We start from the raw sequence: 57,671 nt of genomic DNA on the forward strand, positions 1-57,671 counted from the left end.
GGCGGTCAGGACGTCGGCGCGGACGCCGACCATCCGGACCCGTTTGGCCGGTCTGCGCAGCCGCGTTATGTCCCGGGACCGGATCTCGTTCGGACGGGTGGCCGGCAGTTCCGGTTTGGCGTGCGCTGGGTGGACGGCGTTGCGGCGACGCTCACGGACCTCGTCATGCTCGCGCAGTGCGGTACATGGTGGACACGCCGGCCACGTACACGCCTCGGTCGGGCGCTGTCACGTTGTTGGGTGCGTGAGTGCCTGGCAGCGTGCTGGAGTGTGGCCGGTCCGGGTGTCGGCGTAGGACACGATGACGCCGCGCTCCAGCATGAGCTCCTCGACCTCGCGGAAGCTGAGCGGGAACCGGAAGTACAGCCACATGCAGTGCGAGATGATCTCGACCGGGTACCGGTGCCCCTTGTACGACGGCGACGCGGACGACACGGGCGATTGTCTGTAAGCACGTGAATGGGCACCACGGTACGGACGAGTTTTGGTACCACCGTCGAACCGGTGGCCGACCGTTCACCCCGGCCCCTGACTGCCTCTTCTCGCTGGCTGCGCCTGTGCATCAGCCCATCACCGGGCCGGCGGTCGAACGGCTGTCGGAGCCAAAAGAACCTGGTGCGCTGGTACCCGAACTCGTGCTTATAGACAGGCGATCCCATCCAGACGCGATCAACCACAAGATCATCCCACCCCGCTCAGTCAACGTGACAATGCCCTTCGGCGAGGTGCTGGTAGGTGCCGGGGCGGGTCGTGGTCACGGTTCTTCTTCGGGTAGAACGCGGTGCGGGTTCGTCGTCCTCGAGGAAGCCGTGGCAGCCGGGAACGTGGCCGGGTACGGCATCGCCAAGTGAGCGGGCCTGGAAGAAGAGGCGTTCACGGTGGGGGAGCTGCTCGCCCTGGCCGCCGGTGCCGAAGGCGGCGGGCACCGCCTGGTCGCGGTCCAAACCGTGCGCCGGGCCGACCTCCTGTTTCCTGCACTGGTGGTCGTGGCGATGATCTACAGCAGCGGGCTGCGATGACCTTCCCGAACACGCGAGGCCGGATGGCTACCTGGCTCCGCTCATCGCCACGCCCACGGAGTGGGTCACGGTCCTCGGAAAGCCCGTCCAGGACCGCTTCGACTGGGGCATCAGCAGAGTCAGGCAGCGATGGACGCCGCGGGGATCAGCTCGTTCTACCCGGAGGAGCGCACGGTCTTCGAAGAGGGACTGCGAGACGAAGAGGAGCAGGCGGAGTTCGTCGTGCAGCGCCGAGCTACACCCAAAGCATTCCGGGCTCTCCAAGCACAGGAGAGGCTCGCTCTGGGGGAGGCGTACACGGTGTCCGGCCACGTGCTGGTGCACCAGGCGGGCGATGCCTTTACGATCAAGCAACTTAGCCGGCGCGCGTACCGGCTTATGGAGCTTCTCGGGCTCCGTCGCGTCAGGCTCTACGACGCACGCTCGCCGTGCTTCACCTTCCTGGCCAACAACGGTGTCCCGGATCACATCCTCGCGCGATGGGCCGGGCACACAAATATCAAGACGACCAAGCGGTGGTACGTCAAGCCGGATGCAGAGGATCTTCGCGAAGCTGCCACCACTTGGGATGGCCTGCACGGGGTTGCGGAGGAGGGGCAAGCGTGAGCCACGCGGACTACCAGCCGAGCCAAGCGGGGACAGATCTTGTTCACCGTGTGTGGTGTTCAAGCTGCTGTTGGGCGGGACTCTGGAAGGTTTCCAGGTGAGTCACGCCGAGCCTCGTACGTGCCATCACACTCGATGCTGCAACCCGAACCGCCCGGGGGTGCCCAAGAGGGGAGAGCCTTGCTCGTAGCGACTGAGGGACGGCACGCGCCCGGAGGACCTACTGTCGACACGGCCACGAGTGCACGCCGGAGGACATGTACCTGGACTCTCGTCGGCAGGTCCGGCAGCGCCGGAGCAGGGCAAGGCCCGCTAGGTCCACCCTCCCCCGGCGATGTGACATCTCGTGACAGATGAGAGGGTCAGGCGAGTGAGTGAGACACCGAAGAGCGCCCTGCAATACCGCTTTGACGGGCCAGAAGACGCCCCTGTCCTGATCCTGGGGCCCTCACTTGGTACCACATGGCACATGTGGGACCGGCAGGTGCCCGAGCTGACGAAGCAGTGGCGTGTCTTTCGGTTCGACCTGCCGGGACACGGCGGTGCCCCCGCGTACCCGGCGGGCTCGCTCGCCGATCTCGCCGGACGCCTGCTCGTCACCCTCGAGGGCCTCGGCGTGCAGCGCTTCGGCTACGCGGGCTGTGCGTTCGGCGGCGCGATCGGCATCGAGCTGGCCCTGCGCCACCCGGAGCGGCTCGCCTCGCTCGCGCTCATCGCCGCGTCCCCGCGCTTCGGCACGGCCGACGAGTTCCGGCAGCGCGGAGTGATCGTTCGCACGAACGGCCTCGACCCCATCGCCCGGAGCTCCCCCGACCGCTGGTTCACCACCGGTTTCGCCGCCGCCCAGCCCGCGATCACCGACTGGGCCGTGCAGATGGTCCGCACCACCGACCCCGGCTGCTACATCACCGCCTGCGAGGCGCTCGCCTCCTTCGACGTACGGGGCGAACTCGGCCGCGTCGGCGTCCCCACCCTCGTCCTCGTCGGCTCCGACGACCAGGTCACCGGCCCCGCCGAGGCCCGCACCCTCGTCGCCGGCATACCGGACGCCCGCCTCGCAGTCGTACCCGGCGCCTCCCATCTCGTACCGGTCGAGCAGCCCGCCGCCGTCACCGATCTCCTCGTCCGGCACTTCTCCACCGCCTGGCAGCCCGCCTTCGACTCGACGACCGGCCAGATGGCGATCCAGGCGGCGCCCGTCAAGCCCGTGCTGGCCGCGGCCCCGCAGCCCGCGCCGATCGCCGAGATCGCCCCGGCCGTCGCCGTACCGCCGCAGACGTCGGGGCGGCCCGACCCGTACGACGCGGGGATCAAGGTGCGCCGCGAGGTGCTCGGCGACGCGCACGTGGACCGGGCGCTGGCGCAGGCCGACGAGTTCTCGGGGGACTTCCAGGAGTTCATCACCCGCTACGCCTGGGGCGAGATCTGGGACAGACCCGGCCTCGACCGCCGCTCCCGCAGCTGCGTCACCCTCACCGCCCTGGTCGCCGGCGGCCACCTGGACGAACTCGCCTTCCACACCCGCGCCGCCCTGCGCAACGGCCTCACCCCGAACGAGATCAAGGAAGTGCTGCTCCAGGCGGCCGTCTACTGCGGCGTACCCGCGGCGAACAGCGCGTTCAAGGTCGCCCAGCAGGTCATAAGGGAGGAGACCACTCCCACCGAGTGAGCCCGGCTTCCCGGCCGGGGGGCAGGATGGTGCCCATGAAGCTCACGAAGAAGTCGCACGCCTGCGTCCGCCTCGAGAAGGACGGGCAGACGCTCGTCCTCGACCCCGGGGGATTCAGCGAGGAGGACGCCGCCGTCGGCGCGGACGCGATCCTCGTCACACACGAGCATCCCGACCACTTCAACGAGGAGCGACTGCGGGCGGCCATGGAAGCGAACCCGGCCGCCGAGATCTGGACCCTCGCGTCGGTCGCGGAGAAGATCTCCGCCGCCTTCCCCGGTCGCGTCCACACCGTCGGCCACGGCGACACGTTCACGGCCGCCGGCTTCGACGTCCAGGTGCACGGCGAGCTGCACGCCGTGATCCACCCCGACATCCCGCGCATCACCAACGTCGGCTACCTCGTCGACGCCGGCAAGGTCTTCCACCCGGGCGACGCCCTCACCGTCCCCGACCACGCCGTCGAGACGCTGATGCTCCCGGTCATGGCGCCCTGGAACAAGATCGCCGAGGTCATCGACTACGTCCGCGAGGTCAAGCCGCGGCGCGCCTACGACATCCACGACGCCCTGCTCACCGACCTCGCCCGCCCGATCTACGACAACCAGATCGGCGCGCTCGGCGGCTCGGAGCATCTCCGGCTGGCGCCGGGGGAGACCACGCTCCTGTGACTGTCAGACCCGCCGGGTAGGTTGTGAGGCATGCGCATCGCGACCTGGAACGTGAACTCGATCACCGCCCGCCTGCCGAGGCTCCTGGCCTGGCTGGAGAGCAGCGGCACCGACGTGCTGTGCCTCCAGGAGGCCAAGGTCGCCGAGGAGCAGTTCCCGTTCGACCAGCTGCGTGGCCTCGGTTACGAGGCGGCGGTCAACGCCACCGGCCGGTGGAACGGCGTGGCGGTGCTCTCCCGTGTAGGCCTCAAGGAAGTGGTCAAGGGGCTGCCCGGCGACCCCGGCTACGACGGCGCCGAGGAGCCCCGCGCCATCTCCGCGACCTGCGGCCCGGTCCGCGTCTGGTCGGTGTACGTGCCGAACGGCCGCGAGGTGGACCACCCCCACTACGCCTACAAGCTCCAGTGGTTCGAGTCCCTCAAGGCGGCTGTCGCGGGCGACGCGGGCGGCAGCCGCCCGTTCGCGGTGCTGGGCGACTACAACGTGGCGCCGACGGACGACGACGTCTACGACGTGGCCGCCTTCGAGGGCCTCACCCACGTCACCCCCGCCGAGCGCGCCGCCCTCGCCTCCCTGCGCGAGTCCGGCCTGTCCGACGTGATCCCGCGCCCCTTGAAGTACGAGCACCCGTACACGTACTGGGACTACCGCCAGCTCTGCTTCCCGAAGAACCGCGGCATGCGCATCGACCTGGTCTACGGCAACGAGCCGTTCGCCAAGTCGGTCACCGACGCGTACGTCGACCGTGAGGAGCGCAAGGGCAAGGGCGCGTCCGATCACGCGCCGGTGGTCGTGGACCTGGACCTGTAGATCTGATCTACAGCAGTCTCAGGTCGACCGACTCCGCCAGCGCCGCCAACCCCGCGTCCCCGGGGTGCAGATGGTCCCCGCTGTCGTAGGCGGGCAGTATCCGCGCCGGGTGCGCGGGGTCGCGGAGCACGCCGTCGAAGTCGAGCACGCCGTCGAACACCCCGGAGTCCCGGATCCACGCGTTCACCGCGACCCGCTCGGCGTCGGCTGCGGCCGTGCAGCGCGTCTCGCCCTCGCACGGCAGGATCGTCGCCGCCAGCATCCGCAGCCCCCGCGCCCGCCCCCGGTCCGCGATCTCCCGCAGGCCCGCGATCACCTGCTCCGCGGTCGTGCCCCACCGCACGTCGTTGACGCCCTCGAACACCACCGCCGTACGGGCCGACGTCTGGGCGAGCACATCCCGGTCGAAGCGGTTCAGGGCGCTCACCCCGGCCGTGTCCGTCGAGACCCCGTCGCCGGGATAGCGGTCGGTGACCACACGGTTCCCCGAGATCCCCTGGTTGAGCACCCCATAGCGCGGCACCACGGTCTGGTTCAGCAGCCGGGTGGCCAGCACATTGGGCCACCGCCGGTTCGCGTCCGGCGTGGACTTGTCACCGTCGGTGATCGAGTCCCCGAACAGCACCACGGACCCCGGCCCGCCGCCCACGTCCACCCCGGTCAGCAGCGGCCAGCTCGTCAGCACCGTGGGGTACGGTGCCGCGGAGGCGTCCGCCGTGTGGTCGCCCGGTCCGCTCAGATACGACCGCTGCTGCGCGAGCCGGTGCACGGGCGCCGCCGGCACCGTCCCGGGCAGATGGAAGCTCACCAGCAGATTGGCGTCCGCAGGCACGTCGAAGCCGAGCGGATCGCTGTACGCCTGCGCCCCCGCCGGAATCCCGACGCCCGCCGCACCCCGGAAGGCCACCGGCACCGGCGTACCTCGCGCCGCCGCGCCCGCCTCCTGAACGGCCACCGTGGCGCTGCCGATCCGTACCGGCGCCGCCGCGAACGTGTTGTCGAACCGCAGCCGCACCCGCGGCCCGCCCACCGAGGTGTGCACCACCAGCCGCAGCGTCCGGTCGGTCCACGGCCCCACAGTCGGATAACCGCCCGTCGAGGTCGTCCAACTCCCCGTCCAGCCCGGGGTGGAGGCCCGCACCGCCACCGCGAACACATGCATTCCGGCCGCGTGCGGCAGTCGTACGGAGGCGACCTCGCGCCCCGTCACCAGCGGCACCGTCACGACGTACAGCCGTGCCTGCTCGGCGAGTTGGCCGCCGGGGGTGTTGAGGTGCGGCAGGGCCACCGCCTTCGTGGCGAGCGGGCCGGTGCGCCAGTCGGGGGCGGTGAGGCGGTACGCGGAGCGGGCGCCGTTCGTGTACGCCACCGTGCCCGAGCCACTCACGGCGTCACATTGCTCCGCCTCCGGGGCGCTCCAGCCGGTGTCGAGAGACCGACCGTGCTCAGCCCTTCGGGCCTCCGCGCTCCCCCACTCTCGACTTCGCTCGAGCGGAGGGACCCCCATGGCCTCTCGACACCGGCGCGCCCCTGCGGCTCCGCGGGCGCCGTCCGTGCCGGCGACCAGGAAGGCGAGCGCGCCGCCGCGGCCGCTCACACGGACGTCCTGGCCGTCGGCGCGGACGTTGTCGGGCTCGCCCGGCCGGGGGCGCGGCCAGGTCAGCCGGGCGCCCTGCACGGTCAGCTGGGCGCCGGGGGTCCAGCCGGCGGCCGTGAGGTCCTGGGCCGACAGCGAGGCGCCCGAACCGTCGAAGTCCGCTTCGCCGGGCCGGGCGTCGTCGCTGACCGCCGTGTTGTCGAAGAGCCGCTCCAGCGGGAGCGGCTCGGCTCTCTGCGCGGTGGCGGCCCGTGCCGAAGTCCACGGCACCAGCGCCGCGAACAGGGCGAGGACGACCGCTGAACTGCACACACGTCGACGCACGGCCGACTCCTCCCGCTCACGACAGCGCACAACCGTTCACGTCGAGACGAAAGACGCATCGAGAAGCTAGAGAGACACCCGGGACCCGTCAACGAGCCATGCCTGAACTCGGCGTGAAGTCGACTGGAATCGACCACCCGCGCGCCTGTGGTGCGTACGGCGGTACGAATGACACGCTGGGTGTATGAAGATCCCTTTTCTGGGCAACCGGCCCGAGAAGCGCGGGACCCCCGACCCGGAGGGCATCGCCGAACTCCTCGCCGAATGTGAACTCCTGCGCTCCCTGGCCTCCCGGGAGGGCGTCCAACTCGACGACACCGCAGCCTCGTTGGAGGCGCTCGACCAGTTGGTGCCGCGCTGGCGGGACGACGAGGAGGTGCTGTCCTGGCTGGGCAACGACGCCGGTCTGTATCTGGGCACCGTCATCGTGCGGACCGTGCCCGGTGCCGCCTGGGAGATCTGGCCGAACGGCCAGCCGGTCGTGCGGCTCGCCTCCGGCCGTGAGTTCGATGTCGTAGCCTCGGGACATGCGTGGGCGGCCAGCGGTGTGCCCGAGCTGTCGCAGCTGTACGGAGAGGTCGCGGAGACGTGAAACCCATCGAACCGCTGTCCACAGTTCGACGTAAATACGGCTAATGCCCGAAAAGTGCGTGTCGTAACGTAAGTTAATGATTGCCCGGATAGTTTGCGGCAACCACGACACAGCTGAGAGTGAGTAGGGCTGCGAATGGCCACCGATCCATTGATCGAGCTGCGTGACGTCAACAAGTACTTCGGGGAGCTGCATGTCCTGCAGGACATCAACCTCGCCGTCGGCAAGGGGGAGGTGGTCGTGGTCATCGGCCCCTCGGGGTCGGGCAAGTCCACACTGTGCAGGGCGATCAACCGGCTGGAGACCATCCACTCCGGCACCATCAGACTGGACGGACAGCCGCTCCCCGAGGAGGGCAAGGCCCTGGCGCGGCTCCGCGCCGAGGTCGGGATGGTCTTCCAGTCCTTCAACCTCTTCGCCCACAAGACGGTTCGGCAGAACATCTCGCTGGGGCAGGTCAAGGTCCGGGGGCGCAAGAAGGAGCAGGCCGACGAGCGCTCCCGTCAGCTCCTCGACCGCGTCGGCCTGGCCGACCAGGCGGACAAGTACCCGGCGCAGCTCTCCGGCGGCCAGCAGCAGCGCGTGGCCATCGCCCGGGCCCTGGCGATGGACCCGAAGCTGATGCTGTTCGACGAGCCGACCTCGGCCCTCGACCCGGAGATGATCAACGAGGTCCTGGAGGTCATGCAGCAGCTCGCCCGCGAGGGTATGACGATGGTCGTCGTCACCCATGAGATGGGCTTCGCCCGCTCGGCCGCCAACCGCGTCCTGTTCATGGACGACGGCCGCATCGTCGAGGACCGCACCCCCGAGGAGTTCTTCACCAACCCCAGCAGCGACCGCGCCAAGGACTTCCTCTCCAAGATCCTCAAGCACTGAGCGGGGCGCGGACCATGGGGAGAACAACGGCGTTCCATCACGTCCGGAAGTCCGTCGCGCCGGACCTCGACTACGATGTTCCCTCCCGCCCCGAGGCCGCGGCTGTCACCCCGGCCGGACCCAGGGACGCTGCTGCCGGGTGGGGATCCCCTCACGGCCCCTAGGAACCTTGGGGCCCGGGGGCAGCAGTCACAGAGCCATACCCGGCCGGCGCCGGCCGGAGATCACTGCTCGCGCAGCGGGACCGTCACGTATGACGGGTCGTTCGCCGGCGAGGAGAAGGTCAGCTGCGCGCCGGACGGGTTGTGCTCGATGTAGAGCGGGTCGACCGTGTCGACGACCAGGGCGAGACGGTGCCTGCCGGGACGTCGTAGGCCGTGGAGAACAGCTCCAGGTCTACGCCGAACGGCTCTCCGGGCGTCCGCCCGTGGAAGGTGTACGGCGCGTTGCTGACCAGCTTGCCGAGGCCGAGCGGCCCCACGTCGTAGAGGTACGCGACGAGGGTGCCGCTCTCCTTGGTCGGTGTCACCGTGGTGTGCAACCCGGCCGTGCCGCGCACCTGTTGGGCGGTGGCGTACTTCTCCGACTGCCATACGGCGGCCCAGCGGCGGGGGAGCAGCGGGATCGAGGCCATCGGGGGCAACTGGGCCACCTGGTCGAGGATGCTGGACAGGAAGACGACCCCGCCGTCCGCTTCCGAGTTCACGTTCGCGCGGATCGTGGTCGTGCCCGCGAGGGCGATCTTCCGGTGCGTCGCGCCGACCGACTTCCAGTCCGGGTAGCCCTCGTAGCCGCCCGTGGAACGGGATTTGAGCCGTACCGGCTGCTCGCGGTCGATGCCGTTGTCGGCGCCCCTGAGGTAGTGGTCGAACCAGCGCCGGGTGTCCGTCCACACGTCGTTGGGCAGCCCGAACAGGCCGGTGAGCTCGGCGGTCGCGTGGTCGCCGGGGTGGTCGGGAGGAAAGGTAAGGGGCCCGGTGGATACCGGGCCCCGCTTACCGTGTCGGGCCGCTGTCGTGCTGGGTGCGGCCGGATTGGAGTTCTCTCCCGCGGGTGCGGGAGACTCTCCCCTGGATCGCTCCGGGGAATTTGACAGGTCATGCCTGTCCTACGGCGACCCTCCCGGCCGTCGGAGCAACTGCGTGAGCTGCTCGGTGTGTTGGCGGCTTGGTTGTCTCCGTCAACGCAGCCAGAGTAGCAGCGCGGAGTTGCTCTGTGTGACCGCTTCGGTTCAGTTCGTGTTGGTGCTGGCGCCTGGGCCCATTTGTCGTGCGCGGCGGTGAGCAGGCTGATGCCGGCGCCGTACGAGACGCCCGCCATGCCGATGTGGCCCGCGTCGGCGGGGGTGTTGGCGAGTGCCCAGTCGATGACCTTGGAGGCGTCGGCTATGTCGGGTGGGCCCGCCACTTCTATCTCGCCGTCGGACTGCCAGAAGCCGCGCACGTTGTAACTGACCACGACATAGCCGGAGTTCGCGAGCTGCTGGGCCTGCGCGAAGTATTCGACCTGGGGCAGGCCCCACCTCGTGGGCAGCACGAGCAGCGGGTAGCGGCGGGTGCCGTCGGCGCCCGCGGGCGTCACGACGTTCGCCTTGAGGGTGGTGCCGCCGTCGCCGCTGATGTCGACGAAGCGGACGCTGTTCGGGGCCGCCTGGGCGGCGGGGGCGAGCCCGAGGGCGCCATCGGCGATCAGGGACGCGGAGACGGCGCCCACGGCGGTCGTGCGCAGGGCCTTGCGATGGTGTCCCACGGGTCACTCCTCACTCGTGTCAATGCAAAGTGACCAGACGGTAACCTCGGGCTCTTACCGCAGGTAACCCGTGAGTAAGTTACGCGGGAGTAACGATTGTTGAAGTGTGTGAAAACTCAGGAGGCACGGTGTGAGTTCCGGGGAAGGGCGGGTGCCGGCAGCGGTGCCTGTGCCGCCCGCGTCACGTCCGCGACCAGCTCGACGACGTCCGGGCCGTAGGCCTGCGAGTTGACGACCTTCAGCAGCAGTACGAAGGAGCCGCTGCCGTGCTTGCGGGAGAGCCGTTCGTGGTTGCGGGCGAGGTAGCGGGTCGCGGCCTGGTTGGTGATCGCGCGCTGGCCGCAGAACAGGAAGACCGGCCGGGACAGGCCCGGCTGTCCGGCCGTGAGCCGTGCCAGCAGCACGTACTCGGTCAGGCCGGGTTCCATGCGGTAGCGCTCGCTGCCGATCTGGAACGCCAGCCGGTCCGGGCCCGGGTCCGGGTCGGTGTTCACCCGCACCCCCGGCAGCATGGCGTGCATATGGGCCGCCATCCGCCGGTTCGATCCGGGGCCGCCGACGCAGAACTCGGTGCGCTCCCCGAAGCCCTGCCGGGCCGCGTCCTGGGTGATCACCTCGGCGTGCGCGCCGCAGTCCTTGATGAGCGCGGAGAGCTCCAGGAGCGCGAACACGTCGTAGCGGTGCACCGCGAGGTCGGGGCTGCCCGCGTCGCGGTTGACGACGAGCAGCGACTCGGAGTTGTCGGGCAGCCCGAAGAAGGCCTGCTTCCGGCGGAGCTTCCGCTTCCAGAGGTAGGTGCGGGCCAGCCAGCCGAGCGCGGCACTGATACCGGCCGCGACCACGCCCAGGACGATGTTGCGCACGTCGTCATTCATGGGCGCGCATGGTAGCGGGCGAACGCAAACCGGTGTTCGAGACGGGGCTGTTGAGGCCGGGCTGACGGGGGCATGGCGATCGATTAGGCTGCGTCAACGGCCTTTTACTGGAGGTGCGGATGCGTCGCCCTGTCGCGCGGAATCTGGCGGTCCTGGCGGTCTCGGCCGCCGTGGTGTCGGTGGGGGCGGCGGGGCCACCCACCACCGAGACCGGCACAGCCGAGAAAGTCCCGGTGGCAGTCGGCTACGGCGGTGCCGTCGCGAGCGTCGACGCGGACGCCTCCGCCGCCGGCATCGAGGTCCTGAGGAAGGGCGGCAACGCCGTCGACGCCGCCGTCGCCACGGCCGCCGCGCTCGGCGTCACCGAGCCCTACTCCGCCGGCATCGGCGGAGGCGGCTACTTCGTCTACTACGACGCCAAGTCCCGTACGGTGCACACCATCGACGGCCGGGAGACCGCACCCCTGACCGCCGGCTCCGACCTCTTCGTGGAGGACGGCAAGGCGATCCCCTTCGCCCAGGCCGTCAGCAGTGGCCTCGGCGTGGGCACGCCGGGCACGCCCGCCACCTGGCAGACGGCACTGGACAAGTGGGGCAGCAGAAAGCTCGGCACGCTGCTCCGGCCCGCCGAGCGCCTCGCCCGCGACGGTTTCGTCGTCGACGCCACCTTCCGCTCCCAGACCGCGTCGAACGAGACCCGGTTCCGCTACTTCCCGGACAGCGCCGAGCTGTTCCTGCCGGACGGCGAACTCCCGGTCGTCGGCTCCACCTTCAAGAACCCCGATCTCGCCCGTACTTACGCGGAACTGGGCCGGAAGGGCGTCGGCGCGCTCTACCGCGGCGACCTCGCCGAGGACATCGTCGACACCGTGAACGAGCCGCCCGTGGACCCCGGTTCGGGCTGGAACGCCCGCCCGGGCGAACTGTCCGTCAAGGACCTCGCGGCCTACCGCGCCAAGCTCCAGAAGCCGACGAAGACCTCGTACCGCGGCCTCGGCGTCTACTCCATCGCGCCCTCCTCCTCCGGCGGCACGACTGTCGGCGAGGCCCTCAACATCCTTGAGGGGACCGACCTTTCGAAGGCCGGCGAGGACCAGTACCTGCACCGCTACATCGAGGCCAGCCGGATCGCGTTCGCGGACCGCGGGCGCTGGGTCGGCGACCCCGCCTTCGAGGACGTGCCGGCGAAGGAACTGCTGTCGCAGAAGTACGCCGACTCGCGGGCGTGCCTCATCAAGGACGACGCGGTCCTCACCAGCCCCCTCGCTCCCGGCGACCCGCGCGACCCGGCGGCCTGCGCCACCGGCGGAACGGCGGCGCCGACGACGTACGAGGGCGACAGCACGACGCATCTCACGGCCGCCGACAAGTGGGGCAACGTCGTCGCCTATACGCTCACCATCGAGCAGACCGGCGGCAGCGGCATCACCGTGCCCGGCCGTGGCTTCATCCTCAACAACGAGCTGACGGACTTCTCCTTCACCCCGGCCAACCCGGCCGTCCACGACCCGAACCTGCCCGGCCCTGGCAAGCGGCCCCGGTCGTCGATCGCGCCGACCATCGTGCTGGACCAGCACGACAAGCCCGTGGTGGCGCTCGGTTCGCCGGGCGGGGCGACCATCATCACCACCGTGCTGCAGACCCTGACCGGGTTCCTCGACCGCGGGCTGCCGCTCGTCGACGCGATCGCCGCGCCGCGCGCCAGCCAGCGCAACGGCGCCCAGACCGACCTCGAACCCGGCCTCTACAACAGCGAGTCGAAGGCGCGGCTGGAGGCCGTCGGGCACTCCTTCCGGCTGAACCCCGAGATCGGTGCGGCCACGGCCGTACAGCGGCTGCCGAACGGGAAGTGGCTGGCCGCCGCCGAGAAGGTACGGCGGGGCGGCGGCTCGGCGATGGTCGTCCACCCGGTGCCGTAGCGGATCACAACTCCGGGGCGGGCGGCTCCTGTTCCGTACGGAACGCGAGCCGTCCGTCCTCGACGTCCACCGTCACCCGGCCGCCCTCGGCGACCCGGCCGTCCAGGAGCAGCCGGGACAGCTCGTTGTCGACCTCACGCTGGATGGTGCGGCGCAGCGGGCGGGCGCCGTACTCGGGCTGGTAGCCGCGCCGGGACAGCCAGTCGACGGCCGGGCCCGTGAAGTCGACCGTGACGCCCTGCGCGTGCAGCAGACGGCGGGTCTTGTCCAGGAGCAGGTTGGTGATCTGCTCCAGCTGGTCAGTGGTGAGCTGCCGGAAGACGACGATCTCGTCGATGCGGTTGAGGAACTCGGGCCGGAAGTGCTCACGCAGCGGCCGCAGGATCTGCTCGCGCCGCGCCTCCTCGTCGGCCTCCGCGCCACCCGGGCCGAAACCGATGCCGGCACCGCGCCGGATGATCGCCTCGGAGCCGAGGTTGCTGGTCATCACGATGACCGTGTTGGTGAAGTCCACCGTCCGGCCCTGGGAGTCGGTCAGCCGCCCGTCGTCCAGGACCTGCAGGAGGATGTTGAAGACGTCCGGGTGCGCCTTCTCCACCTCGTCGAGCAGGAGCAGCGAGTACGGGTGCCTGCGCACCACCTCCGTGAGCTGGCCGGCCTCCTCATGGCCGACGTAGCCGGGCGGGGCGCCGACCAGCCGGCTGACCGTGTGCCGTTCCTGGTACTCGCTCATGTCGAGGCGGACCATCCGCTCCTCGCTGCCGAACAGCGCCTCGGCGAGCGTACGGGCCAGCTCGGTCTTGCCGACGCCGGTCGGGCCGAGGAAGAGGAAGCTCCCGATCGGCCGGTCCGGGCTGGCCAGTCCCGCGCGGGACCGCAGCACCGCGTCGGCGACCACGCGCACCGCCTCGTCCTGGCCGACGACCCGTTCGTGCAGATGCTCCTCCAGGCCCAGGAGGCGGTCCTTCTCCTCCTGGGTGAGGCTGGCGACCGGGATGCCGGTCTGCCGGGACACCACCTGGGCGATGGCCTCCGTGGTGACCTCCAGATGCAGCCCCTCGTCGGCCTCCTCACCGCCGGAGGCCTCCGCGATCCGCTGCTTCAACTCCACGATGCGGTCCCGTAGCTGGGTCGCCTGCTCGTACTGCTCGTCGGCGACCGCCTGGTCCTTGTCCCGGGTCAGCTGCTCGACCTCGCGCTCCATGGCCCGTACGTCCGTGCCCTTGGTCCGGGCGCGCAGCCGGACCCGGGCGCCTGCCTGGTCGATCAGGTCGATGGCCTTGTCGGGCAGCCGGCGGTCGGTGAGATAGCGGTCGGACAGCTCCACGGCGGCGGTCAGCGCGTCGTCGGTGTAGCGGACCTGGTGGTGGGCCTCGTAGCGGTCGCGCAGACCACGCAGGATCTCGATCGCGTCCGCGGCCGTCGGCTCGGGGACCAGGATCGGCTGGAAGCGGCGGGAGAGCGCCGCGTCCTTCTCGATACGGCGGTACTCCTCCAGCGTCGTGGCGCCCACGACGTGCAGCTCGCCGCGGGCCAGCGCCGGCTTGAGGATGTTGCCGGCGTCCATGGAACCGCCCTCGCCGCCGCCACCGGCGCCCACGACGGTGTGCAACTCGTCGATGAACACGATGAGTTCGTCCGAGTGGGAGCGGATCTCGCCGACGATGTTGTTGAGGCGCTCCTCGAAGTCGCCGCGGAAGCGGGTGCCGGCGACCACGCCCGTCAGGTCCAGGGCGACCACCCGGCGGCTGGCGAGCACGTCCGGCACGTCGCCGTCGGCGATCCGCTGCGCCAGGCCCTCCACGATCGCGGTCTTGCCGACGCCCGCGTCGCCGATCAGCACCGGGTTGTTCTTCCCGCGCCGGGAGAGCACCTCGATGGTCTGCTCGATCTCCTCGTCCCGGCCGATCACCGGATCGACACGGCCCTGGTGCGCCAGGTCGGTGAGATCACGGCCGTACTTGTCGAGGGTCGGGGTGACGGTGGCCGCGCCGCGCGGCCGGGTGCCGTGGTCGGTGCGGGGCGCCTGCGCGGTGTCGGGGGAGTCGGGCGGCATGCCGGAGGGGGCGAAGTGGGCCGCGTTGAGGATGTGGCCGGCCGCGGAGTCGGGGTTCGCCGCGAGGGCGCTGAGCACGTGCTCCGGGCCGATGTAGCCGGCGCCGCGGGCCCGGGCCAGGTCGTGCGCGTCCAGCAGGGCGCGCTTGGCGGCGGGGGTGAGCGAGAGCGAGGTCGGCGGGGGTGCCTCGCCCGGCGGGTGCTGGACCGGGCCGGACCGCTCGTCGATCTCCGACGCCAGCTCGTCGGGGTTCGCACCGGCCCTGCTGAGCAGGGTCCGGGTCGGTTCGGCGGCGAGGGCGGCCCGCAGCAGGTGCTGGGTGTCGAGGTCCCGGCTGCCGTGCTCGGCGGCGTACTGGGCGGCGCCGCGCACCAGTTCCCTCGCCGGCTGACTGAGGAGCTGGCCGATGTTGATCTGGCGGGGGCCGGGGCGGGGGCCGCCGAAGAAGCGGGCGAGGAATTCTCCGAAGGCGTCGCCCTCCGGGCCGAGGTAGCCGCTGGTCATGGTTCGGTTCCTTCGCAGACGACTGGACGGAGCCGGGTAACCCGGGTGTGGGTCGCTTATGCCACGATTGCACGTTCCGTTGCGCTGGGCATGCGCAGGAACGCCCCAGTTTGCGGCTTGCCGCGGTCTCGCGGCTGCGGGCCGGTGGGGGCTGGTCGCGCCCACGCGGCGGAGCCGCAAATCGACACAGCCCCGCGCCCCCGGAGGTCGGTCACCTTGCCGTGAGGATCCTCGGCCCTGCCTCTGTGATCGCCACCGTGTGCTCTGCGTGAGCCGCTCGCGAACCGTCGTTCGTTCGTAGGGTCCAGCCGTCAGGGGCCTCGTGGTAGTCGTCCTTGCCGCTGGCGATCAGCATGGGCTCGAGGGCCAGGACCATGCCGTGTCTGAGAGGGAGGCCTCGGCCGGGGCGGCCCTCGTTGGGGACCGGGGGGTCCTCGTGCATGCGGCGGCCCACTCCGTGGCCGCCGAAGCCCTCGGGGATGCCGTAGCCGGCCGCGCGGCAGACCTTGCCGATCGCGTGGGCGATGTCGCCGATGCGGTTGCCGACGACGGCCGCCTCGATGCCGGCGGCCAGGGCGCGCTCGGCGGTTTCGATCAGGCGTACGTCGGCCGGGCGGGATGTGCCGACGGTGAAGCTGAGCGCCGAGTCTCCTACCCAGCCGTTGAGTTCGGCGCCGAAGTCGGCGGAGAGCAGGTCGCCGTCGCGCAGCCGGTAGTCGGTCGGGATGCCGTGCACGATCGCGTCGTTGACGGAGGTGCAGAGGACGGCGGGGTAGGGCGTGGGGGCGAAGGAGGGGCGATAGCCGAGGAAGGGTGAGGTCGCGCCCGCCCCGCGCAGCACGTCGTGCGCCAGCTCGTTCAGCTCCAGTAGGGAAACGCCCACGTCAGCGGCTTCCCGTACGGCCGTCAGGGCCTGACCGACGACCTGGCCGGCCGCGTACATCGCATCGATAGAAGTGTCTGTCTTGAGCTCCACCATGCCAATTACTATACCGGTATTAGAATGACGGCATGGTGCGCACCCCACTGACCCCCGAAGAGCGTGAACGCGGCGAGCGGCTCGGGCGGCTGCTCCGCGAGGCGCGCGGCGGCCGCAGCATGGCGGAGGTCGCGGCGGTCGCCGGGATCTCCGCGGAGACGCTGCGCAAGATCGAGACCGGCCGTGCCCCGACGCCCGCCTTCTTCACGGTGGCCGCACTGGCCCGGGCGCTCGGGCTGTCCATGGACGAACTGGCCGGGCTGTGCACGCCGGCCGTCGCGTGAGGGGGTGCACGTCACGTTCCGGGAGGGGCGGCGTACTCTGCGTCCCGTCGGAAAACTGCTCGTAGCACTCCCGTAACACAACTGGTGTTGCCTTACGGACCGGAGTGCTCCGGTCTGGCAGGAGTTGGGCAATGGCAGTGGATCAACTCCCGGGTCGGGTGCGGGAGTTCGCGAACTACCTGAACGGCCTGCTGGCGCGCCTGGATCAGGGTAGCGGCTGGTGCGGGGTGTTCTGGCAGCGCGACCCGGACGGCATGCAGGCCTGCCTCGACGGACGTGAAGTACCGCCGTGGGATGTGGTGGAGGCGCTGCTGCACGATCTCGCCGCCGACTACGGCCCCGGTGGCGTGGGCCCGGAGGCGGAACGCGCCCGTGACCTGCATGCCGCCGCACTCGCCGCGTACGATGCCCGGCCCGGCGGCCGGGACGCCCTCGGGGACCGGCTCGACGTCATGCTCCGCGAGCAGCGGTACGCCATGGAACGGCAGGCTGAGCTGGGTCGGCTGCTCGGCTCGGCGACCACCCAGGAACAGGCCGACGGCATCCGCCTCGACCTCGCCTGGGCCCGCGACGACCACGAGCGGGCCACCGCCCGGTGCGCCGAACTCCGTTCCCGGATGGCCGACTTGGACCGTCGGACGGCGGGCGGCCAGGCGGAGACCATCCGACGCGACCGGGCGGGGGAGGGCACCGTGCTCCGCGTCGACCAGTCCCCGGGGCCGGGCGACGGCAGGGGCCCCGGCTCCACGAACATGCCGCACCAGCGTGACGCGCGGTCGGCGGCGGAGTCGCATGGTTGGCGTGACGAGCGCCAGGCGGCCCCGGCCAGCGAGCCCGACCCGCACGAAGGGCAGCGGCCTGTGGCCGCACCGGCCGACTGGTACGAGGCACAGCGCGCCGCCGGTGCCGGGGCGGCGGAGCGGTATGAGGGGCGGCGCGCGGATTCCCCTGGGGCAGGGGATGTCACCGGAGCTTCTGGTTGGCGGGACGGACAGCATGCCGGCGGGGCGCGGGCGCAGGGGCGCCATGACGGGCATCCTGCGGATTCCTCCGGGGCGGATGGCCTCGGTGGGGCGTCTGGCCGGCGGGATGGGCAGTATGCCGGCGGTGGACGGGCGGCGGGGCAGTACGACGGGCATCGCGGGGATTCCACCGGCCCCGGAGACTCCGCCGGGACCTCTGGCTGGCGGGACGCACGCCATGCCCCTGACCAGCCCGACCCGGCAGGGGCCGACGCCTCGCCCGACGACTGGCGCACGGGGCAGCGCGCCGCTGGCGGCAGTGCGTCCGGCTGGCGGGCGGCGCCCCGCACCGGTGGCCGGGCCCCGGATGGGTCCGACTCGGCGGGAGCCGACGCCCCCGAGCCCGACTGGCCGGCATCCCATCCCTCCGGCGCCGAGCAGGCCGACCCCACCCCGCCCACACCTGAGCCCACCCCCGCCCCCAAGCAGCGCAAACGTCGCCGTGGCGGTGCCCGCTTCGCCGGGATGGTCGAGGAAGACGCCGCCCCCGTCGTCGTACCGCCCACCGCCGCACCCACCCTGCCCGCGCAGCCCGCCGCCGGTCGGCGCAGCCCGCGTGGGGCCCGGTTCGCCGGGGCCGCCGAGGCGGTCGCCCCCGCGGAGCCGCAGGCCCAGGCACGGGACGTGGCGGACCGGCGGGAGGTCGTCGGAACCGTGGAGACGCTGGTGCGGCTGCGCGGTGAGGGGCGTAGCGGTGAGGCACATGTGCTGCTGGTCGAGGCCGCCTACTGGCCCGCCGCCCGCTTCCCGCTGCTCGCCGTCGAGATGCAGCGCGCCGGGCTCGGTGCCGACTGGGCGACGCTGCTGTGGGAGGCCGCGTCGTTGCCCGCCGACCGGCTGGTCGAGGCCGCTGACGCGCTGACCGAGGCGGGGCGTGCCGGTGACGGGGAGCAGATCCTGCGGCAGGGCGTCGCCCGGCCCGCCGACGAGATCGGGCAGGCCGTGCTGGCGCTGGACGCAGAGGGACGGCGCCGCGAGGTGCGTGCGCTGCTCGACGCGTACGTGCGGGTCCGCACCCCGGAGGAGGCGGCCCGCAGCGCCGCGCCGGACCCGCAGACCCTCGTACCGCTGCTGCTGGAGGCCGCCCAGGGCGTCTCGGACGACCGGCACTGGGACCTCGTCCACGCCCTGCGCGTCGCCGGGTTCGCCGCCTGACCAGGCGGGCACCGACCGGCCCGGTCATGGCGGGGCCTCACCCACAGGAGTTCGAACCGTCCTCGGCCGTAGCAGAGGACTCCTGGCTCACGCCGCTCGGCCGCTCGGCGAGCGACCGAGTCTTACGCGATCAACGTCAGCCGGGTTGGAACCAGCCCGGTTACTTCGACGTAAAGAAGACCATGCACGCTTGGTGCTCACAGCGCATCGGACGCGATTCACTCGATCGAGTGGGCGGGCATCCTTCCCGGCGGGGGAAACGCCCTCTACCGTCGGCATACACGCGCGTAGACGCTCTGGCGTCCCCGTCGAAGGAGCAGCTCATGGCCAACGTCGCACGTGCCGCCCTGGTCCAGGCCACCTGGACCGGCGACACCGAGTCCATGGTGGCGAAACACGAGGCGCACGCCCGCGAGGCGGCCCGGCAGGGCGCCAAGATCATCGGGTTCCAGGAAGTCTTCAACGCTCCCTACTTCTGTCAGGTCCAGGAGCCGGAGCACTACCGCTGGGCGGAATCGGTGCCCGACGGGCCGACCGTGCGTCGTATGCAAGAGCTCGCGCGCGAAACCGGCATGGTGATCGTCGTGCCGGTCTTCGAGGTCGAGCAGACGGGCTTCTACTACAACACCGCGGCCGTGATCGACGCCGACGGCACCTTCCTCGGCAAGTACCGCAAGCACCACATCCCGCAGGTCAAGGGCTTCTGGGAGAAGTACTACTTCAAGCCGGGCAATGTCGGCTGGCCGGTCTTCGACACCGCCGTCGGCAAGGTGGGTGTGTACATCTGCTACGACCGGCACTTTCCCGAAGGCTGGCGGCAACTCGGGCTCAACGGCGCCCAGTTGGTGTACAACCCGTCGGCCACCTCGCGTGGCCTGTCCGCCCATCTCTGGCAGCTGGAGCAGCCCGCGGCCGCCGTCGCCAACGAGTACTTCGTCGCCGCGATCAACCGTGTCGGGCAGGAGGAGTACGGGGACAACGACTTCTACGGGACGAGCTACTTCGTCGATCCGCGCGGCCAGTTCGTCGGTGAGGCCGCCAGTGACAAGTCCGAGGAACTCGTCGTCCGTGACCTCGACTTCGACCTGATCGAAGAGGTCAGGCAGCAGTGGGCCTTCTACCGTGACCGCCGACCCGACGCCTACGAAGGGCTGGTGCAGCCGTGACCAAGGACCTGCTGGGACGCCACCGCGCCGTCATGCCGGACTGGCTCGCCCTCTACTACGAGGAACCGCTCGAGATCACCCACGGCGAGGGCCGGCACGTCTGGGACGCCGCGGGCAACAAGTACCTCGACTTCTTCGGCGGCATCCTCACCACGATGACCGCGCACGCGCTGCCCGAGGTGACCAAGGCGGTGAGCGAGCAGGCCGGGCGGATCATCCACTCGTCCACCCTGTATCTCAACCGGCCGATGGTCGAACTCGCCGAGCGCATCGCCCAGTTGAGCGTCATCCCGGACGCCCGTGTCTTCTTCACCACCTCCGGCACCGAGGCCAACGACACCGCCCTGCTGCTCGCGACGACGTACCGCCAGAGCAACACGATCCTGGCGATGCGCAACAGCTACCACGGCCGCTCCTTCAGTGCCGTCGGCATCACCGGCAACCGCGGCTGGTCCCCGACATCGCTGTCGCCGCTGCAGACGCTGTACGTGCACGGTGGGGTGCGGACACGTGGGCCGTACGCGCAGCTGAGCGACGACGAGTTCATCGCGGCCTGCGTCGAGGATCTGAAGGACCTGCTCGGTCACACCCGGCCCCCGGCCGCCCTGATCGCCGAACCCATCCAGGGCGTCGGTGGCTTCACCTCCCCGCCCGACGGGCTGTACGCCGCGTTCCGCGAGGTGCTCGCCGAGCGTGGCATCCTGTGGATCGCCGACGAGGTGCAGACCGGCTGGGGCCGCACCGGCGACCACTTCTGGGGCTGGCAGGCGCACGATCGGAACGGTCCGCCCGACATCCTCACCTTCGCCAAGGGCATCGGCAACGGCATGTCCATCGGCGGTGTCGTCGCCCGCGCCGAGATCATGAACTGCCTCGACTCCAACAGCATCTCGACGTTCGGCGGCACCCAGATCACCATGGCGGCCGGACTCGCCAACCTCACGTACCTGCTGGAACACGACCTGCAGGGCAACGCCCGGCGTGTCGGCGGACTGCTCCTCGAACGGCTGCGGGCCGTCGCCGCGAAGTTTCCGGGCGTACGGGAGGTGCGTGGGCGGGGGCTGATGCTCGGCGTCGAGCTGGTCAAGCCGGGTACGGACGAGGCCGATCCGGCCGCCGCGTCCGCCGTGCTGGAGGCGGCCCGCGCCGGCGGACTGCTCCTCGGCAAGGGCGGCGGCCACAACACCAGCGCCCTGCGCGTCGCCCCGCCGCTGTCCCTCACCGTCGCGGAGGCCGAGGAGGGCGCCGCGATCCTCGAGAGCGCTCTGAGGAGCATCCAGTAGCAGCACTGAGCAAGGGAAGCACCACCATGACCACCACCTCGGAGACCTGGGAACGCCTGGAACCGGCCCTGTCGGTCCGGCAGGTCCTCACCCTGGAGCGGGTGCTCGCCGGGGAGCCCGAGGTGGTGGCCGGCGCGGGACAGCTCGACAGGCCGGTGCGCTGGGTGCATGTCGCCGAGGCCCCGGACGTGGGGGTGATGCTGAGTGGGGGCGAGATGGTGCTCACCACGGGTGTGCTGCTCGCCGGTGACGTGGACAAGCAGGCCGAGTACATCCAGTCCCTGCACCGGGCCGAGGCCGCCGCCGTCGTGCTCGGCCTCGGGCGTGCCTTTCCGTCCCCGCCGGACGTGATGCGCCGGGCGGCCGAGCGGTGCGGGCTGCCCATGGTCGTCCTGCACCGGCCCTTCCCCTTCGCCGAGCTGACCGAGGAGGTCCAGTCCCGGCTGGTGCGGCGGAAGTTCGCCGCCGTCAGCCTCTCCGAGTCCGTACGGACCGCGCTCACCGGGCTCATCACCGCGGGCGCGCCCCTCCAGCGGCTGCTCGACGAGGTCGCCGCGCACAGCGCCTGCCCGGTCGTCGTCACCAACCTCGCCCACCGCGTCCTCGCCACGGCGGGGGAGCGGCCGGCCGTGGACGACGTGCTGCGCGACTGGGAGCGGATCTCCCGGCAGGCGGGCGGCAGCGAGGGCGACGGCTGGATCCGCGCCGAACTCGGCGGGCGCGGGGAGCGGTGGGGCCAGATCGTGCTGTGCGGCTACCGGGGCGACACCGCCACCGGACGCCTGCTCGCCGACCGGGCCGCCGAGGCGCTCGTCCTGCACCGCATGCTCGGCGGGGGCTCCGCGCACACCTGGGAGGAGCAGTCCGCGCAGAGCCTGCTGACCGACCTGGTGAGTGGCGTCGTACCGGCACGGCAACTGCTGCCACGCGCGCGTGCCGCCGGACTGCCGGTCAACCGGCGCACCTTCGTGCCGCTGGTCGTCCGCGAGGGGGAACCGGCCCAGCTCGAGCGGGTGCTCAGAATGCTGGGGCTGTCCGGGATCGTCGCCGAACTGGCCGACGGTGCCACCGCCGTCCTGCTGAGCCTGGCCCGGGACCAGGACGACACCGTCCTCGCCGCGAACTTCGCCGCCCGGGTCCGCTCCGAGTCGGGGGCCACCCGGACCGTCGTGGCGGCCGCCGACGCGCGCACCGTCTGGGTCGACGTACCCGCCGGACTGCGCGAGGCACAGCACGTCGCCGACGCCGTCGCCGACTCCACGACCGCCCTCGACCTCCCGGCCGTCGTCCGCCTCAAGGACGTCCATCTGCGCGGCCTGATCCGGCTGCTGCGGGACGACCCGCAGGTGCAGTCCTTCGCGGAGCGGGAGCTGGACGGGCTGCTGTGCGCGGCCGACGAGGACCTGCTCGCCGTACTGCGGACCTACCTCGCCACCGGACGCAACAAGTCCCGCACCGCGCTGCTGCACCACGTCTCGCGGCCGGCGCTCTACCGTCGGCTGGAGGCGATACAGGCGCGGCTCGGTGTGGACCTCGACGACTTCGAACAGGCCGCCTCCGTGCACATCGCACTCCTCGCACATGACGCGCAACAGGCTTGAAACATGCGACGAACTGGGGAAACGGCGGTGAAACATGGGCCCACGACAGGGTGACACCGTGGCACGCCGCACGCCCGCAGACGTGACACCGTGCAACTCAAACCCGCTCTCCGGGCTTTCTAGGCTCCTCGCACACCGAGTGACCGGAGGTCCCGATGAGCACAGTGATCCGTGCCGCCCTCTTCCAGACCGCGTGGACGGGCGACAAGGAGTCGATGATCCAGGTACACGAGCAGGCGGCCCGCGATGCGGCCGCGCAGGGTGCTCAAGTCCTGTGCTTCCAGGAGCTGTTCTACGGGCCGTACTTCTGCCAGGTCCAGGACAAGGCGTTCTACGAGTACGCCGAGCAGATCCCGAACGGCCCGATCGTCAAGCGCTTCCAGGCGCTCGCCAAGGAGCTGGGCCTCGTCCTGATCCTGCCGATGTACGAGGAGGAGCAGCCCGGCGTCCTCTACAACACGGCCGCCGTGATCGACGCGGACGGCTCGTACCTCGGCAAGTACCGCAAGCACCACATCCCGCAGGTGCCCGGCTTCTGGGAGAAGTTCTACTTCCGTCCCGGCAACGCCGGCTGGCCGGTCTTCGACACCGCCGTCGGCAAGATCGGTGTCTACATCTGCTACGACCGGCACTTCCCGGAGGGCTGGCGCGCGCTGGGTCTGGAGGGCGCCGAGATCGTCTTCAACCCGTCGGCCACCTCGCGCGGTCTGTCGGCCTACCTGTGGCAGCTGGAGCAGCCGGCCGCGGCCGTCGCCAACGAGTACTTCGTCGGCGCGATCAACCGGGTCGGCGTCGAGGAACTCGGCGACAACGACTTCTACGGGACGAGCTACTTCGTCGACCCGGAGGCCCAGTTCGTCGGCGAGGTGGCCTCCGACAAGGAGACCGAGCTCGTCGTCCGCGACCTGGACATGGCCAAGCTGCGCGAGGTGCGCGACCGCTGGCAGTTCTACCGCGACCGCCGCCCCGACGCGTACTCTCCGCTGACCGCTCCCTGACTGACCCGCACCGCCCGCGGGCCCGGTCACGGGGGCCGGGACCGCGGGACCCGTTTCCTCACGGGCTTCCTTACAAGGAAACAGCGTTGACCTCAGCGTCTCTGACTGGCTCAGTGAGCCAATCGCCTTCGCGCCCTGGTGCTGAACGGCAAAAGCGGTCAGCCCGTGTGGCACGTCCCTCCGGACACTGGTCGGCCAGGTCTCGCGACCTCACCGAGGAGGGTGCCCGACGTCGCCTGGGCACCGGGCGTGCGCGTGACACTCTGCCACCTGATCACTACGTTGCGCTAATCCGACTGCCGAGCCTCTAACCACCAGGGGGATTCCTCAGTGCACGCACGACCGGAAGGAGAGGGAGCATGAGCCGTACCGTCATCAGTGGTGGACTCGTCATCACCGCGTCCGACGAGATCCACGCAGACGTCCTGATCGAGGACGGCCGCGTCGCCGCCCTCGCCGCCGCCGGCACGACGGCCGCCGAGGCATGGACGGCCGAGCGGGTCATCGACGCCACCGGGAAGTACGTGGTCCCGGGCGGGGTCGACGCCCACACCCACATGGAGCTGCCGTTCGGCGGCACCTTCGCCTCCGACACCTTCGAGACCGGCACCCGGGCCGCCGCCTGGGGCGGGACGACCACGATCGTCGACTTCGCCGTGCAGAGCGTCGGCCAGACCCTGCGCGAGGGCCTCGACGCCTGGCACGCCAAGGCGGAGGGCAACTGCGCGATCGACTACGCCTTCCACATGATCGTCTCCGATGTGAACCAGGAGACGCTCAAGGAGATGGACCTGCTGGTCGAGGAAGGCGTGACCAGCTTCAAGCAGTTCATGGCCTACCCCGGCGTCTTCTACAGCGACGACGGCCAGATCCTGCGCGCCATGCAGCGCTCCGCCGACAACGGCGGCCTGATCATGATGCACGCCGAGAACGGCATCGCGATCGACGTACTGGTCGAACAGGCGCTCGCTCGCGGGGAGACCGACCCGCGCTACCACGGCGAGGTCCGCAAGGCCCTCCTCGAAGCCGAGGCCACCCACCGCGCCATCAAGCTCGCGCAGGTCGCCGGCGCGCCCCTGTACGTCGTGCACGTCTCGGCGATGGAGGCAGTCGCCGAGCTGGCCAAGGCACGCGACGAGGGTCTCAACGTCTTCGGCGAGACCTGCCCGCAGTACCTGTTCCTGTCGACCGACAACCTCGCCGAACCCGACTTCGAGGGCGCGAAGTACGTGTGCAGCACTCCTCTTCGCCCCAAGGAACACCAGGCCCAGCTGTGGAAGGGCCTACGCACCAACGACCTCCAGGTCGTCTCCACCGACCACTGCCCCTTCTGTTTCGTGGACCAGAAGGAGCTCGGCCGGGGCGACTTCTCCAAGATCCCCAACGGTCTGCCGGGCGTCGAGAACCGCATGGACCTGCTCCACCAGGCCGTCGTCGAGGGGCACATCTCACGCCGCCGCTGGATCGAGATCGCCTGCGCGACCCCGGCCCGCATGTTCGGCATGTACCCGAAGAAGGGCACCATCGCCCCGGGCGCGGACGCGGACATCGTCATCTACGACCCGCACGCCGAGCAGGTCATGTCCGCCGTGACGCACCACATGAACGTCGACTACTCGGCGTACGAGGGTAAGAGCACCACCGGCCGGGTCGAGACGGTCCTCTCGCGCGGCGAACCCGTCATCACCGAGCGGGAGTACACCGGGCACGCCGGGCACGGCGTCTACACCCCCCGCTCCACCTGTCAGTACCTCAACTAGGAAGGGCGCGATGGACGTCATGGATTTCGGACTCGTCCTGCAGACCGACCCGCCGGCCTCCAAGGTCGTCAGTCTGATGAAGCGGGCCGAGCGCAACGGCTTCGCCTACGGCTGGACCTTCGACTCCGCCGTGCTGTGGCAGGAGCCGTTCGTGATCTACAGCCAGATCCTGGCCAACACCCAGAAGCTGACCGTCGGCACGATGGTGACCAACCCGGGCACCCGCACCTGGGAGGTCACGGCCTCCACCTTCGCCACCCTCAACGACATGTTCGGCAACCGCACCGTGTGCGGCATCGGCCGCGGCGACTCCGCGATGCGCGTCGCCGGGCGCAAGCCCAACACGCTGGCCCGCATCAGCGAGGCCATGAAGGTCATCCGGGCGCTGGGCCGCGGCGAGGAGGCCGACCTCGGCGGCGGCACGATGGTCAAGTTCCCCTGGATCAAACCGGACGCCGAACTCCCCGTATGGATGGCGGCGTACGGGCCCAAGGCCCTCAAGATGACCGGCGAGGAGGCCGACGGGTTCATCCTGCAGCTCGCCGACCTCTATCTGACCGAGTACATGGTCAAGGCCGTCAAGGACGCGGCCGTCGCCGCCGGGCGTGACCCGTCCGAGGTGAAGATCTGCGTCGCCGCCCCCGCCTACGTCACCGAGGACGACTCGCCCGAGGCGCTCGCTCACGCGCGCGACCAGTGCCGGTGGTTCGGCGGCATGGTCGGCAACCACGTCGCGGACCTGGTCTCCAAGTACGGCGAGCACTCCTCCCAGGTCCCCGAAGAGCTCACCGACTACATCAAGGCACGCGAGGGCTACGACTACTCCCACCACGGGCGCAGCGACAACCCGGACACCGCATTCGTGCCCGACGAGATCGTCGAGCGGTTCTGCCTCATCGGACCGGTCGAGAAGCACATCGAGAAGCTGAACGCGCTGCGTGAACTCGGCGTCGACCAGTTCGCCGTCTACGACATGCACGACGCTCAGGAAGCCGTCATCGACGCCTACGGATCGAAGGTGATCCCGGCCGTCAACGGCTGAGCCGTTCCCCCACTTGAGTCTCCCCCTTCCCGCCGTTCCGGGAAGGGGGTCCAGGGCGCACTGCATTGATTTCTTGCGGGGCGCCCCCCTCGGTACCGCCCGCACGGCCTTCCCGTCCCACCTCACTTGAATGGCCTGCCCATGACCGACACCGCTCCCACGGCCATACCGCCGTCCACCCAAGTCACCCTCGCCGACGGCCGGGTGGAGATCGCTCCCGGCGCCCCCGCCCCGAGCGGCCCCTACGCCAACGAGGATCTGCTGCCGGTCCCGGTGGAGAAGCGCACCTGGACCACGTACAACTTCTCCGCACTGTGGGTCGGCATGGCCCACAACACGGCCTCATGGACCCTGGCCTCCGGTCTGATCGCCGTCGGCATGGACTGGAAGCAGGCGGTGCTCACCATCGCCCTGGCCAATGTGATCGTGCTGATCCCGATGCTGCTCACCGGGCACGCGGGACCGAAGTACGGCATCCCCTTCCCGGTCTTCGCCCGCGCCTCCTTCGGTGTCCGCGGCGCCAACCTGCCGGCCGTCGTACGGGCGTTGGTGGCGTGCGGCTGGTTCGGCATCCAGACCTGGATCGGCGGTGAGGCGATCTACTTCCTCGCCGGGAAGCTGATCGGCAACGGCTGGTCCGACGCCGGGAAGATCGGCGGCTATGCCTGGACCATGTGGCTGTCGTTCGCGATCTTCTGGGCGATCCAGGTCGCGATCATCTACCGGGGCATGGAGACGATCCGCCGCTTCGAGAACTGGGCGGCGCCCTTCGTGCTGGTCGGCGCGTTCGTGATGCTGTGGTGGATGAGCGACAAGGCCGGCGGTTTCGGCCCGCTGCTCGACCAGCCGTCCAAGCTGGGCTGGGGCGGCGACTTCTGGAAGCTGTTCTGGCCGTCCCTCATGGGCATGATCGGCTTCTGGTCCACGCTGTCGCTGAACATCCCCGACTTCACCCGCTACGGCAAGAGCCAGAAGGCCCAGACGTGGGGCCAGGCGCTCGGTCTGCCGACCACCATGACGCTGTTCGCGTTCCTGTCCGTCATGGTCACCTCCGGTTCGCAGGCGGTCTACGGCGAGGCGATCTGGGACCCGGTACAGCTCGCCGCCAAGACGGACAACGTCGTCGGTCTGCTGTTCGCGCTGGTGACGGTCCTGGTGGCGACGCTGTCCGTGAACATCGCGGCCAACCTGGTCTCGCCGTCCTTCGACTTCTCCAACATCGCGCCCCGCAAGATCACCTTCCGTGCCGGCGCGCTCGCCACCTGTGTCATCGGTGTGCTGATCTTCCCGTGGAAGCTGTACTCCGACCCGCAGGGCTACATCTTCACCTGGCTCGGCCTGGTCGGTGGTCTGCTCGGCACGGTCGCCGGCATCCTCATCGCCGACTACTGGATCCTGCGCCGCGGCAGGCTCGACCTGACCGACCTGTACCGCACGGGCGGCCGTTACTGGTACGAGGGCGGCTGGAACTGGCGGGCCGTCGTCGCCTTCGTGGCCGGTGGCGTCCTGGCGGTCGGCGGTGCCAGCTTCAAGCCGCTGATCGACGGCCGGCCCATCCCGGCGCTGTCGTCCCTGGCCGACTACGGCTGGGCCGTGGGCCTGGGCACGTCGATGGTGCTGTATGTGGCGCTGATGCTGCTGCTGCCCTCGAAGAAGTCCGAGCTCTGACTGGGGCTGACCGGGGCTGGCCCCGTTGGTGGAGGGCGGTCAGTTCTGCTGGCCGTCCTCCAGGGCTGCCACCGCCTCCTTGGCGGCCTTGATGGCGCCCTTGTTGATCTCGTCCGTGCCGGGCGCCTTCTTCGACTCGAAGTCGCTGCCGCTGTAGGTGACGGACACCAGCGCGTTGGACGCCTGGATCATCACCACGCCCTCACGGGTCTGCTGCTTGTCCTCGGTGGTGAGGTTCACGACCGAGTAGCCCGCGTCGCCGATCCCGGGGACGTCCCCGCCGCCGCTCTTCTCCGCGATGCGCGTCTTGTACGACTTCTGTGCCGCTTCGTCGGACGCCGTGATCTCGAAGGAGACGTCGAGCCAGTGGTACTCGTACCCCTTGAGCGCGTTCCAGGAGCAGGTGCGGCGCAGCTTCGAGTCCGTCGACGGTATCTCCTTGCCGGCCGTCTTGGCGCCCGGCACCAGCGACTTGATCGTCTTCGTGGCGAGGCTCTCGCACGGCGCGGGAGCGGCGGCGTACGTCTTCGGCACCGCCGCCGTCGAGGGGGCGGAGGGCGAGTCGGTGCTGCCCTTCTGTGCCGCCTTGTTCTCGGCGGCCGGCGTCGCGGCGGGACCGGACGACAGCGCCCAGCCCGCCGTGGCGAGCACGACGACGGGCGACAGACGCGCGGTGAGGGCGAGCGGCAGAGGCAGTGAACGCACGGCGCACTTCTCGTGGGGGATGGTGCGGAAGGAGTCCGCACTGCGGACGGGACGCCAGTGTCACACGACTCCCTGTGGGGTGGAAGTGTCAACTCGCTCCGTACACACGTCGTTACGGCCTCACGAAGCCTCCTGGGTGATATAGGTGGAAAGCTCGGATTCGATGCGTTCTACGGCGGCGAAGGCGCCGTATGACACGAGATGCACCAGGCAGTGGTCGGTGTGCTCCGGCCGGCGCCAGGCCGTCACGTCCTCGTCCGTGATGCGGTACGGCGCGAGCGCGGCCAGCAGCGCCAGGCGCGCGCCGGGACGCTCCCGGCGGTCCGGGAACGGGTCCGGGGCGAGCGGCGGATGCGCTCCGTCCCACTCCCGCAGGGTCTGCCGTACGAGGGTCTGGTCGTCGGTGCCGAGGAGGCTGGCGCCCTCCCCCCACTGCCCTAAAGGCGTGGGGGGACCCCCAGGCGGCCGTGCGCAGGGCGGCGTAGGCGGGGCCGACGGACGTGCCGGCCGCCCAGGCGGGCCCCGGACCGGGGCCGTCGAGGAGGGCGAGGGACGTGCCGGGGCGGGCGGGGCGGCGTACGGTCCTCGCGAAGCCGCGGCCCGCCAGCCGCCGTACGGACTGGAACCGCTGGGCGTTGCCCGGCAGGAGGTTCTCGGTCAGCAGGGACGAGACGATCCGGTTGATGAAGTGGAAGGCGAGCGCGGTGCCCAGGTAGGCGGGCGCGTGCGCGGGCGGGAAGGGGTACGGCCGCGGGGCGGCGCCCGGGACGCGGGTCGCCTCGCCCCAGGCCAGTACGCGCGCGTGCTCGCCGCCCTCGGGCAGCTCGCCCCTGGCCGCGCGCTCGGCCAGCGCGTGCTCGCCGGTGGCGTGCCGCATCACGGTGTGCGCGTCCACGCAGAACGGGCACCGGTTGGCGAGCGACACCCCGAGGGCGTGGCTGGACGACCCGGAGCGGCGGGAGGCGGTGCTCGCGGCGACCCGCCGGATCGAGTCGGAGCCGACACTGCTGGGAGCGAGCGGGCATCTGCTGACCGCGGGGAGACGGCTTCCGTAAGTGCGTACGATCGCAAGATCGGCCGCCGCGCAGTGAAGGAGTCCGCTCGTGTTCACCACCCGACCCACCCTGCAGGGAACCTTCGGCATGGTGTCCTCCACGCACTGGCTGGCCTCGCAGTCGGCGATGGCCGTGTTGGAGGACGGTGGCAACGCGTATGACGCCGCCGTGGCGGGCGCGTTTGTGCTGCATGTTGTGGAGCCGCATCTCAACGGGCCCGCCGGGGAGGTGCCGATCCTGCTCGCGCCGGCGGGCGGTGAGGTGCGGGTGCTGTGTGGGCAGGGGGTCGCGCCGGGCGGGGCGACCGTCGCGCACTATCGCGGGCTCGGGCTGGAGCTCGTTCCCGGGACCGGGCCGCTCGCCGCCGCCGTCCCGGGTGCCTTCGACGCCTGGATGCTGCTGCTCCGCGACCATGGCACCAAGTCCCTCGCCGATGTCCTCGAGTACGCCATCGGGTACGCCGAGCACGGGCACGCGCCCGTGGAGAACGTCGGCGCGACCGTCGAGACCGTACGGGAGCTCTTCGAGACGGAGTGGACGTCCTCGGCGGACGTGTACCTGCCCGGTGGGCGGGCGCCCCGGACCGGTGAGCTGTTCCGGAATCCCGCCCTCGCCGCCACCTGGAAGCGGCTGCTCGACGAGGTCGCCGGGGCCGGGGACCGGGAGGCGCAGATCGAGGCGGCGCGGGAGGTGTGGCGCACCGGGTTCGTCGCAGAGGCGCTCGTACGGCAGGCCCAGCGGCCCGCCCTGGACACCAGCGGCGAGCACCACACCGGCACGCTCACGGCCGCCGACCTCGCCGGCTGGTCCGCGAGCTACGAGGCGCCGGCGACGTACGACTGGAACGGCTGGACCGTGTGCAAGGCCGGCCCCTGGAGCCAGGGCCCGGCCTTCCTCCAGCAGCTCGCCCTGCTCCCGCCCGAGCTGCCCGAGCACGGCTCCGCCGACTACGTCCACCTGCTGGTCGAGGGCTGCAAGCTCGCCATGGCCGACCGGGAGGCCTGGTACGGCGACGCGGCCGACGTACCCCTCGACGCGCTGCTGTCGAACGACTACAACGCGGCCCGGCGCACGCTCGTCGGCGACAAGGCCTCGTACGAGCTGCGGCCCGGCAGCCCCGGCGGGCGCCCCCCGCGCCTGTGCGCCCACGCGCGCGTGGTGGCCGACGACCAACCCGGCTTCAGCCCGCTGGGCGTCGGCGAGCCCACGGTCGCCCGGAGCCCCGCCGCGCCGGTGCCGGGCGAGCCGGACATGACCGCCGACGGCGGCACCCGCGGCGACACCTGCCACCTCGACGTCGTCGACCGCTGGGGCAACATGATCGCGGCCACACCCAGCGGCGGCTGGCTGCAGTCCAACCCCGTCGTACCCGAACTGGGCTTCCCGCTCGGCACCCGGCTGCAGATGGCCTGGCTGGAGGAGGGACTGCCCAACACCCTCACCCCGGGCCGCCGCCCCCGCACCACCCTCACCCCCTCGATCGCCCTGCGCGACGGCGTTCCCGTCATGGCCTTCGGCACGCCCGGCGGGGACCAGCAGGACCAGTGGCAGCTGCACTTCTTCCTGGCCGTCGCCCAGCGCGCCCAGGTACGCGGCGGACTCGACCTCCAGGGCGCCATCGACGCCCCGAACTGGCACAACGACGGCTTCCCCGGTTCCTTCTTCCCGCGCGGGATGCGGCCGGGCAGCGTCACCGTGGAGTCCCGTACGGGCGCGGCGGTCATCGAGGAGCTGCGCCGCCGCGGCCACGACGTGACCGTCGGCGACCCCTGGTCGGAGGGACGGCTCTGCGCGGTCGCCCGGGACCCCGGGACCGGCATTCTGTCGGCGGCCGCGAACCCGCGGGGCATGCAGGGATACGCGGTCGGACGCTGACGCCGGGGACGCACAGCCCGTGCCGCTGATGTTCGGTTCCGCGTGTTCATGGTGATTCCACCCGGCATCCACCGGGCGGGTGGGGATTGTCAGTGGGGCGTGCTCTCATGGAGGAGTGATCAAAGACAACGAAACCATCGACGAGTTTCTCGCCCGGCACGCCGCTGACGTGGAAGAAGCCGTCCGTAAGGCGGCCGTGGCCGAGATCATGCCCCGCTTCCGGCAGCTCGCCGCCCACGAGGTCGACCAGAAGAGCGGCCCGCACGACCTGGTGACGGACGCCGACCGGCTGGCCGAGCAGTACCTCACCGAGGCGCTCTCCGGTCTCCTGCCCGGCTCGGTCGTGGTCGGCGAGGAGGCGGTGCACGCCAACCCGAAGTCCTACGAGGCGATACAGGGCGACGCCCCGGTCTGGATCGTCGACCCGGTCGACGGAACACGCCAGTTCGTGCACGGCGACCCCGGGTTCTGCACCCTGGTCGCGCTCGCGCGCGGCGGCGTCCTGCTCGCCTCCTGGACGTACGCCCCCGCCCGCGACGAACTGGCCACGGCGATCCGGGGACAGGGCGCCTACCTCGACGGCGAGCGGCTCTTCTCCGGCGTACCCGAGCCCGGCCGGGACCTCCGCGTCGCCACGTCCCACCCGGACTACACGACCGACGAGCAGAAGGACGCCCTGCTGGTCCTGTGGACCGACGGCGTGGCACCGCGCGCCTGCGGCTCGGCCGGCCTGGAATATCTCGCCGTCGCCCGGGGTGAGTCGGACGCCACGGCGTTCTCCTGGGAGGCCGCCTGGGACCACGCGGCGGGCCTGCTCCTCGTCGAGGAGGCGGGCGGCGCCCATCTGACCCGGACCGGCGAGCCGTTCCGCATCACCGGCGGCAACGCCCTGCCGTTCACCGCGGCGCGGGACGCGGCCACGGCTCGCCGGGTGGTGGAACTGCTGTCGGGCGGAGCCTGATCTGGGGGTAGGTTGTGCCGACTCGGACACTGATCACTTCGAACTCGGCGGATACACCTTCCGCGGGCCACTCGCACTCCGCCTGCAGCAGCGGCAGAGCGTCCACGAACCCCGGCGCGGGCAGCCCGACGTCGACGAACACTCCGGTGACCCCGGGACCCCAGGGGGAGACGGTGAACGTGCCGGTCAGGCGGGTGCCGACCGGCAGGGGACCGCTGTCGTGCCGTACGTCGCACTGGCGGTAGGAACGGGCCCGGCCCCACGCGACGGCGAAATCCCGCTCGCCGACGGGCCGGGCGTCCGGCGGCTCCACCACCGGTTCCGGCGCCCCCACCCCGTACACGACCTCATACACCTGGGCACCCCACGTCCCGCACGCATCCCGCGCCCGCGCCCGCTCACCCGGCTCGGCGGCGACCACGGGCACGGACTCCGGCCCCCGCAAGGAGATCTGCCGCAGCACCCGCCCGTCGTCCCCCACCTCGAACCAGTGCCACAGATCGTCCTCGGGCACGGGGAAGCGGAAGCGGCGGGTCACCCGGTGGACCTTACCCGCGCCGGTGGTTGTCGGTGCCCCGGCATATCCTGATCCTCAGTGGCCATCGGCTGACGAAGGGGTCCGAAGGTGCCGTCGATGCTCGATGCGGTCGTGGTGGGTGCGGGGCCGAACGGACTGACCGCGGCCGTGGAGCTGGCCCGGCGCGGTTTCTCCGTCGCCGTCTTCGAGGCGCGTGACACCGTGGGCGGGGGAGCCCGCACCGAAGAGCTCACCCTGCCCGGCTTCCGCCACGACCCGTGCTCCGCCGCGCACCCGCTGGGCATCAACTCGCCCGCGTTCCGCGCGATGCCCCTCGACCGGTACGGCCTGGAGTGGCTGCACCCCGAACTGCCCATGGCGCACCCCTTCACCGACGGCACCGCGGCCGTGCTGTCCCGGTCGGTCGCCGAGACGGCGGCCTCGTTCGGGTCGCGGGACGCGGGCGCGTACCGCAGGCTGGTCGAGCCGTTCCTGTCCAAGTGGGACACCCTGGCCCGGGACTTCATGTCCCTGCCGCTCACCGCGCTCCCACGCGACCCGGTCACCCTCGCCCGCTTCGGCCTGGTCGGTCTGCCCCCGTCGACCTGGCTGACCCGGCGCTTCCACGACGAGCGCGCCAAGACCCTGTTCGCCGGCCTCGTCGCGCACGTCATGGCCCCGCTGGACGGCTTCGCCACCGGCGCCATCGGCCTGGTCTTCGCCCTCGCCGCGCACGCCCGCGGCTGGCCCGTGGCCCGCGGCGGCTCCCAGTCCATCTCCGACGCGCTCACCGCGTATCTGAAGGACCTCGGCGGCACCGTCCACACCGACTACGAGGTCAAGCGCCTCGACGACCTGCCGCCCGCGCGCGCCTACGTCTTCGACACCTCACCCACCGCGCTGGCCCGCATCGCAGGCTTCGGCGACTACTACGCCAACTACCGTTACGGCCCAGGCGTCTTCAAGGTCGACTACGCGCTGGACGGCCCGGTGCCGTGGACCGCTCGGGAGGCGCGTACCGCCGGCACCGTGCAGATCGGCGCCGACAGCGCGGAGATCGGCACCGCCCTGCGCGCCGCGTCCCGCGAGGACCGGGCCCCCGACAAGCCGTTCATGATCACGGTCCAGCCCGGTGTCGTCGACCCGACGCGGGCCCCGGAGGGCAAGCAGGTCTTCTGGGCGTACGGCCATGTCCCGAGCGGCTGGACCGGCGACCTCACGGACGCCATCGAGCGCCAACTGGAGCGCTTCGCCCCGGGATTCCGAGACCGCGTCCTCGCCCGCGCCACCGCAGGACCGCCCGAACTCGCCGCCCGCAACGCCAACTACGTCGGCGGCGACATCGCCTCCGGCGCGGTCTCCGGACTCCAGCTCCTGCTCCGCCCCAAGCTGTCCCTGTTCCCCTACGGCACCCCGCATCCGGCGGTCTTCATCTGTTCCTCGGCGACCCCGCCGGGACCGGGCGTGCACGGCATGTCGGGGCACAACGCGGCCAAGGCGGTGTGGCGCCGGCTGCGGCAGCATTCCTGAGCCTGCTCAAAGGACCCAGATCTACAGCGAGTTGGGGCCTCAGGGTAAGGAAAACCAGTGTCTTCTTTGTCACTTCTGTTACCAGGAGGTAGATGGCTGAATGTTCAAGCGCCGTGAGTAAAGTGCGGCCATGAAAGATCGGAAAGCGGTCTTCCGCTTCGGATCCCGGTCTGCCGTGCGCCTCGCCGACCTCGCGCTCCTTGTCAGAGCCCCGGCCGCGCTGAGTGTCCCTGGTGACGTGATCGCTGGAGCTACCGCAGCCGGACGCCCGTTGAGCGCCCGCGCCCTTGGAATCGTCGGCTCGTCCGTCTGCCGCTACTGGGCGGGCATGGCCCTGAACGACTACGCCGACGCGACCGTCGACGCCGTCGAACGCCCCGACCGTCCGGTCCCCTCGGGCCGCGTTGCGCGCCGTACCGCGCTCGCCGTGGCCGGCGGGCTGACCGCCGCGGGGCTCGGTCTCGTGGCCGCGGCGGGTGGCCGGCGCCGCCTGCTGGGAGCGCTTTTGCTGACGGGCCTGGTCTGGGCGTACGACCTCAAGCTCAAGTCGACCCAGGCGGGAACGGCCGCGATGGCGGGCGTCCGCACGCTGGACGTCCTGGCCGGCGCGCTCGCCCCGGGCCCCGGTGCCGTCTCCACCGGTGCGGCGCTGCGCCGCGCGGCCTTACCCGCCGCCCTGGTCGGCGCCCACACCTACACGCTGATGGCCCTCAGCCGGCACGAGATCTCGGGCGCCCCCGCCCGTCTGCCGGTCACGACCCTCGCGGTCTCCACGGCCACGGCACTCGCGACGGCACTCCCGGCCACCGCCCGCGCCGGCACGGCCGACACCGGTCCCACCGAGAAGGCCCGCACCGGGCTCGTCCCCGCCGACGCCCTCGCCTCCCTCGGCGCCTATGGCACCGCCCAGGCCCGCGCCGCACGGGAACCGTCGGGGGAGAACGTACGCCGGGCCGTGGGAGCCGGAATCCTCGGGCTGATGCCCCTGCAGGCGGCGCCCACTGCACGCGCCGGTTCCCCCGTCTTCGCCGCGGCACTCGGCGTCGTGCACCCCCTCGCGCGACGGCTGGCCCGGCGCATATCGCCCACCTGAGACCACCACACCTGCGTGTGAGGAACCGGCACCATGAGACCACCCCCCACGCCGCTCAAGTTCGGGTACGGCGCCAACGGGTTCACCAACCGCCGCCTGTCCGACATCCTTGTCGTCCTCGGCTACGACGGCGTCGCCCTCACCCTCGACCACGGGCACCTCGACCCGTACGCCGACCACCTGCCCCGGCACCTGACCGCCCTCGCCGGGCACCTCGACCGGCACGACCTGGACGTCACCGTCGAGACCGGCGCGCCCTACTTCCTCGACCCCTGGGGCAAGCACCTGCCCACCCTGATGTCGGACGGCTCCGAGCGCAGGATCGACCTGCTGTGCCGCGCCCTGCGCATCACGGCCGAACTCGGGTCGCCCACCGTCCACCTGTGCAGCGGACCGGCCCCGGACGGGCTGCCCGAGCAGGACGCCTGGAAGCGGCTCGCGGCCGGTGTCCAGGCCGTCCTGGGGACGGCGGAGAAGTACGGGGTGGCGCCGGCCTTCGAGCCCGAGCCGTACATGTCCGTCGACACCGTGGCCCGCTGCCGCGAACTTGCCCAACACGTCGGCGGACACGAGCTCTTCGGGGTCACCCTGGACATCGGGCACGCCCACTGCGTCGAGGAACACCCCGTCCTCGACTGTGTGCACCGGCCCGCCCCGCTGCTGCGCAACGTGCAGATCGAGGATATGCGGCGCGGCATCCACCAGCACCTCGAGTTCGGAGCCGACGAGATCCAGGGCGGCTCGCTCGACGCCCCCGAAGTCGCCGGCCGCTCCATCGAGTTACTGCGCACGGCAGCGGCCTAGCCACACCCTGTGTCGCCACACCTCGTATCCCCACTCCCCAGCCCAACTCTTCAGACCTCACCGGAGGTTGCTCTTCCATGGCTGTCATCAGCCCGGCAGACCCCCACCTCGCCCTGCACGCCGCCCTCGACGCGACGGCCCGCGCCTGGCTCGACGAGGCCACGGAAAAGATCGCCAAGCATCCAAGCGCGATACGAAGACTCTTCCCCGCCGCCCGAAGACGCTGCGGACACACACGCCTGAACGACCACTGGACCCGCGACGAGGCCGCCCGCGCCGCCCCCCTGACCGCACTGCCTCTGCACGGCCGGGCCCTCGCCGAGGAGGTGACCGGCCTGCACCGCCACGGCGACCCCGCGGAACAGCGCGCCGTACTGAAGCACGTCTTCTGCGAGATCCCACCCGACCGCGTCACCGGCCTCGGCGCCCGCGCCCACCCCGATGTCATCCACGCGGAACTCCAGGCACGCACTCAAGGAAGAGGGCTGACCGTGCGCATCTTCGACCCCCACATCCACATGAACTCCCGCAGCACCGACGACTACGAGGCGATGTACGCGGACGGGGCCCGCGCCGCCGTCGAGCTCGTCTTCTGGATGGGCCGGCCCCGTACCTCGTCCGAGAGCTTCTACGACTACTTCGACGCGCTGCTCGGCTGGGAGCCGTACCGCGCCACCCAGTTCGGCATCCAGCACTTCTGCACCAGCGCCCTCGACTCGATGACCCCCGAGGAGGACGAGGCGCTCGCCCGCCGGCTCCAGCTCGCCGTCGAGCACGGCCTGCCCGCCCTCGTGCACACCCCGCACCGCGACAAGGCCACCGGCACCCGGCGCACCCTGGACGTCGTACGGGAGTCGGGCATCGCCCCCGATCTCGTCGTCCTCGACCACCTCAACGAGCTCACCGTCGGCATGGTCCTCGACAGCGGCTGCTGGGCCGGGTTCTCGATGTACCCGAGGACCAAGATGAGCGAGGACCGCATGGTCGAGATCCTCAAGGACCACGGCACCCAGCGCGTCCTTGTCAACTCCGCCGCCGACAGGGGGCGTTCGGACCCGCTGAAGACCCGCAGGACCGCCGACGCGATGCTCGCCGCCGGGTTCGACGAGGCCGCGGTGGAGCGCGTGATGTGGAGCAACCCGGTCGCCTTCTACGGCCAGAGCGGACGCCTGGAAGTGGACCCCGCCCTCGACGAGCCCAAGCCGGACGACCAGTCGTCCTTCGAGGGCAACTCCATCCGCCGCGGGGGAGTGTGACCGTGCCATGCGCTTCCTGCACCCGGACGGCACCACCGTCCACCTCGGCTACTGCAGCAACGTCCACCAGGCGGAGGACCTGAAGGGCGTCATCGCCCAACTCGCCGCCCACGCCGAGCCCGTGCGCGAGCGCCTCGGCGTCGACCGGCTCGGCATCGGGCTGTGGCTGGCCCGGGACGTCGTCACCGAACTCACCGCCGACGAAGGGGCGTTGGACACGCTGAAGGCCGAACTGGGGGCACGCGGCCTGGAGACCGTCACCCTCAACGCCTTCCCCTACGCCGGCTTCCACCGCGAGGTCGTCAAGAATGACGTGTACGAACCCGACTGGGCGGACGAGGCACGCCTGGAGTACACCCTCGACTGCGCCCGCGTCCTCGCCGCCCTCCTCCCCGACGACGCCGACCGGGGGAGCGTGTCCACGCTGCCGCTGGCCTGGCGGGACCCGTGGCCCCGGGTGAGCGCCGAGGACGCCCGCCACGCCCTGGACCGGCTGACCACCGGCCTCGCGGCGCTGGAGGCGTGGACCGGACGCCGTATCCGGGTCGGCTTCGAACCTGAGCCCGGCTGTGTCGTGGAGACCGCCGCCCAGGCGGTACGGGAACTCGGCGGCCTCGACCCCGACCGGCTCGGCGTCTGCCTCGACGCCTGCCATCTCGCCGTCCAGTTCGAGCACCCGGCCGCGGCCCTGCGACGGCTCGAGGACGCCGGGCTGCCCGTGGTGAAACTCCAGGCCTCCTGCGCCGTGGAGGCCGAGCACCCGGCGGACCCCGCCGCCCGCGCGGCCCTCCAGCGGCTCGCCGAACCCCGGTTCCTGCACCAGACACGCACACCGACAGCCAACGGGGTACTGGGCGTCGACGACCTCCCGGACGCCCTGGACGGCGACCTGCCCGACACCGGCCCGTGGCGCGTCCGTTTCCACGCCCCGCTGCACACCGAACCCGAACCCCCGCTGCGTACCACCACCGGCCAGCTCGACCACGTCCTCGCCGGACTGCTCGGCGGGCCCTCGGCCGACTGCGACCACATCGAGGTCGAGACCTACACCTGGTCCGTCCTCCCCGAGCCGCCCGCCGACCTGGTCGGCGGTATCGCCGCCGAACTCGCCTGGGTCCGCGACCGGTTGACCGGTCTCGGCCTCAAGGAGGACCCCTCATGACCCGGCTCGTCGTCCTCGACATCGTGGGCCTCACCCCGGAACTGCTCCCGCACATGCCCGCGGTCGCCGCCCTCGGCGAACGCGGCTTCCAGGCGCGCCGAACTCCGCGTCGGCCTGGCCACCCTCTTCGACCGCCTGCCGACCCTGCGCTGGCGGCCCCACCGGAGTCCCTCGCGCTCTCGACCAGTACGGTCCACGGGGTGCGCGGGCTGCCCGTCGCCTGGTCGTAACGGACCTGCCGGTGGTGGCCGGCGCTGGTATAGAGGCAGATATGACCACCATCACGCTCGCCCAGGGCGACATCACCCGCGAGAGCGCCGACGCGATCGTCAACGCCGCCAACTCCTCCCTCCTCGGCGGGGGAGGAGTCGACGGCGCGATCCACCGGCGCGGCGGCCCCGCGGTCCTCGAGGAGTGCCGGGCGCTCCGGGCCTCCCACTACGGCAAGGGCCTGGCCACGGGGAAGGCGGTGGCGACCACCGCCGGGAATCTGGACGCCCGTTGGGTGATCCACACGGTGGGCCCGGTCTTCAGCCAGTCCGAGGACCGCTCGGACCTGCTGGCCTCCTGCTACCGGGAATCGCTGCGGGTGGCCGACGAGTTGGGCGCCCGTACGGTCGCGTTCCCCGCCGTCTCCGCCGGCATCTACGGATGGCCCATGGAGGACGCCGCCCGTATCGCGGTGGAGACCGTCCGAGCCACGGAGACCTCGGTCGAGGAGGTCAGGTTCGTCCTCTTCGACGAGCGGGCGTACGAGGCGTTCGCCGGGCGACTCCGCTGAGGGCACCACGGCTGGTTCATCCTGTCGCGTCGGTGCGGGCCGCCTGATCCCCGGGCCACCGACGTGGGGCCGGGGGACCGAGCGGGCTCGCCCTCCCACGTAGTCACTCGCTCCGGCTGCCTTCTCACCAGCCGGAGGTAATGTTGTTCTGCCGGTCACACGAAGTGTCCCGTCGACCGCTTCCCGCTCCGGCAGCGCGACCGTGGCGGCTCGTCGCCACAGGGCCATCGGGCTTCGCCCGACGGAGGGCCGACCGGCACCTCCGCTGCCGTCGGCTCCAGGGTGGTGCGCGCGTGATCGTCACCCTCACCCCCAATCCCAGCCTGGACCGCACCCTGGAGGTTCCGGACCTGCGGCTCGGCTCGGTCATCCGTGCCACCGGCAACCGTCTCGATCCGGGGGGCAAGGGCGTCAACATCTCCCGGGCGCTGGCCGCCAACGGTCACCGGACGGTGGCCGTCCTGCCCTGCGGCGGCACCGAGGGCGAACGGCTCGCCGAGCTGCTCGCCTCCGAGGGCGTCGAGGTGGTCACCGTCCCGATCGCCGACAGCGTCCGGGTCAACATCAGCGTCGTGGAGCCGGACGGCACCGTCACCAAGCTGAACGCGGCCGGCCCGTGGCTCTCCGCCTCCGAGATCGACGCGCTGGCCGCAGCCACCTGTGCCACCGCCAAGGGCGTCCGGTGGGTGGCTCTCGCCGGCAACCTGCCACCCGGCGCCCCCGTCGACCTCTACGCACACCTGGTGTCGCGCCTGCGCGGCAGCGGGGCGCCGCGTATCGCCGTCGACTCCAGCGGCGCCCCGTTCGCCGCTGCCCTGTCCGCCGGTCCGGATCTGGTCAAGCCCAACCGGGGCGAACTCGCCGAGGCCGCCGGGATGCCGGTGACCACGCTCGGCGAGGCCCTGACCGCGGCGAACGTGCTGCGTGCGCGTGGTGCCCGGACGGTACTGGCCAGTCTCGGCCCTGACGGTGCTCTGCTGGTCGGCGACTTCGCCGTGGTGCACGGGGAGCGGCACGTCGCCGAACCACGCAGCTCCGTCGGCGCCGGGGACGCTCTCCTCGCGGGGTACCTGGCGGCCCCCGCCGAGGGCCCCGCCGCCCTTGCCGAGGCCCTGGCCTGGGGTGCCGCCGCGGTGTCGCAGCCCGGCAGCGCCATGCCCGGACAGTGGGACCTGGACCGGTCGGCTGTCGTCGTGCGGCACCGCATCGATCCCGACCGCCTGCTCTCCGAACGGAACTGACATGATGCCCGACCTCATCACCGCGGATTTCGTGGACCTCGACCTGCGGGCCGCAGACCGTCACGAGGCGGTCCGTTCCCTCGCCACCCGGCTCGCCGCCGACGGCCGTGTCACGGACCTCGACGGGTTCCTCGCCGACGCGCGGGACCGGGAGGAGCAGATGCCCACCGGTATCGAAGGGGGCATCGGCATCCCACACGCCCGCTCCAGCCATGTCACGCTGCCCACACTCGCCTTCGGGCGCTGCGCCGAAGGCGTCGACTTCGGCGCCGCGGACGGCCCGGCGGACCTGGTCTTCCTGATCGCCGCGCCGGCCGGCGGTCACGCCGAGCACCTGGACATCCTGGCGTCGCTCGCCCGCCGCCTGGTGCACGCCTCCTTCAGGCAGGCACTGCGCCAGGCCATGGACGCGCAGGCGGTCGTCGACCTCATCAATAAGGAGGTGGGCGGAAGATGAGGATCGTCGCTGTCACGGCGTGCCCGACCGGCATCGCCCACACCTATATGGCCGCCGAGGCCCTGGAGCAGGCCGCCGCCGACGCCGGGCACCAGATCGTGGTGGAGACCCAGGGCTCCGCCGGTGCGGTCAAGCTGACGGCCGCACAGATCGCGGCGGCCGACGCGGTGATCTTCGCGGCCGACACGGAGATCCAGGACCGGGAGCGATTTGCGGCCAAACCCATCGTGATCGCCCCCGTGAAACGCGCCATCAACAATCCGCGCGAGCTGATATCGCGGGCAGCGGAGGCCGCGGGTCCGGAGGGTGCCGCCGAGCACGTCACCGAAGGCGCCAGGGGCGACGAGACCGTCGGGGGCGAGGGGGACGACGGGACCGTAGGGGCCCGTGGAGCCGCGGTCGGCGGCCCCGCGCCCGGCGCACCCTCGGAGGGCGCCAAGGTCCACCCGGCCACCCGGTTGCGTCATTGGTTGATGACCGGAGTCAGCTACATGATTCCGTTCGTCGCCGCAGGCGGCATCCTGATCGCGCTCGCCTTCATGATCGGCGGTGCCGAGGTCGCCGTGAAAGTCGACGGCGGCACCTGGCAGGGGCAGACCTACCCCGAGGTCACCGACCTGTCCGAGCTGGTCGACCGGGCCGGTTACGCGGGCGTGCTGTTCAAGATCGGCACGACGGCGTTCTCGATGCTGGTGCCGATCCTCTCCGGCTTCATCGCCTACGCCATCGCCGACCGGCCGGGCCTGGTACCCGGCGTGGTCTCCGGGCTGCTGGCCGTCGCGATCGGCGCGGGCTTCCTCGGCGGTCTGGCGGGCGGCCTGCTCGCCGGTGCGGTGGTGACGGCTCTACAGAGGATCCGCCTGCCGCGGGCGGCCGCGGGGGTCATGACCGTGGTCGGGATTCCGCTCGTGTCCACGTTGGTGATGGGCCTTCTGATGATCATCGTCATCGGGGAGCCGATCGCCGCCGCGCAGCGCGGCCTCACCGACTGGCTGGACGGCCTGAGCGGGACCAACGCGATCCTGCTGGGCGCGCTGCTCGGCCTGATGATGGCTTTCGACATGGGCGGTCCGGTCAACAAGGTCGCGTACACCTTCGGCGTCGCCGGCCTGGCCAGCGGCGACCTGGAGGTGATGGCCGCCGTCATGGCCGCGGGCATGGTGCCTCCGCTCGCCCTCGCCCTGGCCACGGTCGTGCGGCGGGCACTCTTCACCGACAGCGAGCGCAAGGCCGGGGAGGCCGCCTGGCTGCTGGGTGCCTCGTTCATCACGGAGGGGGCCATCCCGTTCGCGGCGGCCGACCCGCTGCGGGTCATCCCGTCGATCATGGCCGGGAGCGCCGTCACCGGAGCCCTGTCCATGGCTGTGGACGCCACCTCGCGTGCCCCGCACGGTGGCCTGTGGGTCATCGGTCTGATCGGCAGCCCCGTCCTCTACCTGGCAGCCATCGCGGCGGGCGTGGTGGTCGGCGCGGCCTGTGTGCTCGTCGCCAAGCACTTCGGACAGCCCCTCCCCGAAGCGGCACCGGTGCGGCCCGGGACCGGCGGCCGGTGAACCTGCCCGCGGACCCGGTTTCGCCGGTCCCGTGCGGTGAGGTCATGCAGCCTCGGATGCTCGCGGGTTCACGACGGGACGGGCGGAGTATCGTGAAAAAGCGGACGTGTCGAGCACTAGCGGGTGCCGATGTCCAGCAGGCCGGCACCCCAGGTCGCGGGCACGCTCCGACCCCGACAGCGCATCGAGCCGTTCGGGGTCCTTCGCCCGGAGAGAGTCCGGAGAGGGGAGGTCTTCGTGCCGGATTTCTGGGGCACCCGAGACACCTTGTCCCGCGACCGTGAACTGTTCCTGGGGGGCGAGTCGGCCGTAACCGGCCTGCGCGCGCCGATCCTGAGTTCATGGCGGCGTTGCGCCTCCATGGGACTGTCGCCGGAGACCATCGAACCTCCGTACCACGCGGACCTGGACATGGACAGCCGGCTCATCCGTGCGGCGGCGCCCGTGCTCGATCGGCTGGAATCCGAGGTGGCGGGCGCGCGCATGGGCGTGGTCCTCGCCGACCGGCACGGCGTGATCCTGCACTGCCGGGCCGATGAGAAGGCGCTGTACCGGCGCTTCGAGGTGGTTCGGCTCGCACCCGGCTTCACCTACTCCGAGGAGTACGTCGGCACCCACGGCATCGCCACGGCCTTGGAGGAGCGGCAGGATTTCCGCGTCTTCGGCGCCGAGCACTTTGCCAACAGCCTGCGGCCCTTCGTGTCGTTGGGCGCCGTCGTCCGCGACCCGCTCAGCGGAAGCCTCGAAGGCGTGGTCGGTCTCACCTCCGGGTGCGCCGACGCCAATCCGGCCATGGCGTCCCGGGTCCGTAAGGCGGCCGAGGCCATCGCGCTGCGGCTGCTGGAGCAGCGTACGGAACGGGAGCGTGCCCTGCTCCAGGAGGCGCTGCAGGTCGAGCGCCGTGTACAGGTGGCGATGGCGGACATGACGCAGACCCCGCCCGGCCCGTACGGCCCACCCGTTTCGTCCCTCACCGACAGTGACCGGAAAGTCCTGCGGGAGAAGGCCACGGAGCTCATTTCAGCGGCCCCCGACACCGCGGTGCGGGTGCCGCTGTCCGGAGACCGTGTGGCCGCGCTCGTGTGCCGTCCTGTTGCGGGGGCCCTGGGCGAGGAGGGTGTGGCGGTCAGGCTCAGCTTTGTCGGCGACGCACCAGGGCATCGTCCGGTGACGGTGCCGGACGGGACCGGCAGTGCCTCGACGGGCGGCACACGGGCGGACGGCGCACCGACGGCGATGCTTTCGCCTCCCACTCCGGACGGGCCCCGGGAGGCAGCCCCACCGGCCCAGGCGGCGGGTGAGGAGTCACCGGGTCACGAGGAGCCGGCGGACGGAGACGTACCGGGCGTCCCGGTGGACAGGGCGCCGACAGGGCAGGGGCCCGCTGAGGGCGCGGTGACGGATGCCCCCGTCGAGTGGCTGCTGGCGGTCGGCCAACCGGAGATGGGGCGGCTCGCGATGGCCGCGCGAGAGCGCCTCGAACTGCTGTACGACGCAAGTATCCGCATCGGCACCACGCTGGACGTCACGCGGACCGCGGAGGAACTGGCCGAGGTGGTCGTCCCGCGGTTCGCCGACATCGTCACGGTCGATCTGCTGGAGCCCGTGCTGCGCGGAGACGAAGCCCTCGTCCCGGATACGCCACTGCAGCGGGCGGCGCTCGGCGCCCACCACGCCGACCCGCCGTTCCGCCCGGCCGGCAAACGGATCAGCTTCGCCTCTTCCGCACCGCAGGCCCGATGCTTCGCCGAGGGGCTGGCGGTCCTCGAACCGGATGTGCGCGCCGTTCCCGAATGGCTGGCCCAGGACCCCGGCCGCGTCCAGCAGCTCGTGGAGTACGGCATCCACTCCCTCATCGCCGTCCCGCTGCGTACCCGCAGGGTGACGCTGGGGCTCACGACCTTCTACCGCTGCCGGGATTCCCGGCCCTTCGAGGAGGACGACCTGCACCTGGCGGAGGAGCTCATCGCCCGCGTCGCCATCTGTGTCGACAACGCCCGCCGCTTCACCCGCGAGCAGACCGTCGCCCTCACCCTGCAGCGGAGCCTGCTGCCGGGCGTCCTCCCGGAACAGACCGCGGTCGAGGTCGCCCATCGGTACCTGCCCGCCCAGATCGCCGTGGGCGGGGTGGGCGGCGACTGGTTCGACGTCATCCCGCTGTCCGGGGCGCGCGTCGCCCTGGTCGTCGGCGACGTCGTCGGACACGGCCTGCACGCCGCCGTCACCATGGGGCGGCTGCGCACCGCGGTCCACAACTTCGCCACCCTGGACCTGGCCCCCGACGAGCTTCTCGGCCGCCTCGACGACCTGGTCATCACCCTGGGCCAGGAAGGAACGCTCCGACCGGGCGGGGACTACATCATCGGTGCCACCTGTCTGTACGCGGTGTACGACCCGGTCTCCCAGCGGTGCACGGTGGCCCGAGCCGGCCACCCCCCGCCCGCGGTGGTCGACCCCGACGGCGCCGTCCACTTCCCGGACCTGCCGGCCGGCCCTCCCCTCGGCCTGGGCGGCCTTCCCTTCGAGTCCGCCGAACTGCAGCTGCCGGAGGGCAGCCAGCTGGTCCTCTACACCGACGGACTCATCGAGGACCGCGACCTGGACATCGACGTGGCCCTCGAACGGCTGCGGGCTGCCTTGTCCCACGCCGACCGGGCTCCCGAACAGACCTGTGAGTCGGTGCTGCGAGTCCTGCCCGGCCCCGGCTCCACCGACGACGTGACCTTGCTCGTCGCCCGCACCCGCGCCCTCAGCGCCGACCACACCGCATGCTGGGACGTGCCCACCGACCCGGCGGCGATCTCCGCCGTCCGTGAGGCCGCCGTCCGACAGCTGACGGCATGGGGCCTGGAGGACTGCGCCTTCACCACGGAACTCGTGCTCAGCGAGCTGGCAACGAACGCCATCCGGCACGCCACCGGGCCCGTCCAGGTCCGTCTGCTCCGCGACCGGGTGCTCATCTGTGAGGTCTCCGACGGCAGCAGTACCTCCCCCCACCTCCGCCAGGCCGCAGCGACCGACGAGGGCGGGCGCGGCCTGTTCCTCGTCGCCCAACTCGCCCAGCGCTGGGGAACCCGCTACACCCCGCGGGGCAAGGTCATCTGGGCCGAGCAGCCCCTGTCCCCCACACCGGCACCTCTCGAACTGTCGTCCTGGTGATCCCTCCCTCCAGGCCGCGTCCGAGGGGCCGCCACAGCAAGAGGTGAAGCACATCATGCAGGCCAAGGAACGCCAGCGGCGGATCGTGGCTCTGGCTCGCGAGGAAGGACAGGCGAGTGTGGAGCAGCTGGCCGAGACCCTTTCGGAGAGCCCGGAGACCATCTGGCAGGATCTGACCCTGCTGGAACGCCAGGGTCTGCTGCGGCGGGTGCAAGGCGGAGCGATGCCTCTCAGGCGGCTCGGTTTCGAGCCGGACCTGCCCACGCGTGGCGTGGTGATGGAGGACGAGAAGAGGAGGATCGCCGCGGCCGCTCTGGACGAGGTGCCCGACGAGGGAGTGATCCTGCTGGACGCCGGGTCGACCACCGTCCGCCTTGCCGAACTGCTGCCCGCCGGCCGTGAGCTGACGGTGATCACCAACAGCCTGCCGATCGCCCAACTGCTCGCGCAGCACGCGGAGCTCACGGTCCTCACCCTGGGCGGCCGCGTACGGGCTCGTACGCTCGCGGAAGTCGATGTGGTCGCCGTCCGCACCCTGCGGACGTTCCTCATCGACGTGTCCTTCCTGGCGACCAACGGCGTCTCGGTCGAACATGGCCTGACCACACCGGACCTGGCCGAAGCGGAGGTCAAACGGGCGATGTGCCAGCGCGCGCGGAGGGGGGTGCTGCTCGCTGACAGCAGCAAGGTCGGGAACGACACTTTCTGCCGGTTCGCCGAACTCCGCGACTTCGACGTCATGGTCACCGACACCGGTATGGAGGCAGAGGTCGCCGTGGATTTCGCCGAGGTGGGGCCGCGCGTCATCCGCGTGTGACGTTCTTCTCCTCCCCCGCCGCGCCGGCGCCGGGCCGGTGGCCCGGTGGTCAGCTCGGCTGGGGGTGGCCGAAGAGCAGGTCGTAGCCCACTGGGAGCTGGATCAGGATCCGGTTCATCAGGTCTTCGCCGGTGGTGTCGGCCACGACGCTGAGCACGGCGCTGACATCCCACGTCGCGGTCTTCTCGGTCGCGCCTTCGATCCAGGCCGCGGCCGCCCGGATGAACCGCTCGGGCGGGAGGGGCTCGTGCGCCTGGAGGGGGTTGAGCAGTACCAGCGCCAGCGTCTCGGGGAGCCGGGCGGCCGGCTCAGCCCGCGCCTCGCCCACGAGATGCGCGCCCAGCAGGGCGAGAACGACGCGGGAAGCCCGCTCCGCCTCTTCTCGTGAGGGATACTCGCCACGTTCCTGGACTGTGGACAAAAACGCGTCCCACTGCGTACGCATGATGTCCTCCTTGTGCACACCCAACCAGTGATCGCCGCGGCCCGCTGGACCAGTTCGACTTTCACGATAAATCTTCGGCTGAGCAGCCGGGACCTGTCGCGGTACCGCCGCAGGAGACACCGTTAATCACGTGACGGATGCCAAGCCGGGATGGCGGAGGTCCAGATCATGCCGACCATCTGCTGGGCGGTCGCCTCACCGGCTCCTTGGCCCAGGATGCTCGGCGCCGGTTCCACCGGTCGGGCGGGTGGGGCTGCGGGCGCGGCGCCATGAGGCAGACCAGCAGTTCGGCAGTGGGCCGGGGACTCCCTCACAGCACGCTTCTCCCTTTGATCGCAGTCGGCGTCAGCGCCGGCGGCGTTCCGGCCCGCGGACGCAGTTGCCGTTGAAGTGCCTCGCCGTGCGGCGGTGGCACATTACCCGCCCTGGCCCACTCCGCACGGCACGGACGACACCGTGACCCGGCGTGATTCACCCGATTGGCCGAGCGGTATACCCGCGCTTGCAGTGGCAGTCGGCCGGGTGACGCTGCGGATGTTGGCGGGTCGGCGCTGTCCTGCTCGGCGGGCGATCTTCGCGCCGCTCGTTGAGGATGGCTCGGGGCCCGACCACAAGGAGAGTCCGGTCGCTACGGCCCCCCGACAGCGAGGGAGTCCTTGATGGCAGTGACGACGAATGCGCTCATTCCGGCGCTGGAAGACGCCCGTCAGGCCCACGCAGCAGTCATCGACCGTTTCCGGTCCGATGTGAACGTCACCCCCGCCGGCCCGCACCGGTCGGTACTGGAAGAGCACATGTCGACCACGCAGGAGCACATCGCCCGCATCGACGACCGCATCCGCGTACTGCGTCCCAGTCGCCCGCTGCAGGACACGATCCAGTCGGTCGGGCTCCTGGCCCGCGATGCCGTCCGGCTGGCCCGGCTGCCCTGGGAGATCGGCGCGCTGATGGCCGCCGAGACCGTGCGTGGTCGGCAGTCGGTCGGCGAGCGCCGCCTGCTGAGGAACGCCAAGGACGAGTACGCGATCACCGCGCGGGCGGTGGCAGCCTGCAGGGCCGGTCAGAGCATTGCCGAAGAGGCCCAGGACCAGGCTGCCGCCGACCTGTTCGAGGCGCTGCTGGGCCAGGACGAGGAGCTGTTGCGCCGGCTGCAGGACAGCCTCGCCGAACACGCCGCGGCCGTTGCGGCGGAAGCCGACGGCGGCCGACGCCCATCCGCCGAAGGCGGGCCGGACGACGCGGCCGCGCGCACGGCCGAGGAGGTCCAGGGCACGGTCACCCGGCCCGAGGGCCTGCCGGTCTCCGGCTATGAGCAGCTCAGCGTCAGCGACATCACCGGGCAACTGCGCATGCTGTCCCAGGTGGATCTCACCGTCATCGAGGGCTACGAGCGAGCGCATGCCGACCGGCCCGAGATCCTCAACACCATCGAGCGGCTGAGGGGAAGCGAGCCCTGGCCCGTCTATGACGACATGACCGCCGACCAGATCAAAGCCCGGCTCCACAGTGCCGACCCCGCCGTGGCCGGGGAGGTGCTGGAGTACGAGCGCGGCCATCGTCGGCGCAGCGCGGTCATCACTGCCGCCGAGGCGCGCATCGCCCTGTGACGATCGGTATCTCCCTGAGACAGTGTGCGAGCAGCCGCCGTCCGCGGCGGCTGCTCGCACACTGTCGCTCAGCGTCGCGTTGACGCCCTCGGTGTTGCTCTCGTTTCCAGCAGGCTCCCCATCCGTCCGAACGCGCCGGCGGTTCCGGTCATCGTTCGTCCGTGGCCATCCGTCGCGTCGGCTGAGGTGCGGTGGCCTGAAGGATGACGCGGGCGAGCAGCTCGGGTGCGTCCAGCATGGGGACGTGGCCGCAGTCGGGCAGTGGCACCAGGCGGGCGCCCGGGATCATGGCTTGGGCCCGGGCTGCTTGCTTGGGCGGCAGGAGACGGTCGCGGGTGCCCCAGGCGATGGTGACCGGCACATCCGGGATGTCGCCGGCGAACAGGTGCGGTGCGCGGCCGGCCCGCAAGGTGGCCTGGAAGGCGGCCGAATCCCGCAGCATGCGCAGGGCGGAGGCCACCGCGTGCGGCGGACACAGGCTGGCCTGCCCGTACAGGGTGCCGGTCAGGACGGCGCGGGCGGCCGCGGTGTCGGCCAGGGCCTCCAGAGCCCTGTCCGGCAGCAGGCGCACGCCCTGGTGGGCCGCGGTCAGCAGAGCATAGGCATACCGTCGCTCGGCAGGCGTCCAGAAGCCCGCCGGGGCCAGCGCGGTCACGCTGCGCGCGAGTCCGGCCTGCCCCAGGCGCAGCGCGATCAGCCCGCCCAGGGAGTGGCCCACCACGTGCGGTCGTTCCACGCCCAGCGCGGTGAACACCGAGCCCAGCCAGGCCACAGCCGTCTCAAGGTCGCGGGGCACGCCCCGGTCGAGGTCGGGGGACTGGCCGAAGCCCGGCAGGTCCATCGCGATGATCTCCCGTCGCCCGGTCAGCAGCGGTACCACCGCATCCCAAGCCTGCCGGTGGCAGCCCAGGCCGTGCAGCAGGACCACTGCCTCACCGGTTCCTTGCCGCTCGTAGGCCACCGTCACCGGGTCGAGGTCGGCCGCCCGGCCCTGGACGAACCAGGCCGCCCGCGGCTTGACGACCACATGCCCCCGCTCACCGTCCTGCGTCGGGGTGGGCTCGCGCCACAGCATCGGCCAGCTCAGCAGAGCCCGTAGGTCGGCCCCTACCTGCGTGACACCGCCGCTCCGGCCTACAGAGAGAAGAGCAGAGATCCAGGCCATAGTCGGACACCTCACATGCTCCGCGCCCGGGGTCACCGAGCGACAGACAGCGCATCCGCATGAATTAACAGCCTACGAGCGCCCCATGTTTCACGCATGTTCACTGCCGCCACGCCAGCAGTATTCCGATCGATCGTTTCTCACCGTCACCGATCAGCAAGGTTGCCCCAGCCGATGAAGCCCTCGGTGACTCCCGGGCCCTGCTGTTCGACGAACAGGTGTACAGGTTGTTCGCGGCGTAGATCCGGTGACGTGCGCCGCCGCGGGGTGAACGGCTACCGGTGTACGTCCGTATCACTCGTCGTACGCCTGTCCGCACGTGCGGACAGAACGCACGGATACGGAGAGGTGCTCGGTGCGGCAGTCAGTTCGGGGAAACGCCCGGCGTGCGGCGCTGGCCGGTGCGCTGGCCCTGCTTCCGCTGGCCACGGCATGCGGCGGCGGTGGCGAAGGCGATGCCGCCGCGAAGAGTGAGCCGACGAAGGTCTCCGCCACCGCTGCCGGCGTCGTGGCACCGGCCAAGGTCGAGGTGATCGCCGGCCTGACGGGCTGCGAGGCCAAGATCCGGGTCGAGGCGGAGCAACTGCGCGAGGGCGCCTGCCACACCAAGAAGGGCGACTACCTCATCACCACGTTCCCCACGGAGAAGTACAAGCAGACCTGGCTGGACACGGCCTCCATCTACGGCGGCAAGTACCTCGTCGGCACACGCTGGGTGGTCAGCGCGCCGCCGAAGCTGCTGGAGGGGTTCCGTGCCCAACTGGGCGGCACCGTCCAGCAGTTGCGGGGCACGGGTCCGAGCGCCGCCCCGAGCGCGTCGTAACGCCACTACGTGTGGGCGCTGATGACGTACAGCGCCTCGTCGTCCGTGGCGTTCTCCTCCCAGTCCAGCGAGATCCGCACCGGGTGCCCGTCGGCCGCCTACTCCGCCTCGGCCCTGTCCGCGCCGTCGCGGCGGGCCTGCTCCATTTCCGCCAATAGCCCGCTGATGGTGGGCACTTGATCGGGCAGGTCACGGACCACCCGCCGCGCGCTCCCGTCGAGGCCGACCGCCTCCGCGACCCCGCCGTCCCGGACCGTCACCCGGAAGGTCCCGAGCAGGGCCCGTTCGCCCTCGCTCGACGTCAGCGTGTACGTGTACGCGGCGGGCTCCTCCCAGTCGCTCTCCGCGGCCGAGGGCGCCTCCGTGCCGCAGGCGGCGGTCGCGCACAGCAACCCGACGAGCAGTACGGCGGCGGACAGGGAGCGGGTGCGGGAGCGTACGGCGGTCATGGCGGCCCTTTCGGAGACGGTCACTGTTGTGACGCCGGTCCGCCCCGAAACGTTCGCGGGGTGCGGTTGCCGTCCGGTCCGTAGCCGAAGCGGATCAGCAGTTGCGGGTGGCACCGCTGCCGTCTGGGGCCGCGCGCCGCCATCCGCAGGTCCGGCCATTCCATGGCCTGGTGCAGCATCGAGGTGCGCACCCCGTGGGCGGTGGCGGTGAGGAGCACACGCTGGAGGGCCTGGCCGGCCCGCAGCCAGTCCTCCCGCCTGTCATACGCCGTCCACAACAGCGCCACCTGCGCATGCCGTTCGAACGGCAGGGCAGGCCGCCGCAGCACGCCGGCCCGGCCGGTGAAGTCCCGCATGGGCATCCGTCCGGCCGCGTCCGGCGGGCCGAGGGCGGTGACCGGAATGCCGTAGCCGGTGCCGGTCCCGGGGGCGGTGATCCAGGCGCGGGTCTCGGCCGTGCGGGCCGGATGGGCGTGGGTGCGGGCCTCGGCCACGGCGGTCAGGCGCAGCAGCCGCCGGGTCGCGCTGTAGTCCGGTACGTACAGCCGCGCGCCCTCGGCGTACGCGGCCGCGGTCAGCTCCGCCACGACCGGCTCGGGCACCGGCCTCCCGGTGAACGGCATCCGGCTCGTGTGCCGCCGGGCGACGGCGCGGTACAGGTCCGGTTCCGGAGACGGCGGCAGGTCGGCCCCGCGTGCCGGGCGGACGGTGGCCAGCACCTCGGGGCGGGCCGGATCCGGCAGCAGCCGTACCTCCGCGCGCCGGGCCAGATGCGCGGCGGCGATGCGGAGGTTGAACACCGCCGCTCCCACCGACAGATGCTGCGCCCGGCCCAGCGGATCGGCCAGCGGCACGGACCGCTCCGGCACCGCGTGCACCTCCAGCACCTGCCGTTGCGGATCCGCCCGGAAGTGCCAGGGCTGGGTGTTGTGGAGGGACGGGGCCGCCACGGCCGCCGCCAGCAGCGTCTCCAGGCCAGCCGCGTCCAGGTCGGTCAGACGCACGGGCCCCTCCTCCTCGACGGTCGTTCGGTCGCCGGTCATGTGGCGGGCAGCGCGGTCGCGAGCAGGACGACGCCCAGGGAGCCGACCAGGGAGCCGACGGCCAGGATCCGGGCCAGGTCCGGGCGGCCCCTGGAGTAGGCGACGCCGTGTCCGGCGGCGGCCAGCATCACCGCGGTGAACAGGGCGAGTTTGGCCGCCAGGGTGCGACCGTAGCCGGGGTCGGCGAGCGAGGCCCAGGTGACGCCCTTGTGCCAGGCGATGGCCCAGCCGGTGCCCAGCTGCACCGGCAGGAACACCGCCCCGGTCAGCAGCCCGAACCGACGGCCGGCGGCGGCGGTGAAGCGGTCCTTGGCCTCGGGCGTCAGCAGCCGGCGGGCCAGCGGCAGGATCACCAGGGTCAGCGCCAACTGACCGCCCACCCACAGCGCGGCACCGGCGACATGCGCGAACCGCACCAGAGACCACAGTCCTACGGTGTCCACTACCGGCTCACCTCCACGACGCCGTGCGCCCCGGCCTCGGCGTGCCGCATGTCGTGGTCGACGAAGGAGTAGTGGCCTGCCTCCGGGAACGTCGTCTCGACGAACCCGCCCTGCGCCGGCGCCAGGTCGAGGACCTGCGAGCCCCCTGCATCGCCGGGCTTCAGCAGAGAGGAGCCCTCCTTGTACACCGTGTCGAAGACGGTCCCGACGACGTGGAAGGCGACGCCGTCGCCCGGCCCGGCGGCCACCACCCAGAAGCGGGCCCGCTCACCGGCCCGCGCTTTCAGCGGTCGCTGGGCGTACTGGGCGGCGATCCCGTTGAACGCCCAGGCGTCCGGGGTGCCTCGGCGCATCTTCGCCACCTGGGCCGCGCTGCCCGGCGTACCGAGATACAGCTCCGACGAGACGAGTACGTACTCGCGGTCCACCTTCTGCAGCCCGGGCGGGTCGATGACGACCGCGCCGTACATGCCGTTGCCGATGTGCTGGAGCATCGGTGCGGTGCTGCAGTGGTACAGCCAGGCTCCGGCCTTCTCGGCGCGGAACCGGTAGACCAGCCGCTCGCCGGGCTGGATGGTGCGCATGGGCCGGTCGGGGGCGAGGGATCCGGCGTGGAAGTCGATGCCGTGGCCCATGTCGTGGTCGTCGTTGACGAGGGTGACCTCGAAGACGTCGCCGACCTTTCCGCGCAGGGTGGGGCCGGGCGCGCTGCCGCCGAAGGTCCACATCTGCTGTCTCACGCCCGGGGCCACCTCGACCTCGGTGTGGGCGGCGCGCAGTTCGACCTTGTGCACCGTCTCGCCGGGCGCCGGGGCCAGGGCGGCGTCGCGCGGCTGCCAGCCGGTGGAGAAGTCGGCGGCGAGGTCCGGGCCGTCGGCGTCGGTGGCGGCGGTCGTGGAGTGGCCGTCGTGCGCGTCGGTGCCGCCGGTGACGGCGATGTCCAGGGTCATCCCGGCCGCCCGGTGGCCCGGCAGGGTGCACCACGCCTCGCGGTTCCCGGTGATCCGCCCGACGTCGAGTACGTGGGTGCGGCCCTTGGCGAGCAGCGGGGTGGCGGGGCCGTCCTCGACCTTGAGGTCGTGGCGCTGGGCGTCGGCGTTGGTGACCTTCAGGCGCAGTGCGGTGCCCGCGGCGACCTCGATGCGGGCGGGGCGGACGCGCATGCCGGACAGGGTGACGACGACGGTACGGGTCGCGGTGGCGGCCCCGCCGCCCGGTCCGGCGGCGACGGTGGGACCGTCGTCCGTGGACCCGCCGCTGTTGGCCACGAGCACGGCCAGCACGGTCAGGACGACGCCCGCGGCGGTGCCCCACAGCGCCGGGCGGGACCGGCCTTCCCGGACGGGACGCCGGGCACCCCGGACGAGTACGGCGGCCACCAGACCGAGGAAGGCCACCCCGGCCGCGGCGGCCAGCAGCGTACCCGCGGTCCTGGCCGGTGCGGGCAGGGGCAGCGCCGACAGGGCTACGCCGAGGTTGAGCGCCCCGAGCCGCACCGGCCACCCCCGTTCCAGCACCGCCCGCAGCGCGGCCCGCTCCTTCGGCCCGCTGCCGAGCACGATGGGCAGCAGATAGGTGAGTGCCCCCACCAGGACCTGCGCGACGAACCCGACGAGCAGGAGCGGCACCAGGGACCCGACACCGTCCGCCGCGGCGGCGAGGTCCCGGCCGGCCAGCAGCGCCAGATCCGCCACCAAGCCCACCACCAGCCAGCCCACCGCAGCGCCCAGCATCCAGGCGGCCGCCGCGGAGACCGGGCGCCGCTGTCGCACCGTACGGGCGAACAGCACGCTCGCGACGGTCACCCCGGCCGTGTAGCAGCCGACACCTGCCACGGCCGCCCCACGCCAGCCGCCTGCCGCCCCCGCGACCGAGGTCAGCAGGCCGCCCCCGGTCAGCGCCAGCACCCAGCGCGCCACCCTGGTGGTGCGCTCGGCCATCCGGACGCCCAGCACGGTGGGCCACAGCATGAACAGCGTGCCCAGCACGGGCAGCCCGATCCAGCCGAGCAGGGTGACGTGCACATGGGCCAGCCGCAGCCCGGCGTAGTGCTGCGGGCCGGCCTTGCCCGTCGCCAGCAGCCAGCCCAGCACCGCACCGGCGATCAGCCCGGCCGCGGCGGCCCGGTAGAAACCGACGACGGGAGCGAGCCGCCCGCCCAGCGCGCCCCGGCCCATCCGGACCAGCACCACCAGGTGCGCGCCGATCGCGGTGACCAGCAGCGCGCACCCGGCGCCGGTCAGGAGCGGCAGGTCCGCCCACACCCCGGCGAGCACCCCCGCGGCTCCGGCATTGACGCCGGCCAGCCGGGCGTCGCTCCACCGCCGGTCGGGTGGGGCGGCATGCAGCAGGGCGACGGCGAAGTGCTCGCTCCACACCACGATCGCGGTGGTCGCGGCGCCGAGCAGGAACAGGTGGATCGCCAGCCAGCGGGCCACCGGCAGCGTCTGCTGGGCGCTCGCCGCCAGCAGCGCGAGAACCGCCCAGCCGGCGACCAGGATGTGGGCGGTCAGGTGCCGGCCGCGCAGCCCGGAGGCCTTGAACCTGCTGGGCGGGCGGCCGCTCCCGGCGGCCGGGTCATCGTTCTTGCCGAACACGTTGCTCCTTGCCGCCCGGGGCGGCGGTCGGACCGGGACGAACGGGCGGCTCCGCGGTGGCGCCGCCGGACAGCAGTACGGCCAGTTCCCGCCGGTGCGGGAAGGAGCCGGGGACGTAGCCGCACCACGGCTCCTCGGCGTACGGGTCGCCGGTGACGCCGTACGCGCGCGACCGTGAACCGCCGCAGACCCGGCGGAACTCGCACCGCCCGCACCGGCCGCCCAGCCGGTCGGCGTCCCGCAGCCCGGTGAACAGCTCCGAGGCGCGGTAGATCTCCGTCAGCGGCGTCTCCCGGACGTTCCCGGCGGCCAGTGGCAGGAATCCGCTGGGGTGCACGGTGCCGGTGTGCGAGACGAAGACGAAGCCGCGCCCCGCGTTGACGTCCAGCGGCGGCCGCCGCACCCGGCGCACTCCGGCGTCCAGGCCCAACTCGGCGGCGCGCTCGCGCAGTTGCTCGTACAACGGCCCGAGCCCCAGCACCGCCACATGGTCGTCACCGGTGTCCGCGAGGACCCGGCGCTGCAGGGCGACCCGGCGGAAGTGGTGGGCCTCGGTGGTCTTGGCGGGCACGGTCAGGCCCACGTCGTACACGAAGTTGAGCACGTCCTCCACCTCGCCCGGCGTCAGCGCGCCGAGGGTGCGGCCGCGTCCCGTGGGCACCAGGAAGAAGGCGCTCCACAGCATCGCCCCGTGCTCGGCGACGAGACGGACGACGTCGGGGAGGTCGTGCAGGTTGTGCCGGGCGACGGTGGTGTTGATCTGCACCTTCATCCCGAGGGCGCGGGCGGTGTCCCAGGCGTCCAGGGTCCAGTGGAACACCCCGGGCACACCGCGGAAGGCGTCGTGCAGTTCGGCGGTGGACCCGTCGAGGCTGAGCGAGAGCCCGGCCGCGCCGGCGGCGTGCAGCTCCCGCAGCCGCTCCTCGGTGAGCGTCGGTGTGCCGGACGGGGAGACCGCGACCCGCACGCCGACCCGACGGCCGTGCGAGACGAGATCCGTCAGATCGGGACGCTGGAACGGGTCACCGCCGGTGATCACGAACAGCGGCGCGGGCTGCCCGAAGGCGGCCACCTGATCCAGCAGGTCCCGTGCGGCGGCCGTGTCCAGCTCCCGCGGGTCCCGGTCCGGCACGGCCTCGGCACGGCAGTGGTGGCAGGCCAGCGGGCAGGCCCGGGTGGACTCCCAGATGACGATGAACGGCCGCTCCGCCACGTCGTGACGCTGTCGGCGGATGGCGCGGGCGGTGCTCACCGGTGGGGCCTCCCCGTCGTGCTGCGGCGGTGTCCGGCCGCCCGGGAGCCAGGGCAGACGATTCGGGCGGCCGGACGGTGACCGGCCCGGACCGTGCGCGCCGCCCACCGCGAGCGACAGCGATGGGCTCGGCCGTGAGAGCGGTCGATGCGGTCGAGGTGGTCAGGGCGGTCGTGCAAGGGAGAACCTCCGGATCGGTCGGCGCCAGCATCCGCCGTCGCAGGGGGACGGCGCGGCGGCCGAAGTTCCTCCGGGACGGGACCAACGGTCCCTTTTCCTGCGCGACGGGAATCGGGGCGTCCGCTGTGACCGGCCCACGGGTCCTTCGAGTCGGGACGTTCGGCCCCGGACACCCCCGGCCCGGCATAGTTAGGTTTACCTAAGTAATGCCGAGGCGCGCAGCCAGAGAGCGAGGCACGAGCATGGCGGCCACAGACCATGACCAGCCGCACCAGAACGACACACCACTGCCCGGCGACGGGCTGGACGCCGCCCAGATGCCAGGCCACTGGCTGCTGGCACGGCTGGGAAAGCGGGTCCTGCGGCCCGGCGGCGTGGAACTGACCCGGTGGATGCTGGACACCCTGGAACTCCGCCCGGACGACCGGGTGGTGGAGCTGGCCGCCGGACTGGGCGCCACCGCCCGGCTGGCT

At 71.6% G+C, this 57,671-nt stretch carries 45 protein-coding genes and 6 pseudogenes (1 of these 51 running past the window's edge); 34 read left to right on the forward strand and 17 right to left on the reverse strand.

What is annotated here, in order from left to right:
* Window positions 1-291: 291 nt before the first annotated feature.
* Window positions 292-435: pseudogene (locus AQJ91_RS16310) on the reverse strand (IS6 family transposase); the annotation flags it as partial.
* Between the two features lie 443 nt (window positions 436-878).
* Between AQJ91_RS16310 and AQJ91_RS53595 the strand changes: the two are divergent.
* The 5 genes from AQJ91_RS53595 (at window position 879) to AQJ91_RS16330 (ending at window position 4,775) form a co-directional block, all read left to right on the forward strand.
* Window positions 879-1,019, forward strand: a complete 141-nt coding sequence (locus AQJ91_RS53595; protein ID WP_159054585.1) for a hypothetical protein — start codon at window positions 879-881, stop codon at window positions 1,017-1,019.
* 129 nt (window positions 1,020-1,148) lie between these two features.
* Complete coding sequence (locus AQJ91_RS55615; RefSeq protein WP_234382407.1) at window positions 1,149-1,625, forward strand: tyrosine-type recombinase/integrase; 477 nt, start codon at window positions 1,149-1,151, stop codon at window positions 1,623-1,625.
* A 370-nt stretch (window positions 1,626-1,995) separates the two neighbouring features.
* Complete coding sequence (gene pcaDC / locus AQJ91_RS16320; RefSeq protein WP_067021676.1) at window positions 1,996-3,294, forward strand: bifunctional 3-oxoadipate enol-lactonase/4-carboxymuconolactone decarboxylase PcaDC; 1,299 nt, start codon at window positions 1,996-1,998, stop codon at window positions 3,292-3,294.
* Window positions 3,295-3,329: 35 nt separating this feature from the next.
* Entirely contained in the window at window positions 3,330-3,965 is a 636-nt protein-coding gene (locus AQJ91_RS16325) for an MBL fold metallo-hydrolase (RefSeq protein ID WP_067021678.1), read from the forward strand.
* A gap of 30 nt (window positions 3,966-3,995) precedes the next feature.
* A complete protein-coding gene (locus tag AQJ91_RS16330) occupies window positions 3,996-4,775 on the forward strand; it encodes an exodeoxyribonuclease III (RefSeq protein WP_067021680.1) in 780 nt (259 codons plus the stop codon).
* A 7-nt stretch (window positions 4,776-4,782) separates the two neighbouring features.
* Here AQJ91_RS16330 and AQJ91_RS16335 read toward each other — a convergent pair whose 3' ends face one another.
* A complete protein-coding gene (locus AQJ91_RS16335) occupies window positions 4,783-6,696 on the reverse strand; it encodes an SGNH/GDSL hydrolase family protein (protein ID WP_234382409.1) in 1,914 nt (637 codons plus the stop codon).
* A 184-nt stretch (window positions 6,697-6,880) separates the two neighbouring features.
* Between AQJ91_RS16335 and AQJ91_RS16340 the strand changes: the two genes are divergently transcribed.
* Both AQJ91_RS16340 and AQJ91_RS16345 read left to right on the forward strand, forming a co-directional pair.
* Entirely contained in the window at window positions 6,881-7,288 is a 408-nt protein-coding gene (locus AQJ91_RS16340; RefSeq protein WP_067021682.1) for a DUF6278 family protein, read from the forward strand.
* Window positions 7,289-7,423: 135 nt separating this feature from the next.
* The gene (locus tag AQJ91_RS16345; RefSeq protein WP_067021685.1) at window positions 7,424-8,167 is read left to right on the forward strand and encodes an amino acid ABC transporter ATP-binding protein; all 744 of its coding nucleotides are present in this window, start codon (window positions 7,424-7,426) and stop codon (window positions 8,165-8,167) included.
* Between the two features lie 224 nt (window positions 8,168-8,391).
* Here AQJ91_RS16345 and AQJ91_RS16350 read toward each other — a convergent pair.
* From AQJ91_RS16350 to AQJ91_RS16360, 3 genes and pseudogenes are all read right to left on the reverse strand, one after another.
* Window positions 8,392-9,119, reverse strand: a pseudogene (locus AQJ91_RS16350) (CocE/NonD family hydrolase C-terminal non-catalytic domain-containing protein); the annotation flags it as partial.
* Window positions 9,120-9,417: 298 nt separating this feature from the next.
* A pseudogene (locus tag AQJ91_RS49470) lies at window positions 9,418-9,916 on the reverse strand (CocE/NonD family hydrolase); the annotation flags it as partial.
* 116 nt (window positions 9,917-10,032) lie between these two features.
* Complete coding sequence (locus AQJ91_RS16360; RefSeq protein WP_199847944.1) at window positions 10,033-10,791, reverse strand: hypothetical protein; 759 nt, start codon at window positions 10,789-10,791, stop codon at window positions 10,033-10,035.
* Between the two features lie 119 nt (window positions 10,792-10,910).
* On the opposite strand from AQJ91_RS16360, the gene ggt reads away from it, so the two are divergent.
* The gene (ggt, locus tag AQJ91_RS16365) at window positions 10,911-12,710 is read left to right on the forward strand and encodes a gamma-glutamyltransferase (protein WP_067021690.1); all 1,800 of its coding nucleotides are present in this window, start codon (window positions 10,911-10,913) and stop codon (window positions 12,708-12,710) included.
* Between the two features lie 4 nt (window positions 12,711-12,714).
* Here ggt and AQJ91_RS16370 read toward each other — a convergent pair whose 3' ends face one another.
* Both AQJ91_RS16370 and map read right to left on the reverse strand, forming a co-directional pair.
* Window positions 12,715-15,270 (reverse strand): ATP-dependent Clp protease ATP-binding subunit, encoded by a 2,556-nt coding sequence (locus AQJ91_RS16370; protein WP_067021691.1) that lies wholly within the window; start codon window positions 15,268-15,270, stop codon window positions 12,715-12,717.
* Between the two features lie 211 nt (window positions 15,271-15,481).
* The gene (map, locus tag AQJ91_RS16375) at window positions 15,482-16,249 is read right to left on the reverse strand and encodes a type I methionyl aminopeptidase (protein ID WP_067021693.1); all 768 of its coding nucleotides are present in this window, start codon (window positions 16,247-16,249) and stop codon (window positions 15,482-15,484) included.
* 32 nt (window positions 16,250-16,281) lie between these two features.
* On the opposite strand from map, the gene AQJ91_RS16380 reads away from it, so the two are divergent.
* The 9 genes from AQJ91_RS16380 to AQJ91_RS16420 all read left to right on the forward strand — a co-directional run bounded on the left by AQJ91_RS16380 (window position 16,282) and on the right by AQJ91_RS16420 (window position 28,228).
* Window positions 16,282-16,533, forward strand: coding sequence for a helix-turn-helix domain-containing protein (locus AQJ91_RS16380; protein ID WP_067021695.1), 252 nt, complete (start codon window positions 16,282-16,284; stop codon window positions 16,531-16,533).
* A 131-nt stretch (window positions 16,534-16,664) separates the two neighbouring features.
* Window positions 16,665-18,710: a hypothetical protein gene (locus tag AQJ91_RS16385; RefSeq protein WP_067021696.1), complete on the forward strand. Its 2,046-nt coding sequence runs from the start codon at window positions 16,665-16,667 to the stop codon at window positions 18,708-18,710.
* Window positions 18,711-19,033: 323 nt separating this feature from the next.
* Window positions 19,034-19,876 carry a nitrilase-related carbon-nitrogen hydrolase gene (locus AQJ91_RS16390; protein WP_067021698.1) on the forward strand — a complete coding sequence of 281 codons (843 nt, stop codon included), beginning with the start codon at window positions 19,034-19,036 and terminating at the stop codon, window positions 19,874-19,876.
* A complete protein-coding gene (locus AQJ91_RS16395) occupies window positions 19,873-21,159 on the forward strand; it encodes an aspartate aminotransferase family protein (protein WP_067021700.1) in 1,287 nt (428 codons plus the stop codon). The genes AQJ91_RS16390 and AQJ91_RS16395 overlap by 4 nt, the downstream gene beginning before the upstream one ends.
* A gap of 26 nt (window positions 21,160-21,185) precedes the next feature.
* Complete coding sequence (locus tag AQJ91_RS16400; RefSeq protein WP_067021702.1) at window positions 21,186-22,760, forward strand: PucR family transcriptional regulator; 1,575 nt, start codon at window positions 21,186-21,188, stop codon at window positions 22,758-22,760.
* 155 nt (window positions 22,761-22,915) lie between these two features.
* Window positions 22,916-23,758, forward strand: a complete 843-nt coding sequence (locus tag AQJ91_RS16405; RefSeq protein ID WP_067021704.1) for a nitrilase-related carbon-nitrogen hydrolase — start codon at window positions 22,916-22,918, stop codon at window positions 23,756-23,758.
* A 359-nt stretch (window positions 23,759-24,117) separates the two neighbouring features.
* Window positions 24,118-25,518 carry a dihydropyrimidinase gene (gene hydA / locus AQJ91_RS16410; protein ID WP_067021706.1) on the forward strand — a complete coding sequence of 467 codons (1,401 nt, stop codon included), beginning with the start codon at window positions 24,118-24,120 and terminating at the stop codon, window positions 25,516-25,518.
* Window positions 25,519-25,537: 19 nt separating this feature from the next.
* Complete coding sequence (locus AQJ91_RS16415; protein ID WP_067022084.1) at window positions 25,538-26,560, forward strand: TIGR03842 family LLM class F420-dependent oxidoreductase; 1,023 nt, start codon at window positions 25,538-25,540, stop codon at window positions 26,558-26,560.
* A 141-nt stretch (window positions 26,561-26,701) separates the two neighbouring features.
* Window positions 26,702-28,228, forward strand: coding sequence for an NCS1 family nucleobase:cation symporter-1 (locus AQJ91_RS16420; protein WP_067021708.1), 1,527 nt, complete (start codon window positions 26,702-26,704; stop codon window positions 28,226-28,228).
* A 39-nt stretch (window positions 28,229-28,267) separates the two neighbouring features.
* Here the strand turns inward: AQJ91_RS16420 and AQJ91_RS16425 are convergent, their stop codons facing one another.
* Window positions 28,268-28,933: a hypothetical protein gene (locus AQJ91_RS16425; protein ID WP_067021709.1), complete on the reverse strand. Its 666-nt coding sequence runs from the start codon at window positions 28,931-28,933 to the stop codon at window positions 28,268-28,270.
* 120 nt (window positions 28,934-29,053) lie between these two features.
* Window positions 29,054-29,867 (reverse strand): annotated as a pseudogene (locus AQJ91_RS55620) (carboxymuconolactone decarboxylase family protein); the annotation flags it as partial.
* A 1-nt stretch (window position 29,868) separates the two neighbouring features.
* On the opposite strand from AQJ91_RS55620, the pseudogene AQJ91_RS52120 reads away from it, so the two are divergent.
* From AQJ91_RS52120 to AQJ91_RS16440, 3 genes and pseudogenes are all read left to right on the forward strand, one after another.
* Window positions 29,869-29,988, forward strand: a pseudogene (locus AQJ91_RS52120) (class I SAM-dependent methyltransferase); the annotation flags it as partial.
* Between the two features lie 48 nt (window positions 29,989-30,036).
* Window positions 30,037-31,863 carry a gamma-glutamyltransferase family protein gene (locus tag AQJ91_RS16435; protein ID WP_067021711.1) on the forward strand — a complete coding sequence of 609 codons (1,827 nt, stop codon included), beginning with the start codon at window positions 30,037-30,039 and terminating at the stop codon, window positions 31,861-31,863.
* A gap of 115 nt (window positions 31,864-31,978) precedes the next feature.
* Complete coding sequence (locus AQJ91_RS16440; protein ID WP_067021713.1) at window positions 31,979-32,824, forward strand: inositol monophosphatase family protein; 846 nt, start codon at window positions 31,979-31,981, stop codon at window positions 32,822-32,824.
* Here AQJ91_RS16440 and AQJ91_RS16445 read toward each other — a convergent pair.
* Window positions 32,760-33,362, reverse strand: coding sequence for a hypothetical protein (locus tag AQJ91_RS16445; protein ID WP_067021715.1), 603 nt, complete (start codon window positions 33,360-33,362; stop codon window positions 32,760-32,762). The genes AQJ91_RS16440 and AQJ91_RS16445 overlap by 65 nt on opposite strands.
* A gap of 96 nt (window positions 33,363-33,458) precedes the next feature.
* On the opposite strand from AQJ91_RS16445, the gene AQJ91_RS16450 reads away from it, so the two are divergent.
* The 11 genes and pseudogenes from AQJ91_RS16450 to AQJ91_RS16505 all read left to right on the forward strand — a co-directional run bounded on the left by AQJ91_RS16450 (window position 33,459) and on the right by AQJ91_RS16505 (window position 47,194).
* Window positions 33,459-34,871: a phytoene desaturase family protein gene (locus tag AQJ91_RS16450; RefSeq protein WP_067021717.1), complete on the forward strand. Its 1,413-nt coding sequence runs from the start codon at window positions 33,459-33,461 to the stop codon at window positions 34,869-34,871.
* 130 nt (window positions 34,872-35,001) lie between these two features.
* On the forward strand, window positions 35,002-35,964 hold the full coding sequence (locus AQJ91_RS16455) for an SCO3242 family prenyltransferase (protein ID WP_199847945.1): 963 nt from the start codon (window positions 35,002-35,004) through the stop codon (window positions 35,962-35,964).
* Between the two features lie 33 nt (window positions 35,965-35,997).
* Window positions 35,998-36,768, forward strand: a complete 771-nt coding sequence (locus tag AQJ91_RS16460) for a sugar phosphate isomerase/epimerase family protein (protein WP_067021719.1) — start codon at window positions 35,998-36,000, stop codon at window positions 36,766-36,768.
* Between the two features lie 491 nt (window positions 36,769-37,259).
* Window positions 37,260-38,024: a TatD family hydrolase gene (locus AQJ91_RS16465; protein ID WP_067022089.1), complete on the forward strand. Its 765-nt coding sequence runs from the start codon at window positions 37,260-37,262 to the stop codon at window positions 38,022-38,024.
* Between the two features lie 7 nt (window positions 38,025-38,031).
* Window positions 38,032-39,186, forward strand: coding sequence for a metabolite traffic protein EboE (eboE, locus tag AQJ91_RS16470; RefSeq protein WP_067021721.1), 1,155 nt, complete (start codon window positions 38,032-38,034; stop codon window positions 39,184-39,186).
* On the forward strand, window positions 39,183-39,416 hold the full coding sequence (locus AQJ91_RS16475; protein ID WP_067021723.1) for a hypothetical protein: 234 nt from the start codon (window positions 39,183-39,185) through the stop codon (window positions 39,414-39,416). Before eboE ends, AQJ91_RS16475 begins: the two co-directional genes overlap by 4 nt.
* 41 nt (window positions 39,417-39,457) lie before the next feature.
* Entirely contained in the window at window positions 39,458-39,967 is a 510-nt protein-coding gene (locus tag AQJ91_RS16480; RefSeq protein WP_067021725.1) for an O-acetyl-ADP-ribose deacetylase, read from the forward strand.
* 293 nt (window positions 39,968-40,260) lie between these two features.
* Window positions 40,261-41,208: a 1-phosphofructokinase family hexose kinase gene (locus tag AQJ91_RS16485; protein WP_067021727.1), complete on the forward strand. Its 948-nt coding sequence runs from the start codon at window positions 40,261-40,263 to the stop codon at window positions 41,206-41,208.
* A gap of 4 nt (window positions 41,209-41,212) precedes the next feature.
* Window positions 41,213-43,218: pseudogene (locus AQJ91_RS16495) on the forward strand (PTS fructose transporter subunit IIABC).
* 237 nt (window positions 43,219-43,455) lie between these two features.
* Window positions 43,456-46,377: a SpoIIE family protein phosphatase gene (locus AQJ91_RS57355; RefSeq protein WP_067021731.1), complete on the forward strand. Its 2,922-nt coding sequence runs from the start codon at window positions 43,456-43,458 to the stop codon at window positions 46,375-46,377.
* Window positions 46,378-46,432: 55 nt separating this feature from the next.
* The gene (locus AQJ91_RS16505; RefSeq protein WP_067022093.1) at window positions 46,433-47,194 is read left to right on the forward strand and encodes a DeoR/GlpR family DNA-binding transcription regulator; all 762 of its coding nucleotides are present in this window, start codon (window positions 46,433-46,435) and stop codon (window positions 47,192-47,194) included.
* A 49-nt stretch (window positions 47,195-47,243) separates the two neighbouring features.
* On the opposite strand, the gene AQJ91_RS16510 is transcribed toward AQJ91_RS16505, so the two are convergent.
* Window positions 47,244-47,639 (reverse strand): DUF2267 domain-containing protein, encoded by a 396-nt coding sequence (locus AQJ91_RS16510; RefSeq protein WP_067021738.1) that lies wholly within the window; start codon window positions 47,637-47,639, stop codon window positions 47,244-47,246.
* A gap of 659 nt (window positions 47,640-48,298) precedes the next feature.
* Here AQJ91_RS16510 and AQJ91_RS16515 point away from each other — a divergent pair.
* The gene (locus AQJ91_RS16515) at window positions 48,299-49,246 is read left to right on the forward strand and encodes a hypothetical protein (protein ID WP_067021740.1); all 948 of its coding nucleotides are present in this window, start codon (window positions 48,299-48,301) and stop codon (window positions 49,244-49,246) included.
* 148 nt (window positions 49,247-49,394) lie between these two features.
* On the opposite strand, the gene AQJ91_RS16520 is transcribed toward AQJ91_RS16515, so the two are convergent.
* On the reverse strand, window positions 49,395-50,411 hold the full coding sequence (locus AQJ91_RS16520; protein WP_234382412.1) for an alpha/beta fold hydrolase: 1,017 nt from the start codon (window positions 50,409-50,411) through the stop codon (window positions 49,395-49,397).
* 355 nt (window positions 50,412-50,766) lie between these two features.
* Between AQJ91_RS16520 and AQJ91_RS16525 the strand changes: the two genes are divergently transcribed.
* Window positions 50,767-51,234, forward strand: a complete 468-nt coding sequence (locus AQJ91_RS16525) for a hypothetical protein (protein WP_067021742.1) — start codon at window positions 50,767-50,769, stop codon at window positions 51,232-51,234.
* 98 nt (window positions 51,235-51,332) lie between these two features.
* Here AQJ91_RS16525 and AQJ91_RS16530 read toward each other — a convergent pair whose 3' ends face one another.
* Genes AQJ91_RS16530 through AQJ91_RS16550 form a run of 5 tightly spaced genes read right to left on the reverse strand, consistent with a single transcriptional unit; the run spans window position 51,333 to window position 57,018 of the window.
* Window positions 51,333-51,683 carry a DUF6174 domain-containing protein gene (locus AQJ91_RS16530; protein WP_324618009.1) on the reverse strand — a complete coding sequence of 117 codons (351 nt, stop codon included), beginning with the start codon at window positions 51,681-51,683 and terminating at the stop codon, window positions 51,333-51,335.
* 20 nt (window positions 51,684-51,703) lie between these two features.
* Window positions 51,704-52,687: an Acg family FMN-binding oxidoreductase gene (locus AQJ91_RS16535; protein WP_067022098.1), complete on the reverse strand. Its 984-nt coding sequence runs from the start codon at window positions 52,685-52,687 to the stop codon at window positions 51,704-51,706.
* Window positions 52,688-52,722: 35 nt separating this feature from the next.
* The gene (locus AQJ91_RS16540; RefSeq protein ID WP_067021744.1) at window positions 52,723-53,169 is read right to left on the reverse strand and encodes a hypothetical protein; all 447 of its coding nucleotides are present in this window, start codon (window positions 53,167-53,169) and stop codon (window positions 52,723-52,725) included.
* Window positions 53,169-55,766, reverse strand: a complete 2,598-nt coding sequence (locus AQJ91_RS16545; RefSeq protein ID WP_079085003.1) for a multicopper oxidase domain-containing protein — start codon at window positions 55,764-55,766, stop codon at window positions 53,169-53,171. The genes AQJ91_RS16540 and AQJ91_RS16545 overlap by 1 nt, the downstream gene beginning before the upstream one ends.
* On the reverse strand, window positions 55,747-57,018 hold the full coding sequence (locus AQJ91_RS16550; protein ID WP_234382425.1) for a TIGR04053 family radical SAM/SPASM domain-containing protein: 1,272 nt from the start codon (window positions 57,016-57,018) through the stop codon (window positions 55,747-55,749). The genes AQJ91_RS16545 and AQJ91_RS16550 overlap by 20 nt, the downstream gene beginning before the upstream one ends.
* A gap of 422 nt (window positions 57,019-57,440) precedes the next feature.
* On the opposite strand from AQJ91_RS16550, the gene AQJ91_RS16555 reads away from it, so the two are divergent.
* A protein-coding gene (locus AQJ91_RS16555) for a class I SAM-dependent methyltransferase (RefSeq protein WP_067021746.1) crosses the window boundary here: on the forward strand, window positions 57,441-57,671 show its 5' end (the start). The gene runs 648 nt beyond the window's last position; only the first 231 of its 879 coding nucleotides appear in the window; it begins with the start codon at window positions 57,441-57,443; its stop codon lies beyond the right edge, outside the window.

The sequence above is a fragment of the Streptomyces dysideae genome (assembly GCF_001514305.1).
GTDB classification, from domain to species: domain Bacteria; phylum Actinomycetota; class Actinomycetes; order Streptomycetales; family Streptomycetaceae; genus Streptomyces; species Streptomyces dysideae.

Bases quoted from the DNA above. Each gene is read 5' to 3' on its own strand.
- AQJ91_RS55615 (WP_234382407.1), top strand. From the start codon at position 1,149: ATGGACGCCGCGGGGATCAGCTCGTTCTACCCGGAGGAGCGCACGGTC.
- AQJ91_RS16325 (WP_067021678.1), top strand. From the start codon at position 3,330: ATGAAGCTCACGAAGAAGTCGCACGCCTGCGTCCGCCTCGAGAAGGAC.
- AQJ91_RS16330 (WP_067021680.1), top strand. From the start codon at position 3,996: ATGCGCATCGCGACCTGGAACGTGAACTCGATCACCGCCCGCCTGCCG.
- AQJ91_RS16340 (WP_067021682.1), top strand. From the start codon at position 6,881: ATGAAGATCCCTTTTCTGGGCAACCGGCCCGAGAAGCGCGGGACCCCC.
- AQJ91_RS16345 (WP_067021685.1), top strand. From the start codon at position 7,424: ATGGCCACCGATCCATTGATCGAGCTGCGTGACGTCAACAAGTACTTC.
- AQJ91_RS16360 (WP_199847944.1), bottom strand. From the start codon at position 10,791: ATGAATGACGACGTGCGCAACATCGTCCTGGGCGTGGTCGCGGCCGGT.
- ggt (WP_067021690.1), top strand. From the start codon at position 10,911: ATGCGTCGCCCTGTCGCGCGGAATCTGGCGGTCCTGGCGGTCTCGGCC.
- AQJ91_RS16370 (WP_067021691.1), bottom strand. From the start codon at position 15,270: ATGACCAGCGGCTACCTCGGCCCGGAGGGCGACGCCTTCGGAGAATTC.
- map (WP_067021693.1), bottom strand. From the start codon at position 16,249: ATGGTGGAGCTCAAGACAGACACTTCTATCGATGCGATGTACGCGGCC.
- AQJ91_RS16380 (WP_067021695.1), top strand. From the start codon at position 16,282: ATGGTGCGCACCCCACTGACCCCCGAAGAGCGTGAACGCGGCGAGCGG.
- AQJ91_RS16385 (WP_067021696.1), top strand. From the start codon at position 16,665: ATGGCAGTGGATCAACTCCCGGGTCGGGTGCGGGAGTTCGCGAACTAC.
- AQJ91_RS16390 (WP_067021698.1), top strand. From the start codon at position 19,034: ATGGCCAACGTCGCACGTGCCGCCCTGGTCCAGGCCACCTGGACCGGC.
- AQJ91_RS16400 (WP_067021702.1), top strand. From the start codon at position 21,186: ATGACCACCACCTCGGAGACCTGGGAACGCCTGGAACCGGCCCTGTCG.
- AQJ91_RS16405 (WP_067021704.1), top strand. From the start codon at position 22,916: ATGAGCACAGTGATCCGTGCCGCCCTCTTCCAGACCGCGTGGACGGGC.
- hydA (WP_067021706.1), top strand. From the start codon at position 24,118: ATGAGCCGTACCGTCATCAGTGGTGGACTCGTCATCACCGCGTCCGAC.
- AQJ91_RS16415 (WP_067022084.1), top strand. From the start codon at position 25,538: ATGGATTTCGGACTCGTCCTGCAGACCGACCCGCCGGCCTCCAAGGTC.
- AQJ91_RS16420 (WP_067021708.1), top strand. From the start codon at position 26,702: ATGACCGACACCGCTCCCACGGCCATACCGCCGTCCACCCAAGTCACC.
- AQJ91_RS16450 (WP_067021717.1), top strand. From the start codon at position 33,459: ATGCTCGATGCGGTCGTGGTGGGTGCGGGGCCGAACGGACTGACCGCG.
- AQJ91_RS16455 (WP_199847945.1), top strand. From the start codon at position 35,002: ATGAAAGATCGGAAAGCGGTCTTCCGCTTCGGATCCCGGTCTGCCGTG.
- AQJ91_RS16460 (WP_067021719.1), top strand. From the start codon at position 35,998: ATGAGACCACCCCCCACGCCGCTCAAGTTCGGGTACGGCGCCAACGGG.
- eboE (WP_067021721.1), top strand. From the start codon at position 38,032: ATGCGCTTCCTGCACCCGGACGGCACCACCGTCCACCTCGGCTACTGC.
- AQJ91_RS16475 (WP_067021723.1), top strand. From the start codon at position 39,183: ATGACCCGGCTCGTCGTCCTCGACATCGTGGGCCTCACCCCGGAACTG.
- AQJ91_RS16480 (WP_067021725.1), top strand. From the start codon at position 39,458: ATGACCACCATCACGCTCGCCCAGGGCGACATCACCCGCGAGAGCGCC.
- AQJ91_RS16505 (WP_067022093.1), top strand. From the start codon at position 46,433: ATGCAGGCCAAGGAACGCCAGCGGCGGATCGTGGCTCTGGCTCGCGAG.
- AQJ91_RS16510 (WP_067021738.1), bottom strand. From the start codon at position 47,639: ATGCGTACGCAGTGGGACGCGTTTTTGTCCACAGTCCAGGAACGTGGC.
- AQJ91_RS16515 (WP_067021740.1), top strand. From the start codon at position 48,299: ATGGCAGTGACGACGAATGCGCTCATTCCGGCGCTGGAAGACGCCCGT.
- AQJ91_RS16520 (WP_234382412.1), bottom strand. From the start codon at position 50,411: ATGGCCTGGATCTCTGCTCTTCTCTCTGTAGGCCGGAGCGGCGGTGTC.
- AQJ91_RS16530 (WP_324618009.1), bottom strand. From the start codon at position 51,683: ATGACCGCCGTACGCTCCCGCACCCGCTCCCTGTCCGCCGCCGTACTG.